46 protein-coding genes, 1 tRNA gene and 1 pseudogene are annotated in these 45947 nt (G+C 57.6%); 21 read left to right on the top strand and 27 right to left on the bottom strand.

Annotation, left to right across the window (positions count from 1 at the left end):
• Positions 1 to 434 precede the first annotated feature (434 nt).
• On the top strand, positions 435 to 3236 hold the full coding sequence (gene treY, locus NW827_RS10995; RefSeq protein WP_414404060.1) for a malto-oligosyltrehalose synthase: 2802 nt from the start codon (positions 435 to 437) through the stop codon (positions 3234 to 3236).
• A gap of 5 nt (positions 3237 to 3241) precedes the next feature.
• On the opposite strand, the gene tpiA is transcribed toward treY, so the two are convergent.
• From tpiA to NW827_RS11010, 3 genes are all read right to left on the bottom strand, one after another.
• Positions 3242 to 4006, bottom strand: a complete 765-nt coding sequence (gene tpiA / locus NW827_RS11000; RefSeq protein ID WP_414370455.1) for a triose-phosphate isomerase — start codon at positions 4004 to 4006, stop codon at positions 3242 to 3244.
• Positions 4007 to 4098: 92 nt separating this feature from the next.
• Entirely contained in the window at positions 4099 to 4818 is a 720-nt protein-coding gene (locus NW827_RS11005) for a hypothetical protein (protein ID WP_414404061.1), read from the bottom strand.
• A 7-nt stretch (positions 4819 to 4825) separates the two neighbouring features.
• Entirely contained in the window at positions 4826 to 5503 is a 678-nt protein-coding gene (locus NW827_RS11010; protein WP_414404062.1) for a hypothetical protein, read from the bottom strand.
• A 138-nt stretch (positions 5504 to 5641) separates the two neighbouring features.
• Here NW827_RS11010 and NW827_RS11015 point away from each other — a divergent pair, with 138 nt between their 5' ends.
• Positions 5642 to 6022: a hypothetical protein gene (locus NW827_RS11015; RefSeq protein WP_414359912.1), complete on the top strand. Its 381-nt coding sequence runs from the start codon at positions 5642 to 5644 to the stop codon at positions 6020 to 6022.
• 19 nt (positions 6023 to 6041) lie between these two features.
• On the opposite strand, the gene NW827_RS11020 is transcribed toward NW827_RS11015, so the two are convergent.
• Positions 6042 to 7157 carry an aldo/keto reductase gene (locus tag NW827_RS11020; RefSeq protein WP_414404097.1) on the bottom strand — a complete coding sequence of 372 codons (1116 nt, stop codon included), beginning with the start codon at positions 7155 to 7157 and terminating at the stop codon, positions 6042 to 6044.
• 88 nt (positions 7158 to 7245) lie between these two features.
• Complete coding sequence (locus NW827_RS11025) at positions 7246 to 8535, bottom strand: cysteine desulfurase (protein WP_414404063.1); 1290 nt, start codon at positions 8533 to 8535, stop codon at positions 7246 to 7248.
• 143 nt (positions 8536 to 8678) lie between these two features.
• Here NW827_RS11025 and NW827_RS11030 point away from each other — a divergent pair, with 143 nt between their 5' ends.
• Complete coding sequence (locus tag NW827_RS11030) at positions 8679 to 8897, top strand: hypothetical protein (protein WP_414404064.1); 219 nt, start codon at positions 8679 to 8681, stop codon at positions 8895 to 8897.
• 88 nt (positions 8898 to 8985) lie between these two features.
• Positions 8986 to 9282: a photosystem II assembly protein Psb35 gene (gene psb35, locus NW827_RS11035; RefSeq protein ID WP_414359919.1), complete on the top strand. Its 297-nt coding sequence runs from the start codon at positions 8986 to 8988 to the stop codon at positions 9280 to 9282.
• 100 nt (positions 9283 to 9382) lie between these two features.
• On the opposite strand, the gene NW827_RS11040 is transcribed toward psb35, so the two are convergent.
• Positions 9383 to 10534: a glucose-6-phosphate dehydrogenase assembly protein OpcA gene (locus NW827_RS11040; RefSeq protein WP_414404065.1), complete on the bottom strand. Its 1152-nt coding sequence runs from the start codon at positions 10532 to 10534 to the stop codon at positions 9383 to 9385.
• Between the two features lie 125 nt (positions 10535 to 10659).
• On the bottom strand, positions 10660 to 12258 hold the full coding sequence (locus NW827_RS11045) for a glucose-6-phosphate isomerase (protein ID WP_414503690.1): 1599 nt from the start codon (positions 12256 to 12258) through the stop codon (positions 10660 to 10662).
• Between the two features lie 156 nt (positions 12259 to 12414).
• On the opposite strand from NW827_RS11045, the gene ribD reads away from it, so the two are divergent.
• Positions 12415 to 13521, top strand: a complete 1107-nt coding sequence (ribD, locus tag NW827_RS11050) for a bifunctional diaminohydroxyphosphoribosylaminopyrimidine deaminase/5-amino-6-(5-phosphoribosylamino)uracil reductase RibD (protein WP_414404067.1) — start codon at positions 12415 to 12417, stop codon at positions 13519 to 13521.
• A 431-nt stretch (positions 13522 to 13952) separates the two neighbouring features.
• Positions 13953 to 14198: a hypothetical protein gene (locus NW827_RS11055; protein WP_414359932.1), complete on the top strand. Its 246-nt coding sequence runs from the start codon at positions 13953 to 13955 to the stop codon at positions 14196 to 14198.
• On the opposite strand, the gene NW827_RS11060 is transcribed toward NW827_RS11055, so the two are convergent.
• From NW827_RS11060 to crtE, 4 genes are all read right to left on the bottom strand, one after another.
• On the bottom strand, positions 14162 to 15022 hold the full coding sequence (locus NW827_RS11060; RefSeq protein ID WP_414404068.1) for a DUF1350 family protein: 861 nt from the start codon (positions 15020 to 15022) through the stop codon (positions 14162 to 14164). The two genes, NW827_RS11055 and NW827_RS11060, sit on opposite strands and share 37 nt — an antisense overlap.
• A gap of 180 nt (positions 15023 to 15202) precedes the next feature.
• The gene (locus tag NW827_RS11065) at positions 15203 to 15589 is read right to left on the bottom strand and encodes a hypothetical protein (protein WP_414503691.1); all 387 of its coding nucleotides are present in this window, start codon (positions 15587 to 15589) and stop codon (positions 15203 to 15205) included.
• A 255-nt stretch (positions 15590 to 15844) separates the two neighbouring features.
• Positions 15845 to 16306 (bottom strand): divergent PAP2 family protein, encoded by a 462-nt coding sequence (locus NW827_RS11070; RefSeq protein WP_414359940.1) that lies wholly within the window; start codon positions 16304 to 16306, stop codon positions 15845 to 15847.
• A gap of 58 nt (positions 16307 to 16364) precedes the next feature.
• Positions 16365 to 17258, bottom strand: coding sequence for a geranylgeranyl diphosphate synthase CrtE (gene crtE, locus NW827_RS11075; protein WP_414359943.1), 894 nt, complete (start codon positions 17256 to 17258; stop codon positions 16365 to 16367).
• Positions 17259 to 17492: 234 nt separating this feature from the next.
• On the opposite strand from crtE, the gene hemE reads away from it, so the two are divergent.
• Positions 17493 to 18593, top strand: coding sequence for a uroporphyrinogen decarboxylase (hemE, locus tag NW827_RS11080; RefSeq protein WP_414404070.1), 1101 nt, complete (start codon positions 17493 to 17495; stop codon positions 18591 to 18593).
• A gap of 182 nt (positions 18594 to 18775) precedes the next feature.
• Here hemE and NW827_RS11085 read toward each other — a convergent pair whose 3' ends face one another.
• On the bottom strand, positions 18776 to 19198 hold the full coding sequence (locus NW827_RS11085) for a hypothetical protein (protein ID WP_414404071.1): 423 nt from the start codon (positions 19196 to 19198) through the stop codon (positions 18776 to 18778).
• Between the two features lie 674 nt (positions 19199 to 19872).
• Here NW827_RS11085 and NW827_RS11090 point away from each other — a divergent pair.
• The gene (locus NW827_RS11090; protein ID WP_414404072.1) at positions 19873 to 20358 is read left to right on the top strand and encodes a transposase; all 486 of its coding nucleotides are present in this window, start codon (positions 19873 to 19875) and stop codon (positions 20356 to 20358) included.
• A 110-nt stretch (positions 20359 to 20468) separates the two neighbouring features.
• Here NW827_RS11090 and NW827_RS11095 read toward each other — a convergent pair whose 3' ends face one another.
• Genes NW827_RS11095 through NW827_RS11125 form a run of 7 tightly spaced genes read right to left on the bottom strand, consistent with a single transcriptional unit; the run spans position 20469 to position 26997 of the window.
• Entirely contained in the window at positions 20469 to 20921 is a 453-nt protein-coding gene (locus NW827_RS11095) for a molybdopterin synthase catalytic subunit (RefSeq protein ID WP_414503692.1), read from the bottom strand.
• Positions 20922 to 21185 (bottom strand): MoaD/ThiS family protein, encoded by a 264-nt coding sequence (locus NW827_RS11100; RefSeq protein WP_414359954.1) that lies wholly within the window; start codon positions 21183 to 21185, stop codon positions 20922 to 20924.
• 8 nt (positions 21186 to 21193) lie between these two features.
• Complete coding sequence (moaC, locus tag NW827_RS11105) at positions 21194 to 22261, bottom strand: cyclic pyranopterin monophosphate synthase MoaC (RefSeq protein ID WP_414404074.1); 1068 nt, start codon at positions 22259 to 22261, stop codon at positions 21194 to 21196.
• 4 nt (positions 22262 to 22265) lie between these two features.
• Complete coding sequence (moaA, locus tag NW827_RS11110; RefSeq protein ID WP_414404075.1) at positions 22266 to 23204, bottom strand: GTP 3',8-cyclase MoaA; 939 nt, start codon at positions 23202 to 23204, stop codon at positions 22266 to 22268.
• A 1-nt stretch (position 23205) separates the two neighbouring features.
• Entirely contained in the window at positions 23206 to 24369 is a 1164-nt protein-coding gene (locus tag NW827_RS11115) for a molybdopterin molybdotransferase MoeA (protein ID WP_414404076.1), read from the bottom strand.
• Positions 24370 to 24424: 55 nt separating this feature from the next.
• Complete coding sequence (locus NW827_RS11120) at positions 24425 to 24892, bottom strand: nitrate reductase associated protein (RefSeq protein ID WP_414335726.1); 468 nt, start codon at positions 24890 to 24892, stop codon at positions 24425 to 24427.
• A 26-nt stretch (positions 24893 to 24918) separates the two neighbouring features.
• The gene (locus NW827_RS11125) at positions 24919 to 26997 is read right to left on the bottom strand and encodes a molybdopterin oxidoreductase family protein (protein WP_414359966.1); all 2079 of its coding nucleotides are present in this window, start codon (positions 26995 to 26997) and stop codon (positions 24919 to 24921) included.
• Positions 26998 to 27940: 943 nt separating this feature from the next.
• On the opposite strand from NW827_RS11125, the pseudogene NW827_RS11130 reads away from it, so the two are divergent.
• From NW827_RS11130 to NW827_RS11145, 4 genes and pseudogenes are all read left to right on the top strand, one after another.
• Positions 27941 to 28219: pseudogene (locus NW827_RS11130) on the top strand (hypothetical protein); the annotation flags it as partial.
• 80 nt (positions 28220 to 28299) lie between these two features.
• Positions 28300 to 30507, top strand: coding sequence for a phosphoketolase (locus NW827_RS11135; RefSeq protein WP_414359968.1), 2208 nt, complete (start codon positions 28300 to 28302; stop codon positions 30505 to 30507).
• Positions 30508 to 30533: 26 nt separating this feature from the next.
• Complete coding sequence (locus NW827_RS11140) at positions 30534 to 31868, top strand: AAA family ATPase (protein ID WP_414404077.1); 1335 nt, start codon at positions 30534 to 30536, stop codon at positions 31866 to 31868.
• The gene (locus NW827_RS11145; protein WP_414372602.1) at positions 31861 to 32505 is read left to right on the top strand and encodes a Rho termination factor; all 645 of its coding nucleotides are present in this window, start codon (positions 31861 to 31863) and stop codon (positions 32503 to 32505) included. Before NW827_RS11140 ends, NW827_RS11145 begins: the two co-directional genes overlap by 8 nt.
• A 37-nt stretch (positions 32506 to 32542) precedes the next feature.
• Here NW827_RS11145 and NW827_RS11150 read toward each other — a convergent pair whose 3' ends face one another.
• On the bottom strand, positions 32543 to 33097 hold the full coding sequence (locus NW827_RS11150; protein ID WP_414404078.1) for a GDYXXLXY domain-containing protein: 555 nt from the start codon (positions 33095 to 33097) through the stop codon (positions 32543 to 32545).
• A gap of 130 nt (positions 33098 to 33227) precedes the next feature.
• Between NW827_RS11150 and NW827_RS11155 the strand changes: the two genes are divergently transcribed.
• Positions 33228 to 33299: transfer RNA gene (locus NW827_RS11155), tRNA-Met, on the top strand.
• Between the two features lie 65 nt (positions 33300 to 33364).
• On the opposite strand, the gene NW827_RS11160 is transcribed toward NW827_RS11155, so the two are convergent.
• Entirely contained in the window at positions 33365 to 33847 is a 483-nt protein-coding gene (locus tag NW827_RS11160) for a DUF29 domain-containing protein (RefSeq protein WP_414404079.1), read from the bottom strand.
• Between the two features lie 25 nt (positions 33848 to 33872).
• Positions 33873 to 34316: a DUF29 domain-containing protein gene (locus NW827_RS11165; RefSeq protein WP_414404080.1), complete on the bottom strand. Its 444-nt coding sequence runs from the start codon at positions 34314 to 34316 to the stop codon at positions 33873 to 33875.
• A gap of 142 nt (positions 34317 to 34458) precedes the next feature.
• On the opposite strand from NW827_RS11165, the gene NW827_RS11170 reads away from it, so the two are divergent.
• Positions 34459 to 34755 (top strand): DUF2470 domain-containing protein, encoded by a 297-nt coding sequence (locus NW827_RS11170; protein WP_414359976.1) that lies wholly within the window; start codon positions 34459 to 34461, stop codon positions 34753 to 34755.
• A gap of 71 nt (positions 34756 to 34826) precedes the next feature.
• On the opposite strand, the gene grxC is transcribed toward NW827_RS11170, so the two are convergent.
• The 4 genes from grxC to cobA form a co-directional block, all read right to left on the bottom strand.
• Complete coding sequence (gene grxC, locus NW827_RS11175; protein WP_414359978.1) at positions 34827 to 35087, bottom strand: glutaredoxin 3; 261 nt, start codon at positions 35085 to 35087, stop codon at positions 34827 to 34829.
• 37 nt (positions 35088 to 35124) lie between these two features.
• Complete coding sequence (polA, locus tag NW827_RS11180) at positions 35125 to 37923, bottom strand: DNA polymerase I (RefSeq protein ID WP_414503693.1); 2799 nt, start codon at positions 37921 to 37923, stop codon at positions 35125 to 35127.
• Positions 37924 to 37984: 61 nt separating this feature from the next.
• Entirely contained in the window at positions 37985 to 38809 is an 825-nt protein-coding gene (menB, locus tag NW827_RS11185; RefSeq protein WP_414359983.1) for a 1,4-dihydroxy-2-naphthoyl-CoA synthase, read from the bottom strand.
• 36 nt (positions 38810 to 38845) lie between these two features.
• The gene (gene cobA / locus NW827_RS11190; RefSeq protein WP_414359985.1) at positions 38846 to 40345 is read right to left on the bottom strand and encodes a uroporphyrinogen-III C-methyltransferase; all 1500 of its coding nucleotides are present in this window, start codon (positions 40343 to 40345) and stop codon (positions 38846 to 38848) included.
• A gap of 147 nt (positions 40346 to 40492) precedes the next feature.
• Here cobA and NW827_RS11195 point away from each other — a divergent pair, with 147 nt between their 5' ends.
• A complete protein-coding gene (locus NW827_RS11195; RefSeq protein ID WP_414503694.1) occupies positions 40493 to 41497 on the top strand; it encodes an ABC transporter substrate-binding protein in 1005 nt (334 codons plus the stop codon).
• On the opposite strand, the gene NW827_RS11200 is transcribed toward NW827_RS11195, so the two are convergent.
• Positions 41494 to 42024: a phycobilisome rod-core linker polypeptide gene (locus NW827_RS11200; RefSeq protein WP_414503695.1), complete on the bottom strand. Its 531-nt coding sequence runs from the start codon at positions 42022 to 42024 to the stop codon at positions 41494 to 41496. The genes NW827_RS11195 and NW827_RS11200 overlap by 4 nt on opposite strands.
• 446 nt (positions 42025 to 42470) lie before the next feature.
• Between NW827_RS11200 and NW827_RS11205 the strand changes: the two genes are divergently transcribed.
• From NW827_RS11205 to NW827_RS11230, 6 genes are all read left to right on the top strand, one after another.
• Complete coding sequence (locus NW827_RS11205; RefSeq protein WP_414404085.1) at positions 42471 to 42956, top strand: 2Fe-2S iron-sulfur cluster-binding protein; 486 nt, start codon at positions 42471 to 42473, stop codon at positions 42954 to 42956.
• A 69-nt stretch (positions 42957 to 43025) separates the two neighbouring features.
• Positions 43026 to 43709 carry a V4R domain-containing protein gene (locus NW827_RS11210; RefSeq protein ID WP_414503696.1) on the top strand — a complete coding sequence of 228 codons (684 nt, stop codon included), beginning with the start codon at positions 43026 to 43028 and terminating at the stop codon, positions 43707 to 43709.
• 51 nt (positions 43710 to 43760) lie between these two features.
• Positions 43761 to 44018, top strand: a complete 258-nt coding sequence (locus NW827_RS11215; protein WP_414404086.1) for a hypothetical protein — start codon at positions 43761 to 43763, stop codon at positions 44016 to 44018.
• A gap of 90 nt (positions 44019 to 44108) precedes the next feature.
• On the top strand, positions 44109 to 44648 hold the full coding sequence (locus tag NW827_RS11220) for a hypothetical protein (protein WP_414404087.1): 540 nt from the start codon (positions 44109 to 44111) through the stop codon (positions 44646 to 44648).
• A gap of 16 nt (positions 44649 to 44664) precedes the next feature.
• On the top strand, positions 44665 to 45135 hold the full coding sequence (locus tag NW827_RS11225) for a phycobilisome protein (protein WP_414359996.1): 471 nt from the start codon (positions 44665 to 44667) through the stop codon (positions 45133 to 45135).
• A 184-nt stretch (positions 45136 to 45319) separates the two neighbouring features.
• The coding region (locus tag NW827_RS11230) for a V4R domain-containing protein (RefSeq protein WP_414503697.1) at positions 45320 to 45947 on the top strand (628 nt) is incomplete at its 3' end.

Genomic DNA, 45947 nt, shown 5'->3' on the forward strand with positions numbered 1-45947 from the left:
CTTGCTGGCCAGTATGGCGATGAGAGCTGAGGGCAGCAGAAGAGGCTGTCCAAAGGAGAATCCTTCTCCCGCCCTGCCTTAGCCAAGCTGCCATGACTAGAGACCAGCCCCCTTTTGGGTTCAGGATCGACTTGCCCCCCAGCAAGGCCAAACTTTTGCGCTTGGGTCTTGGGGATGTCTACAGCTGCCTTGTAGAGCAGACCCTGCAATCCCTACCAGGAGTGGCCTAGTCGAGGGTTGGGTAGAGCCTAAAAATGGGAGGCATGCTACTGTCAGAAGGCAATGGCGGCTCCAGGGATAGGATCGGAACTCATTGGCGGCTTCAGGGCCCCGCTGGCTGCTGCCCGGAAGCCAGCTGGAGCTGCAGGGAGTATGTCAACCTAGAAAAACCCTTCTAGTCGCGGGTCAAACCTTGTCGTTGTTTTGAGGTCACCATGCGGATCCCGACTTGCACCTATCGCATCCAGTTTCACGCCGGTTTTGACTTCGAGGCAGCACGGCAAATTGTCCCCTACCTCAAGTTGCTGGGTATCAGCGATCTGTACGCTTCTCCCATCTTTCAAGCTCGCAAAGGCAGCACCCACGGCTACGACGTGGTGGATCCCACGCAGATCAACTGCGAACTGGGGGGAATCGAAAAATTTGAAATTCTATGGGAAACTCTCCACCAGCATGGAATTGACTGGATCCAGGACATTGTTCCCAATCACATGGCCTATGACGGCCAAAATCGAATGTTAATGGATGTTCTGGAAAGCGGTCCCAACTCAGACTTTATCGATTACTTTGATGTTGACTGGGATCACTCCTATCTTGGTATCAAGGGCAGAATTTTAGCACCGTTTCTGGGAGATTTCTACAATAAATGTTTAGAGTCTGGGCAGATCCAGCTTCGTTACGATGCCGATGGCCTTAGCATTAACTACTACAACTTGAAGTTCCCTCTCAATATCGACACCTACGCCGATGTTTTTACTTACAACTTGGGCAAGTTGCGACGAAAACTAGGACGCAGTCATCCTGACTACGTTAAGCTACTAGGGATCCTCTTCAGCCTCAAATTTATTCCTAGCAAAGAAGATCTTCTAGAGCGTACCGACCAAATTAATTTTGCTAAACACTCTCTGTGGGAGCTTTATACCTCTAGCCCTCATATCCAAAGCTTTTTTGATGAGAATATTGCTATCTTTAATGGCAAACCAGGAGATCCCTCAAGCTTTGATTTACTGGACAGTCTTTTGGCACGGCAAAACTTCCGCCTTTCCTTCTGGAAAGTAGGTGCTGAAGAGATCAACTATCGTCGCTTCTTTACCATCAACGACTTGATCTCACTGCGAGTAGAAGACCGAGAAGTCTTTCGCAAAACGCACCAGCTCATCTTTAAGCTTGTAGAGCAAGGCCGTTTTACAGGCTTGCGTGTTGACCACATTGATGGTCTCTTTAACCCCGAGGAATACCTCCACCGTCTCCGGGAGCGCTGCCCAGATCTCTACATTGTAGTAGAAAAAATACTAGGGCCTGAAGAGAAGCTGCCCCAGCAGTGGCCAGTGCAGGGTACGACAGGTTATGACTTTCTAGCTAAGCTGAACGGTATCTTTTGCTGCTCTGAGAACGAAGAAGCTTTTGAGACTCTATACCAAAACTTTACTAATCTACGTCAGTCTCCCGAACAGGTAATCGAGGACAAAAAACGCCTAATCATTGAGCGCAACCTTGCGGGAGACATGGACAACTTGGCCTTTTTGCTTAAGCGGATCACCAGCCATCACCGCTACGCTAACGACTTTACCCTCTACAGTTTGCGCCGAGCCCTGGCAGAGGTTTTGGTGTGTTTCCCAGTCTACCGGGTCTACATCCATGAAGGGATCCTCAGTCCAGAAGGTCAACAGGCTATCCGCCAAGCTGTAGAGAAGGCTAAGGAGAACCTGCCCATCTTGGTCAACGAGCTGAATTTTCTGCAGCGTTTTCTCTGCCTTGAGTTTCCTGAAAATGCTTCAGAAGAAGAGAAAAAAGAGCAAATCTACTTTGCTATGCGTCTACAACAGTTGGCTGGCCCTCTCATGGCTAAAGGGGTAGAGGACACTGCCTTCTATGTTTACAATAGGCTGCTATCCCTAAACGAAGTGGGTGGGGATCTGTGTCGCTTTGGTATTTCTGTCCAAGAGTTCCATCGCTTTAACCAAGAACGAGCAGCCCAGTGGCCCTTCTCAATGAATGCTTCCTCTACCCATGACACCAAACGCGGCGAGGATGTGCGGGCTCGACTGAATGTACTCTCGGAACTACCTGCTGAGTGGGAGAGACATATTAACCTTTGGCACGAGCTAAATGCTGGCTATAAAGCTTACCGCAAGCAAGCGAAGCGTTCGGAGATGCCGGATCGCAACGATGAGTATTTTCTCTACCAGACTCTGATTGGCTCCTATCCCTTTCAGCCGGAGGAAGTTCCCACCTTTATCCAGCGAGTTAAAGACTACGCCATTAAAGCGGTTCGGGAAGCCAAAGTTCACACTGCCTGGCTTCGCCCCGATACCGAATATGAAGCAGCTACCCTTGCTTTCATTGATCAGATCCTGCGGCCCTCAAGCCCCTTCCTGGAGTCTTTCCTGCCCTTTCAGCGCAAAATTGCCCACTTTGGCATCTTTAACTCTCTCTCTCAAACCCTGCTGAAGCTCACTAGCCCCGGGATCCCGGATATCTACCAGGGCACGGAGCTGTGGGATCTCAGTATGGTAGATCCCGACAATCGTCGGCCCGTGGACTTTTCCCGTCGCCTAGCTTACCTCGAAGAAATCCAGCGGCGAATTAAGCAGGATCCTCTGCAACTTATCCAGGATCTTCTGCTCCACCGCCACGACGGCCGCATTAAGCTGTTTCTCATCCACCAGGTGCTAAGGGCACGTCAGGAACAGCGGCAGCTGTTTCTAGAGGGCAGTTATGTTCCCCTGCAAGTAAGCGGCTCCTATGCCAACCACGTCATCGCTTTTGCCCGTCAGCACGACAAACAAGTCGTCCTGGTGGTGGCGCCCCGCTTCTTAACCTCGTTAATTGACGAGACGCAGGATCCTCTAGGAGAAGCTGTTTGGAAAGATACGGAAATTCAACTGCCGCGCTGGAAGCGGCTGGAGTGGGTAAATGGTCTCACCCAAGAAGGGATCCCACCTGGCGACACCTTGCCGGTGGGCGCCGTCCTCAAGTCTTTCCCGGTGGCTCTGCTGTGGGGGCAATCTCGCTGAGGAGCCTAGGGAGCCGCTGCCGCAGGGGTTAGGGTCTGGAAGTTGACAATGCGGGCAAACTCTTGGGGATCGAGGCTAGCGCCCCCCACCAGGACGCCATCAATCTGCGGCTGGGCCATCAGCTCGTCAATATTGCTGGCTTTAACGGAGCCACCGTAGAGGATGGGCAGGTGGTCGGCACCCAGATGCTGGCGGATAAGGCCAATGACGCGGTTGGCCTCAGCCGCTGCACAGGTTTTCCCCGTGCCAATAGCCCAGATTGGCTCGTAGGCAATCACGAGGTTTTGCAGATCGATCCCTGGCAAGGCGCGATCCAACTGCCCCACAATCCAGGACTCGGTTAGGCCCTGTTCCCGCTGTTGCAAGCTTTCCCCCACACAGAGGATGGGAGTGAGCCTGTGCCGCTGGGCCGCTGCCAAGCGCCAGTTGACGGTTTCATCGGTTTCGCCAAAGTATTGCCGCCGCTCGCTGTGGCCGACGATCACGTAGCGCACCCCCAGCTCTGCCAGCATGGGGCCGGAGATCTCTCCCGTAAACGCCCCTTGATCCTCCCAGTGCAGGTTCTGGGCTCCCACAGCAATGCCGGATCCCCGCGTTTCTTCTACCACCACAGCCAGGTCTGTGAAGGGCACGCAGAGAATGATCTGCCGCTGCGGCCTCACCCCTGCAGACGAGGCTTGCAGGGCTGGACGAAACTCGCGCAGAAACTGGCGAGCCTCAGCCTGAGTCTTGTGCATTTTCCAGTTGCCGGCAATGAGGATGGGGCGCAAGATGGATCCTCCCTAAGCGACACAATGATGTAGTCAATCGCTGGGATCCCGAGCCTGGGGGATCCCGAGCTTTTTTCGTATGTCACAGTGTATCAGCAAGAGGTTTCAGAAGAGGGCGAGGGAGGTTGTTGACGCCGCTCCTCCAAGCTGGCCGCAAGGGCAGCTAGGCAGTCTTGGAGGGGGGATCCCTGCTCTAGGTGCCGGACGGCAACGGCATAGGCTTTGGGGTGAGCTTGCAACAAGGCCCGGCTCTGGCGCAGAAAGCGGTTGATGTAGGCCCTCATTTGAGCCGCAGAGGTCAAGGGCTGGGCTGCTGAGATCCCTGCCAGCAGCTTGGCCACCTGTTGTCTATCCTCCTCATCTCCCACCACTTGGCCATATTGGAGAGACTCCGCGGCAGCCCCTGCCATCCAAAACAGGCCGTAGCGCTCTAGATCTGCCCAGGGGATGCCCCCCTGGGCTTCCCAGGTGCGCATGGGGGCTTGATCCAGCTGCACTCCCCCGTAGCCGGGGATCCCGTGTCGGAAAGCCTGCCAGGGGCCCAGCACGTAGCCGCGCAAGGGGATCCCTAGCAGGTGGGCCACCAAAAGGTGTCCTGCCTCGTGGCAGATGACCCGCCGCCGATAGGCTGGAGAAGCCCAATCCAGCAGCGCGCCCAGCAACCCCGAGAGCCGCCCCCCAAAGGCCACCTGCTCGACAATCACCAAGCCCACCATCCCAGCCAAAGGCAGAGCCAACCGCGGCCCCAGGGCCGCCGACACCACCAAGGCCGCCACGATCCAAGCTGCGCGGGTGATTCCAGCCTCTGACATAAGGTTTCTATGCCTTCACCTCCGGTCCTAGCTCGAGCGCCAGCAGCTCGTCGGCCAACTCCAAAAACGCCTCCCGATCCAGATAGGAGACATCTCCCACCCATTCCCCTAGCTTGACCACGTAGACTTCGCTCAAGGTCGGCCGGCGCCGCAGATCGCGCGAATAGGCCTTCACCAGCGCCAGCACCGATTGTTTTTTAACAATTCGCCGGTAGCGGGGATCGTCCCTGGCCCGCACTCGGTAGAGGACTCCTGTTTCATCGCCAATTTCCATCTCAAACTGGCGCTCGCGCACTTCTTCGATATAGAGTTGCCCATCTTCACCCACCTTTTCCCGCTCTTCCACCACCACCTCGTAGCGGCGGGTGCTCAACACCTGCCCAAAAAACAGTCCTCCGTACGGGATCTCGCGAAAGGCTAGCTGCCGGCGGGAGATGGTGTACAGCGGCCCCCACAGAACGGGATAGAGCAACGAGAGAAACCCCGCCAGAAAGGAGACCGCCCCCAGGAAGGATCCCTCGCCAAAAGCGCGAGACAGCACCAGCAGTGCTACGCCCACCAAAATGGCTGTAATGATCCGGCCTACGCTGTTGAGGGCATCGCTCCAGTAGGCTAGGTACTGAATCCGGGTGGGCAGCAGGGGAATGACCGACTCGCACTCTTCTGGGGTGAGCTCCAACAACATGCCCTGGGGTCCTCAAAACAACCAGGCCCACCCTTCTCCCTGATGAGGGTGAACTAGACCCCATCTTAGAATGAGGCAGAGATGCCTTGCTGCTCAATTTGCCCTTGCCACTCCCCCTAGGCGCCGTCGACATTCACAATGCCCGGATCCCAGGTTTCTTCGACCATCAGACAGGAGGTGGCCCAGTTGGACGAGGGATCTCGGCGCGACAAGGCGTGGCTGGGAGATGCGGTGCTGAGCCTATTTGCCCGCCAGTGGCTGCTCGGCCCGCCGCCCGACTGGCAGGTGCCTTCCCCTCCCGGCTGCGATCTTAGCCGCGCCGAACTCTTCACCTGGCTCACCTCCAACCAATTTTTGTCGGCCCTCCGGGACCCTACCCAGCTGGAAGCAGAAATCGGCCTCATCTACGAAAGAGAGGGTCTCCAGGCCGCCTTTGCCTACATACAGGAACAGCTACTGCCCTTGTTCGTGAGACAGGTACACAACCGCGCCAAAACCCTGCGCGGCAAACGGCGCTAGAGTCTTGAACTCCCCTCTCTCACTCCCACAGCCGCCGGATGGGAGAGCGGTGCAAAAGGCGGTGAGTTTCCGCCAACAACTCTGGGATCGGCAGGTGCTCCGGACAGCGGGGCAGACAGTCGCCGCACTCGCTGCAGCGGTCGGCAGGCACTCCTGGAAACCAGTGCCCCGCCTGGCCAAACATGTTGTAGCGGTACTGGGCAAACTCGGTCATCTCATGGGCAATGGCCAAGTTGCGCAGCCGCAGCACCTCTGGGATGTGGATCCCTTCTGGGCAGGGCAAGCAGGCATAGCACTGGCTACAGCGACTGGATCCCAGGCGTTCTTGCTCTGCTTGGCGCAGCCGCTCCTGCACCTGCAGGCCCTCTGTCCACCAGCGCTCGGGATCCCGCAGGGCTGCCAGGGCTGTCTGCAGCTCGCTGGGATGGGTAACGCCCAAACTAAGGGTATGGATACGGGGATCCGCCAGCAAAAAGCGGTAGGCAAACTCCAAGGGGCTAAAGGGCGCACAGCTCTCCTGCAGGCGCTGGGGCGGGCGGTAGAGCATCCCCCCCTTGTCGGCGGGGGAGATGATGAACACTCCCATATCCTGCTGGGCTGCCGCCTCCAGGGCCGCGGCATTGCGCTGCTGGAAAAAGTGGTAGTGCAAATTCACAAAGTCAAAATGGCCCGTCTGGATGGCCTGCAGGATTAGCTCCAGGGATCCATGGGTGGAAAAGCCGATGTAGCGCACCAGGCCCTCCTGCTGCGCCTGCCTAAGGAGCGGCAAGCCCTTCTGCAGTACCCACTCCAGGTGTTCGGGTAGGTTGATGCCGTGGAAGGCAAACTGGTCCAAATACTCCACCCGCAGCCACTGCAGGGATCCCTCCAGCCGTTCCCGCAGCCTCTCGCCGGGCGTGAGCTTGGTGGTTAGGATCAAGCGCTGCCGCGGCACCGCCAGACTCTGCAAGATTTCCCCCAAAAGCACCTCGGCCTGGCCGTAGGCCTGCGCCGTTTCCAGGTGGTTGATCCCTGCTTCTAGCGCCGCTGCCACCGTGGCCTGGGCCTGTTCTGGTGGCACGTTGACCAGGCGCATACTGCCCAAAGAAAAAGCCGACATGAGCTGCTGCGTGCGCCCAAAGCGGCGGTAGAGCATTGGGGAGCTCCCCCCGCTTTCCGGCTCCGGCGCAGCTGGGTGATGTGGGCTCAGCATCGACTTCCTCGGCGATGGACACCCCCCAACTTTACCCCAAGGCCTCTCTAAAAAACGCCACCGCCTCTGCCAGCACCTCCAGGAAGCGATCCACCTCGGCCAGGGTGTTGTAGAGGTAAACGCTGGCCCGGGCTGTCGACTGCACCTGCAAGTGGCGGTGTAGGGGCTGGGTGCAGTGGTGGCCAGCCCGGATGGCAATCCCCTGCTCATCCAGCAGCGTGGACAGATCGTGGGGGTGAATGCCCTCCACCGCAAAGCTAACCAGCCCTGCCCGGCGCGCCGGATCCTTGGGACCATAGACTGTAATGCCTGGAAGGCGCTGGATCCCTTCCAGGAGGCGAGCGGTTAGCTTTTGCTCATGGGCATGCACGCGCTCTAGCCCAATCTGGCTTAAGTAGTCGACGGCTGCCCCCAAGCCCACCGCTTGGGCAATGGCTGGCGTGCCTGCCTCAAACTTGTGGGGGATATCGGCATAGGTGGCGTGATCCCAGTCCACCTCGGCAATCATCTCGCCCCCACCCAAAAAGGGCGGCATGGCCCGCAGCAGCTCCCGTTTGCCGTAGAGCACCCCAATGCCTGTGGGACCGCACATCTTATGGCCAGAAAAGGCCAGCCAATCGCAATCCAGGGCCTGCACATCCACTGGCATGTGGGGCACACTTTGACAGGCATCCAGAAGCACCTTAGCCCCATAGTGATGGGCTAGCGCAATCACCTCCTGAACAGGGTTAATGGATCCCAGCATGTTGGAGACGTGGGTCACCGCCACCAGACGGGTGCGATTGCCGAGTAAAGAGCGGTAGTGCTCCAGATCCAACTCACCCTCGGCCGTGATGCGGATGAACTTGAGGCAGGCCCCCGTCTTTTGAGCCACGAATTGCCAGGGGATTAGGTTGCTGTGGTGCTCCATCACCGACAGGATGATCTCATCCCCCCGCTCTAAGGTGCTCATGCCCCAACTGTAGGCCACCAAGTTAATGGCTTCGCTGGCGTTGCGGGTGTAGATGATCTCCTGCGGGGAAGGTGCATTGACAAAACGGGCAATCTTCTCCCGCGCCCCCTCGTAGGCCTCCGTGGCTTCGTTGCCCAGGGTATGCACCCCCCGGTGTACGTTGGCGTTGCTGTGGCGGTAGTAGTGATCCATCGCCTGCAAAACCGCCAGCGGCTTCTGAGAAGTGGCCGCGTTGTCAAAGTAGATGAGCGGCTGGCCGTTGATCTGGCGCTGCAGGATTGGAAAATCCAACCGCACCTGGGCAGCTAGGTCGGCAGCGGAGTCAAAAGCCTGTTCCAGCTTGGGAGAAGAAAGAGGGGATACCGCCATAGTCTGCGCAGAAGCCTACCTCCCTCAGTATGGCATTGCTCTGGCCAGCCGCCCCGAAAACTCTCCCTTGCTGGCAGAAGAGAGTTGTCACGGACTGTAATTTGATGTTAAGTTTGTTTACATCCAGTTACAAGGCATTACCCATGCAACCCTCTCCTAGGATCCCTTCCCGCCTCGACTCCGCTTCTGTGGCCCAATACTACGACACCACCAACGACTGGATCCCGAGCTGGACAGAGCAGGCGGAGCGTTGGAATGGTCGCCTAGCCATGGTGGGTTTGGTGATTAGCGTTGCTACAGAGGCGCTGGTGGGCCACAGTGTTTTCGCCACCACTCTCGCCCAGTGGCTGGGACTGCAATAGTTCAGTACGCCAGCACCAGGTCGGGCGTCTTGCCTAGGTCTAGGGACTTGCCCAAGCGGTTAACTTTTTGACTTAACGGAACAGGCCGATGAGACTCGACAATCCCTTCCTTCCCTACATTGCCGTTATGGTGAGCGGGCTGGTGGCGGCTGTTGTCCTCGGTTCAATAGCTTTCTTCAACTCCAAGCGCCCTGCGGGCTGGGAGGGTGCTGCTCGTCCGCGATACGTGCCTCAGTACGAGGCTTCGCCCACGTGGGAAATTGGCTGGACTGAGCAAGCTGAGCGGTGGAACGGGCGTTTGGCCATGCTGGGATTTGCCATCAGCATTGCAGTGGAAGCCCTGGTAGGCCACAGCGTGCTGGCTTCTGTCCTAGGGCTGCGCTGAGCTGGCTTCAACAGGAAATCTCTCAGGGTGGCCTGAGAAGTCAGGGCTTTCGTTGGCCAAACGGGGGTTGGGGTAGATCCTTGCTAAGGAGTTTGGGACTCTACCCCAGCCCTTTGCTTTTCTGCAACTTGAGGATCTGGGCCACCACCCCCAGGGTTTCTTCGTAAAGATAGTCGGGGCCAGGCCGCTGCAACTCGGCAGCCAGGAGCGTTTCTAGAGAATCGTGCTCCAGGGGGGTTACCTGGCGAACCACGCATCTCTGGGCACCTCCCATGGCCTCCATACGCATGCATCCCGTGGTTTCCGAACAGAGCACGGTGCAGGCGTCAACTTCCTGGTTGCTGGAGGTGAGGCGCAGCCCGATGAGATCCCCCGGCTGGCTCATTTCGGAAGCCAAAGGTACGGCAGCCAATTCTGCCCTCACCTCGCCTCCTGTTTGGGTTTGGAAGCGGATGCGGTCAATCTCATAGTCATGTTCCTGAGTCTGGGCTCGCTCGGTGGGCGTCCACCCTAGCCGGCTGGCTAGCCAGCCCAAGAAAAGGAGAGCCTGGCAGGGATTGCCGGCTTTGTAGTCAATCGTTACCTGATCTATCCAGTACAGCGACTCCCGCCGGTCGGGGGGATCGAAGGCTTGGGCAGTAAGCTCCTGCCAGGGCAGCAGCCGGCGCCAGTTGAGATCCCCGCAGTGGTGGCCCTCGCGGATGAGAAGGTCCATTTCCTGCAGGTCTTCCTCAGGATTGACAAAGCCTCGCGAATCGACAATGACCCGGTTGCTCAGGGCCACCAACTTTTGAAACAGCAAGCTGTTTAAGTCCAGGTTTCCTTGCCACCACAAGAAGGTGGGCAGGTTGGGGATCAGCAGGGAAGCCACGGTGCTGCAAGCGCGCACAAAAGCCGATTCCGGCGCTTTCAGGGTGATGTATTCGCAACACACCAGTGAGCTGCGCTGCTCACGGGTTACCGGGCAATAGGCGGCTACCTGGGCCTCGATGGCGTCCTCTGCGGCTCCCTCCCGTTTGGCCCTTAGGTCGATGACGCGGCAGGGGTTCTGACTGGCAATGGCTTCAACGGTGGGGGAGGGCAGCAACAAGGCGTCGTCTAGCGCTTCGTACACCAGCAGGGTAAAGGTGGCAGCCCGGGCGGCGACGCTCTCTTCCTTAGAGGACCAGATCTTGGTTAGCTCCTGCTCAATCTCCTCAAGGGAGACATCTTTTGGGGCTTGCAGAGGCAGGACAGCAGCAGGCTGATCCATGGTCTCCTCCGGCAGTAGGCTCTTGCTCGATCCTAGACAGGTAGGCCGGCTGCTCTGGAGGGGCTTAAGGTGAGGTACAGATTGGCCGGCTCCAGCCCTCGCACCCCATCCAGGCAACAGCAGGCTTAGGCGGGCCGGGGCTGGATGCTCAGCTCCAGCGGTCGACCGGGATCCCCTACCAAAACCAAGCCGCGGCCATTGGCATGCAGATGGCGCACAATCCAGTACAGCGTTTCGACGCGCTCCGGGCAGCCCAGTTTTTCCGCCAACTGGGGCAAGGTCAGGGATCCCTTTTGCTCTCGCATCACCTCCAGCACCTGACGCTGGAGCTGCAGGACGGCGTTGGCTGCTTTCTTGCCCGCTTCCACCCCCGGCTGGTGGTAGGCGTTGACCTGGATGAGAGAGGCGTAGAGGCCCACTGCCCGTTCGTAGAGAGCAATCAGGGCTCCCACGGAGCGGGCATCCACCCGCGGCAGGGTTACGGTAATGGAGTCGCGCCCGTTTTCGTAGAGGGCTTGGCGGGTGCCCTGCAGCAGGCCGTCTAGGTAGTCGCCACTGGTTACCTCGGGCTCTACAAAGGGGGAAGGGATCCCGGGCTCGCGATCCTGGAGCACCTCGATGAAGGTCACAAAGAAGTTGTTGAGACCATCCCGCAGCTGCTGCACGTAGGCGTGCTGATCCGTGGTGCCCTTGTTGCCGTAGACGGTTAAGCCCTGCTCCACCAGGTTGCCCTTTAGGTCGTGGGACTTGCCCAGGGATTCCATCACCAACTGCTGTAGGTAGCGGCTAAACAGCGCCAGGCGGTCTTTGTAGGGTAAAACCACCATATCCTTGCGCCCCCGCCCCTCGCCGACGATGTACCAGGCCATGGCCAAGAGGGCAGCGGGGTTGCGCTCCAGATGGGGTACGCGGGTGGCCTCGTCCATGGTGGCGGCCCCGGCCAGCAAAGCCCGGATATCGATCCCCTGCAGCGCCGCCGGCAACAGGCCTACCGCCGAGGTTGCTGACGTGCGCCCCCCCACCCAGTCGAAGATGGGAAAAATTGCCAGCCACCCCTCCTGCCGTGCCTGCTGCTCCAATTGGCTGCCAGGGCCGGTAATGGCCACCGCATGAGCAGGAAAGGGGATCCCCGCCTTCTGGTAGGCCAGCGCCACCTCCACCAAGCCATTGCGCGACTCAGGTGTGCTGCCGGACTTGGAGGCAACAATTACTAGGGTTTGTCCCAGTTTGTCCGCTAGCCGCCCCAGCACGCGATCAAACCCGTCGGGATCCGTGTTGTCGATGAAGTGGATGTTCAAGGGCGGCTGCAGCGGAGCCAGGGCCTCGGCCACAAACTGCGGCCCCAGGGCCGATCCGCCAATGCCAATCCAGAGCAGCTCAGTGAAACATCCTCCCCCACTAGCCGGGATTGTGCCGCGGTGGATCTTTTCTGCAAAGGTCTCCACCTGTTCAATACACTCCTGAATTGCCTGCCGGATCTCCGGCGTGGGGGCCAGCTGCGGCGCCCGCAGCCAGTAGTGGCCCACCTGGCGGCCTTCGTCGGGGTTAGCGATGGCCCCGGCTTCTAGAGCCTGCATCTGAGCAAAGGCCTGGGCAAAGAGAGGCCGCAGCGCCTCCACTTGGGCAGGGGTAAAGCGGATGCGGCTGATATCCACAAAAATTTCCAGCTCGGGGTGGTAGTAAAGCCAATCGCAGTAGCGCTGCCAGAGTTGGAGGCTGTCCATGGGATCCCTGCTGCCAAAGCCGTAACCAGCTTACCAAAGCCTCCCCGCTGGGAGGTGCCGCCGGCGAGATAGATCCCTGGGCCAAGAAGCCGATAGAATTCGAGGCACGGGTTGTTGCAATGCTGGCCTAAACGGTGCAGGCCCAGGCCTCCTTCCATGCCCCTCGAGTGTGACCGGCAGTGGATGGAACGCTGCCTCTTTTTGGCTCGCTCCACACCACAGCGCCCCTCCCCTAACCCGCGGGTAGCTTGCGTTATTGTCGGGGGGGATCAGGTGGTGGGGGAAGGCGTTCATCCGGGAGCCGGCCAGCCCCACGCCGAGGTGTTGGCCTTGCAGCAGGCGGGATCCCTGGCCAAGGGCGCTACCCTCTACGTCAACTTAGAGCCCTGCAACCACTACGGGCGCACCCCTCCCTGTACTGAGGCCATCCTGGCTGCCGGGATCCGGCGGGTGGTGGTGGGGATGCAGGATCCCAACCCACTGGTGGCCGGCAAAGGGATCCGCCGCCTGCAGGAGGCCGGGGTCGAGGTAACCGTGGGAGTGCTGGAGCGGGAGTGCCAAGAGCTCAACGAGGGCTTTGCCTTTGCCATTGTGCGGAAGCAGTGCTTTGGCCTGCTCAAATACGCCATGACCCTAGACGGCAAGAGCGCTGCCGTCACCGGCCACAGCCAGTGGATTAGCAACCCCCTGGCGCGAGAGTGGGTTCACCGCCAGCGGGCCTGGCACGACGCGGTCATCGTGGGATCCAAAACCGTCTGGCACGACAACCCCCGCCTGACCTGCCGCCTGCCGGATTTTCAGGGATCCCAGCCCCTGCGGGTGGTTCTCAGCCGCTCCCTAAACCTACCCCCCGTGGCCCACCTCTGGCAGGTGGAGGAGGCGCCAACTTTGGTGATGACAGAAGCCACCGAGACCCATCCCCTCTGGCGATCCCTGGCCCAGCAAGGGGTGGAGCTGCTGCACCTGGATCAAGTAACCCCGGCTCGAGCAGCGCAGGTTCTCTTTGAGCGAGGCTGTCTGAGCGCCCTCTGGGAATGCGGCGGCACCCTGGCCTGGGCTGCCCTCAAGGATGGAGCCATCCAGAAGGTGGCTGCCTTCATTGCTCCCAAGCTCCTGGGGGGGGCCAACGCACCAACCCCGGTAGCAGGCGAAGGGATCCCTGACGTCAACCAGAGCTGGCAACTGCTGGAGCCGCAACTGCAGACCTTGGGAGACAACTGGCTCATTAGCGGAAAGCTTGCCCCCTCCCCCTCTACCCGCTGAGACAGTTGTTTTAGCGACTCCGGGGAATTCGGCTTACTGGCCTAGCTCGGAGATAGAGAAGACTGGCCCGATATTGCACCAGCAAATTGCGCAGGTAGAGGAGCAGGTTGCGCTGGTAGAGCAAACGGGTGTTGCGGTAAATAAGCTTGCTGCGGCAACTAAGCGCTTGGCTGCGCCGCTTCAGGGAGGCCTGAAGAGAACGCTGGAGAGCTAGGGAGCTACGCCTTTGCCGTGCCATATCCAAACCCTTGAGGCTGGATCCAGTGTAAGGGAGCCCTAGTCGGGCAGTCGCCAAGGGACTAGCTAGCCCAAGCAGCAGCCCAACCGCCTGTTGTCCGACCTTCTCTCCCAGAAAGGCAACTTCAGCGTCTCTTTGCCAATGACACGTCAGCAGCAGTGTTGTTACACTAAATTGCAGCGCAGATTACGATATGTTGATTATCCTTGCCATCGTTATCCTGCTGGGATTTTGGGCGCTGCGTCTGATGGAGCAAGCTTTCCAGCGCCAGGAGTTCTCGCGCATGCTGGCGGGAACCTTGGTAGCCATGGCTGCTGGCGGCGTCTTGACCTGTTACTTCCTGATGAGCGATATCCTACGCCTGTTGTTTCCTCTGCAAGCCCACTCTTCTTCCTCCTATGTTCAAGATCTCCTCTCGGATCTCAGCTGGCTCGAATAGGCCAGTTGGGCTAACAACCAGGCTTTAATACGCTGGATCATGAGATAGTTGGGGGCAAGCAAGTTTTGGTAGAGCAACTGTGTGAAAGCGTCGATAGGGCTGAACTCTTGCCCAACTGGGAAAGGATAGCTAAAGCCCAGTGGAGTTAGGTGATCCCCCTCGAGACACTGCCATTCGGTGTGCTCTCCGTACTTGCGAGAAAGCTGTTGGTAGAGCAGCGGAATATCATCGATATCATCCCGCTGAAACTCAACAAGCAGGTTGTTCCTAACTGGGTATTCCTCTTCAACGAGGCGATTGGTCTCTGCTGGAGAAGGCTCAAACTCTAGCCACAAATTCACGGGTGGCGACGAGGATCCCATCCACATCCGCCACAGATCGCTGAGTTGTTGTTGGGGCCACGCCTGGGCCAAGGCCTGCAACACTGGCAGTGCCCGCGCTAGCCCAGCATTGCTGTAGGCCAAAAAAATATTGCCGCGCCGCTGGGATCCCAAAGAAGGAAGGGCTAGGCAGGAAAGGATCTGCAGCTTACCGCCAAGGCTGTGGCCCAAGCCAAAGAGGGGCAACCCCATCAAACCTTTGCTCTGCAGGCTTCTATGGAAAGATTGGGCTGCCTTGAAAGCAATTTGGGCATGATCAATGTCGGTGGGGTAGGCGGTAGCCACAACGGCCATGCCCATGCGGGCCAATTCTTCCAACAGACGGCTGTAGAAAAATTGCGGGGCGGATCCCACAAACGCTCCGCCCAGAAAGTGGATCACGGCGCGGGGTTGGGGAGGCAGAAGCAACCAAGTCTCTCCGTCTGTTTGCCAAGTCAGTGTCACGGCGCTGCACCCCCGCCCGCAATGTTGAATAGGCCCCACAAGCTGTTACTAGCGGGATCCCACTCTATCCTACCGAGTCGACGGGTTTGGATCCCTAGCCAAGTCAGGGGGTAGCCCCCTCCTCCCCAAGGGGATAGGCTTCTTGGGCAATCCAGAGGGCCCCCAGCAAGAGGGAGGTTTTTAGAACAGCAGCGTGCAGAAGCTGGTCAACAGCAACAGCAAGGCTGTCAGGAGCAGGCTAAAGCTCCACAACCGCAAAGCGGCAACCAGCAGGATCCCGATAACCCAGATAAGCAAGGCATTCCAGTAGGGTCGGTTGGAACCTTGGGAGACGTTAATCTTCTGAAAGAAAGGCAGCAGGATAAACGCCACATCCACCATTAGACGCGGCAGCCGCAGATCCTGAGGCAGCGGCTGATTGCGCACCGCCAAATACAGCAGTCCCCAGCTTACTACTAGCGGGATGGCCAACAGATAGCTCGACTCAGCCAGCAGCGGTCGATCCACCAGTAGGGGAAACAGAGGGCTAATCCCCCAGCCTAGGTAGAGGTAAAAGTCGAACTTCAAAAGTGGCTGCAGCAGAGGGGGCAGGTTAAGGCGCTGCAGCTGTTGCTGAATCCTACTCCCCTGAGCTTTCGCTCCCCTCTTTTGAGGGATCGGCTTTGCCCCAGCTCGCCAACCGCAGTGGTCACAGTAGGGAGACTTGTACCGATAGGCCGGGATTGGCTTACCGCAGGAAGGGCAGCGCTGGAGAGGACGCGGTTGAGAACTGGAGGCCATGACCACCCGTGATGCTCCTGCTCTAGCATGCCTCAAGTGCGTTCAGTTGATTCCCAGGGCAAAAGACAACGTGATACAAGCTGCCCCCAGGGCTGCCCCGGCAAGAACCTGGAGGGGCGTATGGCCCAGCAACTCCCTCAAGTAGGGCTCCTGGAAGCGATCGGCGCCCTTTTCTTCCAGCCATTCTTCCAGAAGGCGGTTCAACACCCGCGCCTGCTTGCCAGCGGCCTGGCGGATCCCAGCAGCATCGTACATCACTACCAAAGCAAAGACCACTGTTGCCGCAAACAGGAGGCTATCCCAACCTTCCTCCAGCCCCACTCCCACGGCCAAAGCGGTCACCAGCGCCGCATGGGAGCTGGGCATCCCCCCCGTCTCCACCAAGACCCGCAGGTTGAGCTTGCCCGAGCGCACATAAGCTAGGACTAGCTTGATGGCCTGGGCTAACACACTGGCCAGCAGAGCAACCCAGAGAACGTGATTAGCCATCAACTGTTGCAGCATAGGGCTCTCCGGCGCAGGAACAGGAGCAAGGTCTCCACGGGGGGCAGGAGGGATCCCTCTAATGCTGGCGGCGAGTGATGAAATCGGCCAGGGCCAACAGCGGTTCAGCTTGGGATCCGTAGGGACGCAGCGCCTCCTTAGCCGATTGGATCAGCTCCTCGGCCTTCTGCCGGGAAGCTTCTAGGCCCAACAAGCTGGGATAGGTAGCTTTGGCGGCAGCTTGATCCTTACCTGCCGTTTTGCCCAATTGCTCGCTGGTGGCGGTAATATCCAAAATGTCGTCCACGATCTGGAAAGCCAGGCCGATATCCTGGGCGTAGTGGCCGAGGCGGGCCAGCAGCTCCTCATCGGCCCCTGCGAGGATCCCTCCCGAGACCACCGCCGCTTCCAGGAGAGCGCCAGTTTTGTGGCGGTGGATGTATTCCAAGGTCTCCAGGGAAATGACCTTGCCCTCCGACTCCAGATCCACCACCTGGCCTCCCACCAAGCCAGTTGCCGCAGCCGCATGGCCAATGCGGGCAATTACCTCCAGCACTCGCTGCGGCGGCACCCCTCGCGTTTGGCTAGCAATATGCTCAAAGGCATAGGCCAGCAGGGCATCGCCCGCCAAAATGGCAATATCCTCGCCAAACACCTTGTGATTGGTGGGTTTGCCGCGGCGAAAATCGTCGTTGTCCATTGCCGGCAGGTCGTCGTGGATCAACGACATGGTGTGGATCATCTCCAGGGCGCAGGCAGTGGGCATAGCCTGCTCCACAGAGCCACCGGCCAACTCACAGGCTGCCAGGCAGAGGATGGGCCTAAGGCGCTTCCCTCCTGCCAAGAGGCTGTAGCGCATTGCCTCATAGATGCGTTCTGGGTATGCCGGCCTAACTGCAGCTGAAAGCGCCTCCTCCACCTGTTGCTGCCGCTGGCTTAGATAGGTTTCTAGGTCGAAGGTTTGGGCAACCAAGGGAGATTTCCTCTTAACTCAGCAACAGCGGGATCCCTGGCGGGCAGCTGACATTATCGCATGTTGCTCGAACTCGGGATCCACGCTCTAGCCCCTCCAAGCTGCAAAAGCTTACTGGGGCTTATGGCGAGGATAGCTAGGGAGGAAAGTGCCGGGATCTCTGGAGGATGAGCTTGCGCTGTTTGTCATCTCGATGTCAGGATTCACTAAGGATCTTCACCTGCTTGGTCTTTCATGTCCCACTCACCTGCCTACCTTAGCGCTTCTCCTGCTACCAATGGCGATGGCAATCGCCTACTGCGGGCAGCCCGCGGGGAAGAGGTGGATCGCCCGCCAGTTTGGATGATGCGCCAGGCGGGCCGCTACATGGCAGCCTACCGCGAGCTGCAGAGCAAGTACACCTTCAAGCAGCGCTGTGAGATCCCGGAGCTGGCCATCGAGATCTCCTTGCAACCCTTTCGCGCCTTTGCCCCCGACGGCGTGATCCTGTTTAGCGACATCCTCACTCCCCTCGAGGGCATGGGCATTGCCTTTGAGCTGGTGGAGAACCAGGGGCCGATTATCGACCCGCCAATTCGCTCCCAGGCCCAAATTGAGCAAATCCGACCCCTAGAGCCAGAAGAAAGCTTGCCCTTTATCAAAACTATCCTCACTACCTTGCGCCGTGAGGTGGAAGGGAAGGCAACCCTGCTGGGCTTTGTTGGCTTACCTTGGACCTTGGCCTGCTACGCTGTCGAGGGGCGTAGCTCCAAAGACTATGCCTACATTAAGAGCTTGGCTTTCACCCAGCCTCAGCTTCTGCACCAGCTGCTGAGCAAGCTGGCCAATAGCATTGCCCGCTACGTGATCTACCAAATTGAGAGTGGCGCCCAGGTGGTGCAGTTGTTTGATACCTGGGCCGGGCAGCTCAGCCCCAGCGACTACGAAACCTGGGCTTTGCCCTACCAAAAGCAAGTGGTGGAGCAGGTCAAGGCTCGGTATCCCCACGTGCCGCTGATCCTCTACATCAACGGCAGCGCTGGTTTGCTAGAGCGGGTGGGTAAAGCTGGTATCGATGTGTTTAGCCTCGATTGGATGAGCGACATGGCAGAAGCCAGGGCTCGCCTAGGATCCCTGGCTGTCCAGGGCAACCTCGATCCGATGGTGTTGCTGGGATCGCCGGAGTTGATCCGCCAACGCACCCTGGAGGTGATTCAGAAGGCGGGACCCCGGGGGCACATCATGAACCTGGGACACGGGGTTCACCCAGCCACCCCTGAAGCTAATGTCCACTACTTCTTCGAAACAGTACGCCAGTCCCCCGAGCTCCTGAGGGCTGCTTCGCAAGCCCTGTGAACCACCCCCCAGCTGCAGCTTGCTTCCGCAAAGCAGTAGCCGGGGCTCTTGAGTAGCCCTGCAATTGACAAGCCAGCCACGAGTTTGCAAAGGCAGCCCCCCAGAGCGCTCACCTTTGCCCTGTTGGAGTCTGCCTCCTCTTGAGATCTCTCCCGTCCGCAGAGCTCAGCCAGTCATTACCCTCAATCAAGCTCGAAAGAGCCGCCCTCCTCTTCCAGCCTCCAGCTTGCTGCCAAGGCGTCTGCCATTGCCGCCTGCAACGCGCGAGTATCCGCCCACAGTTGCGCGGGATCCGACAGCGGATCCGACAGAGGCACCAAACGCAAGATGCGGTTCTCCCGAACCAAGTCAATGACCACGCTGGGCCGTTCCGTGTCCCCCTCTGCTAGCTCCGCGGGGGAGGGATCGCGTAAGCAGGCGTAGTCAAAGCTGTTGAGGTTTAGGTAAAGGCTGCGGTTGGCCACCAAGGTAGCTGCGGTTGCATCCTGAAATACCTCCATCACATAGCCCTCCCCCTGCCTTTGCACCTGACCCTCGACAATATCGAAGTAGCGAACCCGCCCCAAATCCGACAAAAGACGGTAAATGTCACGCTTGTTAACCAAAATTCCGTTATCTACGATACAGGGGGCCCAAGGACGAGTGTCTGTCATGGGGCAGTTGGTCTTGAGGAGCAAGCGGATTGACAACAGCCAAGAAGCAATTAGAAGTAATGCTCAACAACAGCTAACCAATCATCGCAAATCCTCTAGAAAATAGCAATCCCCCACAACTCTCAGACTGGAGCAAACAAAACCCGAGAGCCTCAGCCAACCAAGATGAGAAAAGGCTTAGCTCTGCCCTCCCTCGAATGTACCACAGCTTTCCAAAAAGGGGCACAGATCTCCTCCTTCAAGTATCTCCAAGGTAAAGGACAAGGGAAGCTGGTCGATAGCCAGCAAATTTTCACCTGTATATTGGGGGAAAATAGGCAGCTAAAGGGTTTGAGACACTAGATATTGTAGGTAATGGTGGGGACAGCCCATTGAGACCGAACCTCTGCCCCAGGATGGCTCCCGGCTATCCCTTTCATTTGCCCGGAAAGTGATGCGCGAAGGCCCCTAGCTTTAGCTATGGGGATGAAGCGCTGTTTTTCTTATCCGCTCGAGCATGTGATGTTGCATGCTAGCTAGGGAAGCCAAGCTACTCAACGGAACACCAGAGCAGTACCAAGCTCTGAATGAGGCCATTCGTATCCTTTGAATACAAGCAGTCGGGGTGGAAACTTTCACCTGACGGGATGGCCATCACCTTCACCGACGGCAACCAGGCAGGTACCTTTGCCTTGTACTGCAACGGCAAAGCCAGACAGCTTATCCTCGGCTCCAAGATCAACTGGGTGCGGGTGGTGCGCAGAGCGGATGGATACTACGCCCAGTTCTGCCTGGACAGAGAGCGCTGGGCCCAGGGCAAGTACACCGGCCAGGTGGTGGGTCTCGATCTGGGGCTGCACCACTTCTACACCGACCGCAAGGGGAACACGGTAGATTGTCCCAAGTTTTTGCGCCGGAGCGATAAGCGGCTGAAAAGACATCAACGCAAGTTGAGCAGGATATTCGTCAAGGGAGCTGAGCGGAACTTCTACCAGAAATGGAGAAAGAGGTTGGGCAAGGTACACCTGAAAGTCCAGCGCCAGCGTAGAGACTGGGCTATGAAGCTGGCCCGGTACGTGGTGCTCGCCTCTGGCGGTGCAGAGCGCTTTGTCGAACAACGTCGTGGCGTATGAGGATTTGCAGGTGAAGAACCACCGCTTGGCCAAGTCCATGCTAGAGATCCCCACACTGCTCTTGGTTCAAACAATGACACTCTCTAACGCCAGCCTAGAAAGCCTAGAAATTATTCATCAAATGATTGTTCGAATAGCGAGGGTGTTTTTTGGCACAAAACCCACTGCGGTTCCTCTTCACGATAGTACTCTTTTTTCCAGATTGGCAGCCGATGCTTGATGGCATTGATGATGTAGCGTGTTCCAGCAAAGGCAGCAGCTCGATGGACAGCGGTAGTACCAACCCACACTGCGATGTCGCCAATCGCAAGATGGCCCTGACGGTGACAGGCGATAGCGCCACAGAGATTGAACTTAGAGCAGGCCTCCCGGAGGATCCTTTCGCCCTCCTTCTCGGCGAGGATTTCATAAACTTCGTACTCTAAGCTGAGAACAGTCCTTCCCCTGTTGTGATTGCGTACCCAACCCTCGAAGGTTACGAGGGCACCCGCTGTGCTATCGGCAAGTAAGCGGCTGAGCTCGGTTGTTTGGATAGCAGTGTCACTAATCAAAAACCGCAGCATCTAACCTCCACAGACTGGCGGAATAAAAATTACGAAGGCGTGGTCGTCAACCGGACTAGTTAGGTCACAAAATTCGTGATTGACAGCAACTTTAATATCTTTCGCTGCCAGTGGGAAGCCATACTTTGCCTTCACCTGCTGATACAACTCCAGGTAGCTTGATGCATTGGTTTGGAGCACTTCTCTACTTCGTTGAGCCTGCTCCCTCAGCATCGCCACATACTGGATAGTTACAGTTTTGGTCAGGATGGACTGAGTTGTCATAGTTTCGATTACCTTGGGCTTAAAAGACGTTCAAAGGCAGCATACTCCTCTGGGGTATTGACGTTCATCAGTTCGGCCTCACAGTCAGGAGTGACTAGGGTACAGGGTTGGCTGCCAAGGACTTTAACAGGGCAGTATACCCCGGCTGCATAGGCAGCCCTCAGCACTGCTGCAGCCTGAGGAGTATAGATTGCACAGAGAGCCTCTGGAAAGCCAAGTTTGGGGTTAGCATAACAGGTCACCACCGTTTCAGCTTGATAGTGCTCCATTAGCTTTTGGATTGTCTTTGCTTGCAGATTGAGGAGATCGCAAGCAACAACTAACCAGTTAGCTTCGGGATGGGTGTTCAGGGCAGTCAGCAGACCACTGATTGGGCCAACGCTTTCTACTTGATCCGGCAGCGTGGGCAGCAACTCCAGTGGCGTACCCAACCACTGACCGGCACGCGCTGATAGATAAACTCGCTGGCAGTAGGGTTGTAGCAATTCATAGAGATAGGCAGCATAGGGTTTGCCAGTGTGGTTCAGCAGAGCCTTATCCCGGCCCATGCGCTTGCTCTGACCCCCTGTGAGTACCAGACCGTAGAGAGGACGCTCCAGGAGGGCGTTTTTGCCGCCGGACTTGGTCACTAGGCGGGTGTCTCGAATACAGATGTGGGGTGACACCGACTTGCACATGTCGTAGATCGTCAGCGCCGCTACCGAAGCACCACAGAGGGCCTCCATTTCAACGCCTGTTTTGGCGCTAGTTTTGACAGTGCAGTGAATAGTTACAAGCAAACGATCATCAATTTTGATATCAAAGGTGCAGCTCTCGACGGGAATCTGGTGACAAAAGGGGATCAGTTGCTCAGTCTTTTTAACAGCCATAGTACCCGCGATAACTGCTGTCTGAAACACCACTCCTTTCTCAAGGTAAATATCTTGACCAACAATATATGTACTCAAAGCAGGCGGCAATTGAACTATTGCTTGAGCTGTCGCTACTCGCAAAGATGCAGATTTGTTACTGACATCCACCATCTGCGGTTGGCCCTGAGCATCAAGATGCGCCCATACACGATCAGCCTCACCCATAGATCTAGCCCCCTAAACTGTACATCGGATGTAAAACCTGCTCGATCCTGCGCATTGGCTTCATCCCTAAAAGCTGTTGATAAATCTGTCGGCGTTGTTCTGGTGTCACATCACGGATTGGCAAGCCGTTTTCGGTAAATAGGCAAGCAAAAAGACGTCCATCGGCGGTCAAGCGCCAGCGCGAGCAGGTGCTGCAGAAAGGTTGCGACTCGGAGGCAATAAATCCGATTTTGGCAGCCCCATCGACTGTGAAGTAGAATGCTGTAGAATCGGGTACCGTCGGCAGCTGGGTTAGGGTATAGCGTTCCTTTAGGCGAGCAATACACTCTTGTGCTGAAATGTAGCGCTCATCATAAATATGGTTGGCATAGCCAATCCGCATCAGCTCCAAAAAGCGAACTGTCACACCTGTCTCGCGAGCAAATTCAACAAAATCAAACAGCTCATGATCGTTGACGCCGCGCATCAGAACTGTGTTGAGCTTGATGCTAAACCCCTGAGAAATACCCTCCCGGATATTACGAAGAATATCGGCAAGGCAGTCTCGGTGTGTGATCCAGGCTTCAGTAGCAGGCTGAAGGCTGTCGAGACTGATGTTCAGATTATGAACATTGGCAGCTTTAAGGACATCCCAGTAGAGGTGCAACAGCAGTCCATTAGTCGTGAGGCTGAGGGAGGGAATTTTCAGCTCAGCAAGCCCCTGCATGATTTCGGCAAACTCGCGCCGAACCAGGGGTTCGCCACCTGTGATACGAACTTCCTCGATGCCATAGTCCAGCAGCTCACCGATAATGTCTTTGTATTGCTGCGGACTTAGATAGCTGCTTTTGTCCATGAACTCAGGATACAGGGGCATACAGTAGCGACAGCGCAGGTTGCATTGATCGGTCAGGGAGACCCTCAGCTTGCGAATGCGGCGGTTCCATTGATCAACTAGTTGCATCCTAGTACCAGGGATAGAATAAAAAGACTTCGCCAGCCTTAAAGACCACTTGATCTTGGGGGAGCTCTACAAAGCCATCGCTGGTTGCCAGAGCAACAAAGTCGCCAGAGCTCTGAGGCATGATTAGTGTGAGGGCTTGGTTGCTACCAAGCTTGGCAGGTACAAAAAAAGTGAGATTAGGCTCAAAGGTAATGGTCTCACCCAGATAGCCGGAATAAACGGTGCGGTTCAGCAGATAGCGATGCAGACACACAAGAGCTGAGACAGGATTGCCTGGTAGCCCCCAGACAATGGTGTTAGCTTGATGATCAATGCCAAACCACATCGGCTTGCCCGGTTTTTGGGCGACACCGTGAATATAGGCAGTAACGCCACAATGTTGCCAAATTCGAGGTAAGTAGTCGCGTTTTCCCTTCGAGATACCGCCGGTGTAAATCAAGAGGTCATAGCTTTGGGTGTTAGTTTGGTAGTGGGCGATAATGCTAGCCGGCTCATCGGGGATGTGGTCAATCTCGACCTCGGTGTAACCGTAGGCGAGGAGAGCAGCTCTGAGGGCGTAAGCGTTGGAGCATCGCAGTTGATAGGGTGTGGGAGTTTGCTCGATGGAGACCAATTCATCACCTGTGGCTACAAGTTTGATGCGGGGAGCTGCTTCGACTTGGACATGGCTGTAGCCGAAGGAGGCTAGAATGCCGATATGAACGCTCTTGAGGGTAATGCCGGGGTGGAGAACGAGTGCCCCTGCGATGCAGTCGCTGCCTTGTCGATGAATAAAATCACCTCTGCTGCGCTCAACTTCATAGGTGATGGTAGCGACTCCCTGCTCGATACGAATCTGCTCGTAGGGGACGACAAGATCGCTACCCAGCGGCAGGGGACAGCCGGTCATCACTTCGAAGCACTGCTGCGGGTCGGCCAGCGTGGCAGCGCTTACCCCAGCGGCAGCCATGCCCGCAACCCTAAAGCGGCGCTGCCCAGCGGCATAGGCAGCGTAGTTAATGGCAATGCCGTCCACCATGACGCGGTTAATCGGCGGGTAGTCACGATCGGCATAGATCGGCTCAGCAAGAACCCGGCCTGCGCACTTCGCGATTGGGATCGACTCGGTTCTAGGTGGCAGCCACTGGGCTTTGATAACGGCTTCAGCTTCTTGGACGCTGATCATAAGCGCTGAAAGTAAGGCCAACGAATGGAGTGTCCGAGTATGAGCTGCACCTACCCTAGCAGCGCTTATCTTGGCTCCAGGGTGAGGAGAATTCCTGAAAGGCAGGTACAAAGTTACGGTTTTCGTGCTTGGAGCAACTAAGCTTAATGAGGGCAAAGCGCTGCAAGGGCGTTAGCTTTTGCCACAGCTCAAGGGTCAGCACAACCCCCCTGGCTGCTGCTTGCTCAAGGACGCTGGCAGGGATTGCGGTGGCATCTTCCCAAGCCGGTTTTGGATCAACAGGCAGCTCACTAGCTTGTTCTTGGCAGACATTTTCAATAAGGTGAATCAGGTACTCGCGGTAGGCAGCACGGTCGGCAGCAGTATCAGTTGGTCGGTCAATCAAGCTTTGGCGCTGCTGACGACTAAAACGCAGCCACTGATGTAGTTTGAGTTTGATGCCACACTGATCCAGCTTCAAGCGCACAACCATAGGGATGCAGCGGAGGCTATCGGCAAAGTCTTGCTCGAACTGAAAGATCATCGCGTTACCCAAGACATAAAGTGGGCTTAGATTGACAGGGGTTCGATGCGACGAAGTCTGACGGCACAGGCTTTAAGTTCAGGTTGCTTCGAGCTAGGGCAGGCAACCGAGTGAGTGAGGGCATTGCAGGCGGCATCTTCACCCCACAATGGTCCCCAATGCATCGGCATAAATACCGTGCCGGGGCTGATCGCCCGGGTTATTTTAACCGGAAGGGTAGCCTTGCCTCGCCGTGATTCAACCCTTACCCAGTCGCCCTCGGTGAGCCCTAACCTGTCAGCATCACGGGGGTGAATCTCGAGAAAAGGCTGGGGGTGCATTGCTCGAATTTTGGCTACATGGCCAGTACGGGTTTGGGTGTGCCAATGGCCATAGAGGCGTCCTGTAGTGAGGACATAGGGATAGTCGGGATCCGGTGGTTCGGCAAGGCCGTGTGAATGACTGGCGATGAAACGAGCGCGACCTGTAGGCGTTGGAAAGTGGTGATTGGTATAGAGGTTGCGGGTCTCGATTGGTCCAGTACGGGGATAAGGCCACTGTTGGGGGCCTTGGTGCAGGAGCTCATGACTGAGGCCAGAAAGATCACAGGGACGCCCAGCAGTAAGACCGACATATTCGGCAAAAACTGCTGCGCTATCGGCAAAGCTAAACGCCTTGGCAAAGCCCAGACGGCGGCCTACTTCCGCCCAAATTTCCCAATCAGCCCGTGCTTCACCGGGGGGATGGCGCCACGCCGGACAGAGGGTAACGCGGCGCTCGGAGTTGGTCATGGTGCCCGTTTTTTCACCCCACTGAGCAGCAGGCAGCACCAGATGCGCGTAGGCAGTGGTTTCGGTAGGAAAGTAGGCATCTTGGACAATCGTGAAAGGCGATCGCGAGAGCGCTGCTGCTACCCGGTGCAGGTCGGGCAAGCTCACCAGCGGGTTGGTGGCGGCAATCCAGAAAACATCCAGGGCGTCAGCCTCCAGAGCGCGAATCATCCCGAGAGCATCGAGGCCAGGCTCAGGATTGATTGGGCCAAGCTGCCAATACTGCTCCACAGCAGCGCGATCTTCCGGGTTCGTAACCTTGCGATAGCCGGGCAAGAGGTGGGCCAAGCCACCCGCCTCTCGGCCGCCCATGGCGTTAGGCTGCCCCGTCAGCGAGAACGGCCCTGCCCCCGCAAAGCCTATTTGGCCAGTGAGCAAATGGAGATTGATAAGACTTGTAACCTTGGCAGTACCTTCGCTGGACTGGTTAAGCCCCATTGACCACATGGAAAGGGTTTTCCGGGAGTGCTGCCAGAGTCGAGCGACGGCAATTACATCCTCAATTTCTATGCCGCAGCGACTAGCCACACGCGCAGGAGTGTACTCGGCCACCAGAGCTGCATAGGTCTCAAAGCCTTCGGTGTGTTGGGCAATGAAGTCGTGGTTGATGGCCCCCCACTGAATGAGTAGATGGGCAATACCATTGAGCAAATCAATGTCGCTGCCTGGAGCAATCCCAAGATATAGATCTGCACCCTCAGCCGTCTCGGTACGGCGGGGATCCACAACCACCACCTTCAAACTCGGGTCGCTCTTGTGGCGCTTGCGTAGGCGATTGAACAAAATTGGGTGGCACTCAGCGGTGTTAGTGCCGATCAAAAAGGCAAGCTCACAGCTATCGAGGTCAGAGTAGCTACAGGGAGGGCCATCTGAACCCAAGCTTTGGCAGTAGCCCTCCACGGCAGAGGACATGCAAAGGCGCGAGTTGCTGTCAAAGTTATTACTGCCCAGGCAGCCCTTGAGTAGCTTTTGAGCAACGTAATAATCTTCAGTATGCAACTGCCCTGAACCATAGATCGCAATTCGCTCGGGGCGACTCTGGCGAATGCGCTCCACGATCAAATCCAGCGCTTGATCCCAGCTAATCGGCTGAAAATCATCGCGGAGGCTGGAGCGATAAAGAGGCACGGTGGCACGGTTGTGATCAAGGGTTTCGAGAAGGGTGGCACCCTTAACACAAACCATGCCTTGACTGGAGGGATGAGACCGATCCCCACGAATTCTTGTGCCGCCAGCCAGAATTTCCAGGCCACAACCAACCCCGCAGTAGGGACAGAGGCTACGCACGTTATCCATTGCTGATTCTCATCTGAAGCTGGTTTACTCCTCCTGGGCAAAGTGACGGTGGAGAAAGTCGAGGACTTTGTTGCTTGGGTTGCAAAGCTTGGGTGCCGCAGGGATCCCAACAGCCAAGCGGGCAAGGGCGCGGCCATGCTCAAGCCCTTCACGCAGGCCAATATAGGGGTTTCGCCTCCAGATCTTTGGTAATGTGTGCTACCGTTTGTTACCTATTATGCAGTTATGTCATCTTAAAATGCTCATTCAGCATAAAAGGTGCTTTCTGCTCCAGATCAGCCCTCAAACTCAGCAAGCGATAGCTAGATTGAGCAGCAACGGGCCGGCCGCCCTTGGCTCAAGGAGGCATCCCTTACCTACAAATCGCTTCTGATGAAACCTGCTGCCTCAGGGATCCATAGCTTCATCCAAGTCACAGTGTCCACTTGGATGTCGAGGCACATGTGAGCTACAGATTTAACCGTCCACCCTTCCTGCTTGCTGCCAGGGTCAATGCCCACAGCAAGGGGCTAAGTTTTGCAGTCAGATAGTTTTGCGTTCAGATGCACGCAGAACACTCCCCTTTTCCAGAAGGGAGCAGCTTTGCCGCTCCTAATCCGCCACCGAGCACAGCTAGTTGACCCTCCCTCGACTGAAGTCGGGAGATTCCTAAGTAGCCCACAAACGGACTTGTAAAGGTGTTGTCAAACCGCCCTTAGACAGTCCCTCGAGGCAAAGCCCCAAAGTTCTGCTTACTTTTCTCAGTAGGTTAGCCGCAGCGTTAGCATCAGCGTTCACTAACCACCCTTTGGCTGTTTGGCACAGTCCCCGCTTTATCCACTTCCCAGATGCTTGCCACCGGTCGGGTCTTTCACCGTAGTTAGGTAGCTCATCCCTATCCAAGAAACTTGCCTGGGAAGTGTACACCTCGTCTACCTCAATGAACTCAATACCATAGCGTCCTGTAAGAGACCACTACTCCCGGTTGAGGGCTCCTCTTCAACACAAAGCCAGTCAGGGCACATGCAGTTCACGGCGCAGGTGCCGGCAACCGTTGCAACGGCTGTCTGGCAGGGAGAGGCGCTTTCAAGCGTGGGTGGACCACTGCATCTCCACTGGCGTCAGCGGGACGGAGTCGTTTGTGATTGCGCTCTTGGGGGCTGCCGCAAACCAGCCCAGAGGTCCGTGGTTGGCTTGTCAACTGCAGGGCTACCAAGAGCCCGTACTTTATACGTCAGCATGAGTGCGGGTAGTTTACAACATCCAAAAGGCCCTATCAGGTTTAAAGTGAGGAGTAACCCGACAAAGAGTGAGGCTTGGCCAATGACGCTGGCTCAGGAGGCAATTGCCCAAATCCCTGCCTTTTGCCAAGGGATCCAATACTTTGGGGATCCCTGGCCGGAATTTGATCGCCTAGGCCAGGAACCTGCAGTCGATGCTGCCACAGGCAAGCTGCGGGATCCCGGCAGTCCCATGGCTGCCTACCAAACTTTGCTCTATGCCGATGCGCTGCGCTACCTCACCCTGCAGATGACGGCCAGCAAAGCCTCGGGCCACCCAGGGGGCTTTGCCAGCCAGGCGGAGGCCTACGCCGCTTTGGTGTACTTGGGCCAGAAGAATATCCCCACCGAAGTGGGCCACCACGCCCCCGGCTTCTATGCCGCCATGTTCTTGGATGGATCCCTGGCCGAGATGGGCATCCACACCGTCTCTGACTTGCAGGCTCGCTTTCGGGAACGGGAAGGGCTGCTGGGGCACCTCTCTGGCTACATCCCTGGCTTGCTGGCGCCGGCAGGGCCCCTTGGGCAGGGGCAGCACTTTGCCATGGCCGCTGCTTTGCTTTACCCGGATCGCCTCTTTCCTGTCACCATCGGCGATGGGGGGCTGGGGGAGCCCTACGTGATGAGCTCCATGATCCACTTTCACACCGCCTTCCCGCAGCGCACCAACTTCCTGCCGGTGCTGGTCTGGAATGGCTACAGCCAAGAGCACCACAGCATGATCTCCACCCTCACCAACGCCCAGATGGTTGAGTACTGGCGGGGCAACGGCTTCGAGGAAGTGGTGCTGGTGGATGCTAAGGAATTCGACGATGCCCAGCAGCCTGGCCCCTATGTGGACAGCACTCTCTTTTCCCTGGAAGCCCGCTTGGCCTTTGCCCAGAGGGTACTGACCGAAATGGAGCGGGCCATTCAGGCAGCTCTAAGCGGCCACCTGACGGTTTTCATCCTCAAGCAACTGAAAGGGGCGGGCGTGCACGCCAAGGGATCCAAATCCCACAACCTCTACGCCCACCATACCTTGGATAACCCCGACATTGTGGCTGCTCTGCAAGCGCGGGCGCTGCATCCGGCAGCTTGGGCCCTGGTGCGACAAAACTGCGAGCGGGCTGCTGGGGGGCCGGCAGCCAAGGTGGTGGTCACTGAGTCTATCCGGCCTCTGCCGCCGCTGGGATCCCTCAACTTGACGGAGTTTCCCCTGGGCGATAAGCAAGTCTCCACCACGGCCATTGGCGCTCTAGTGGTGCAGGTAGGGCAGAAAGACCCTGACTTTCTGGTGGCCAACGCGGACGGCAACGAGGCCTCCGGCCTTGCCAATGTCAACCAGGGCCTGAAAGTCATCCACCCCACGGTGGATCCCCTCTACAACCAACAGCCCCAGGGCCAGGTTTACGAACCCCTTAGCGAAGATGCCTGCGCTGGCCTGACGGGGGGCCTGGCGCTCTTCGGCGGGCGCTCTCTCTGGTGCTCCTATGAATCCTTTGCCGTCAACGGACTGCCCATCTGGCAGACGGTAACCCAGGCGATGGCGGAGCTGCGCCGCCCCACCCCTTCCGCTATTGCCCTCTTCACGGCTGGAGCATTGGAACAGGGACGCAACGGCTGGACCCACCAACGTCCGGAAATCGAGGCCTATCTAGCGGCCATGATGCGCAACGGCAACATCTTCCCCCTCTTTCCCCCCGACGCCAACTGTGCCCAAGTCGCCTACGAGTGGGCCCTATCGACCTTCAACAAAGGGATCCCGATCTTTGCCAGCAAAACCCCCCTGCCCATCCGCACCACCCTGGAACAAGCGCGCCAAGCCGTGGAGCAGGGCTGCACCGTGCTCCAGGAACTGCCTGGATCCCGCACTGTGGTCTTTGCTGTGGTGGGGGATATGATCCTCCTGCCAGTCTTTGCGGCGGCTGACCAGCTCAAGGCCCAGGGGATCGGCAGCAAAATTGTTTCGGTAGTCAACCCTCGCCGTCTCTACCGCCCTAGCGATATAGCCTGGTCCACCTGTGCCCAACCCGATGGGGAGTTCATGTCTGACCAGGAGTTTGCCGCCTGGTTTGCCGGCGAAGCCCTTATCGGCGTGACTGGCGGATCCAGCCTGATGTTGGAGCCCCTGTTGTTGCGCTACACCGGCCCGCGCGATATTTTTGCCTGGAAACGCGGCGAAACCACCGCCACCCCTGCCGAACTCATGGACTACAACGGCCTAACGGCCCAGGCACTCGCGGAGAGGGCAAAGCAACTGCTAGACTGAGGGGCACATTGGGATCCCTTCAGTCTATGACCAGTGCTATCCCCCTCCGAGAGAAGCTTGAGAGGATATCCCCCACCGAGGGCAAGGAGCAAGTCATTGTCCAACATTTCGCTATCCCCTTGCTCCATGAGCTAGGCTTTGGAGACCTGGAGATTAGGCCTGAGTTTGAAACAGGGTGCGGAGAAGTAGACTTTGCGGCTAGAAAAAACACACAACATACAGACATCTTCTTCAACTCTAGGAAAAACCCATACCTTCTCTTGGAAGTTAAGTCCAGGACAGTCAATCTTAGTGAGGGATTCGCTGCCTATAGAGATGCAGTAGATCAAATAAAAAGGTACTTGCTTGGAGAGCATAGCAAATCAGCAAAGTGGGGAATAATCACCAATGCAAATTACATCCAGCTCTGGAGGAGGCACGGGAAGGTTGTTCACCCTGTTACAGCAAACCTTGCTATCAACCTGGATAACATTGAGAACATCGTGCATGATTTACGAAACAAGATAGAAAACTACGAGCGTGCTTTGACCATATGTGTGTACAACAATAAAGGCGGTGTGGGCAAAACAACAACGGTTATTAACCTTGCAGGAGCATTAGCATATAAAGGGAAAAAAGTCTTAGCTGTTGACTTTGATTCCCAAGGAGATTTGACAAGAAGCTTGGGAGCTACTCCTGGAAAAGTTACACTAACGCAGTGTTTAAAGGATCCCAGGATAGACGTCCACACGATTGTTCAGACATATAGGCTCAAGACACCTAAGGGAATAGTTCCCGTCTTCAACCTCATCCCAAGAGACCCTGAGCTGGAGACACTGACCAACAGTGACGCTGCAGCCTATATCCAGAAAGGAACCAGGCGCCTTCGGGATCTGCTTGCCCCCCTTCGTCGTGAGTATGACTACATCCTAATCGACTGCCCAACTCAGTGGCTTTACTTCAGCCAAAGTGGGCTTTTTGCTGCCGACGTTATTTTGATACCTACCCGACCTGACGATCTGTCTTCTTTAAATAATGCTGTTAGAGTAATTACCAAATTCATTCCAGAAACTGTTAAATCACGACATGACGGAGGCCCCATCGCTTTGCCTATCTTTTTTAATGGCGTCTCCTCGAAAAATCAAAACGCTATCAAACTGGCAAACGAAGAAATACAAAAGCTTATTAAGCAAGAGAAAGATATGGACTTAACCCCGTATTTCCGACTGCTCCTTAAAAAGGGCAATGAAGACAAATGCATTATACCCGACTATGCACTGATATCTTCTGCCACTTTCGCTCGAATTCCTGCTGTTTTTAGGGACAAAAGGATTTTAGAATACTACCAAAGTCTCGCCGGCGAGTACTTTATCGATGAGTGAGTTCTCCGATCTCGGCAAGCTGGTTAACTTACCCCTTGAGAGCATCATGCCTGCCGAGGGGTTTTCTGCTCCCTCTTTCCTGGTTACTGCAGCAGCCGCTCAGTTAAGGGCAACAGGAGGGCGCAACTGGGTGCCGCTGCTAGTGGTTGAAGCTGGCGACTACCAGTACAAGGCTGTTGGCAACCATTTTGTCTATGCAGTTGCTCAAGAAGCAGGGCTGGAGAGGCTGTGGTGTATCATTGTTGACCCAGCTCCGGAGCAGGTGGAGCAGGCCCAAGTTCTCGCCAGAGAAAGGGTTCCGAAGGTCAATCTGACTGAGGCTTCTAGGGAAACTATCTTGGCTGCGCTGAGATACCTGGCTGAGCAGCCCGGCACTCCGCTTAAGGGAGTTGATGTAACCACTGCAGCCGCGCGAATTGCGGAGGCGGATAGGAGCTGGTGGCAGGATCTAACTCCCATAACCAAGCTAGGATGCAGAATTACGCGAGGCAAAAAGTTGGATGCTCTGAAGGAGGTATTTTTCCTAGCTCCTACAGCACCACCTCCTAGTAAGAAGAAATCGTCTAAAAAAACCACGACATCCGCCAGCGTCAAGAAAACAAGCTCAAGTCGCTCGCGGAAAAAGAAAGAGGGCTAAAAGGGATCCTCCCCCCACTGCAGAACAAGGCCGGCCTTTAGTACCGCCGTTCCCCCGCCCAAAGACCCACCAGAGCTGCTTTGCCCCAGGGATCCACCTTCACCTCTGCCCGCAGGGTTTCTGGGCGGTGGCGGATTGCTTCTTCCAGAACCTCTCCCAGCGCTTCTGGAAGGAAAAACTCTTCGATCCCAAACCTGAGCTGCCACCCATCGAACCAACCCTGCAGGACAACTTCCCCAGGCCGCAGATCCCTGGGTCGGTCGCGACTGATGCCAACGGCCTGCCAAGGTTGAGCAGGATCCCCGGCAGGAGGGGCCAAGCGCAGGTAGAGGATCCCTGGCTTACGGAGCTCAGGGGACCAGCCGGGCAGTTTCTTCAGAGTGGAAAGTTGGGCAACGGCATAGCTCAAGGTTACGTAGCGGCCCCGCAAGGGGTCGTAGGGATCCCGAGGAGCAATTTGCAAGTAGATGAGGGTTCCCGTGGCAAGGGTAAGTGCCTTCCGTGTCGGCAGCAGCGCAACCAGGCTTACCTGCAGCAATAGGGCCAACCAGAAGAGGGATCCCTTGAGAGGCCGAGGAGAGGGCGTCTTCATTACAGCACGGTTCTAGGTGGCTTGCTGGAACAAGTTACCCCAAGCTGTGGAGGAAGTTATGCCTGTGGGGATCCTCTTTCAGGGCAGACTTTCCAGCCATAAAGATGCTATCCTAGTTGAGTGTCTTCTCGGCTCAGTAGCTCAGCGGTAGAGCGGGGGACTCATAAGCCCTGGGTCGCGTGTTCAAATCACGCCTGAGCCATCTCTAGCAAGGCTTTGGTTGCAGCCTTTGGAGGCCAGGTTGAGCTGGAGCCCCAGCTTTCGCTCTCAGGTTGCAAGAGGCGGCATTTCCAAGGGCGAGCCAAGCCCCTTGAGCGATCCCGATCCCGGATAAAAGCCGAGATCTAGCACCTGCTCAAGGGTGTAGGGACACTCAAAGGGCAGCTCCTCTTCCGAGAGCGGCGTTTCTTTCACCACCAACAGGATCCCGTCTTGGTAAGCCTCTGGCAGAGCTACCAAAAGCTCAGGCTTGAGGCTGGGACTCTCTTTGAGCAATCGCTGGATTTGGCGACGTTGTTCGCTAATAGTTGCCCGCCAACTTTTGCCGCGAAGCTGGGGCTGGAACTGCCATTTGAGGAGGTGCCCCAGCAGGATCCCCAAGCGATTGACCAATTCGCGGCGCTCTTGCCTGCCCAAAGCCTCGATTTCCTCTGCTAGATGGACAGTATCCAACTGCTGCAACTGTCCTGCCCGCAGCAGCGCTGCCTGCTCCTGAGTCCAGGCATAAAAGTCGCGCTCGTAAAGCTGCATACTCACTCCTGGCGCAATCTGGCAGTTATTCTTCAGGGTAAAAGTTGGGATCCATCGCCTGCTCAAAAGTGTAGGGGCACCGGTCAGGCAGATCCTGCAGAGAAAGAGGCGTTTCTCTCACCACCAGGAGCAGTCCTTTTCGATAGGCCTTTTCCATCGCTTCAGTTAGGTAAGCTTTGAGGCTAGGGCTCTCCGCAATGAGCTCCTGGATATCCTGCCGCTGTTCGATGATCGTGGCTTGCCAACTTTTGCCGCGAAGCTGGGGCTGGAACTGCCATTTGAGGAGGTGCCCCAGCAGGATCCCCAAGCGATTGACCAATTCGCGGCGCTCTTGCCTGCCCAAAGCCTCGATTTCCTCCGCCAAATGCCCAGTATCTAGCTGCTCCAGCCGGCCCGCTCGTAGCAGCGTCGCCTGCTCCTGGGTCCAGGCATAGAAGTCGCGCTCGTAAAGCTGCATGTCCACCCCCATCTGGGCGCTGCCCGGGTATCAACCAATCCTACTGGCTCTAGGAGAAACAAGTGGCTGGGCGCGGGGGAGCTGGCCTGCCTTTAACTGCCGCTGGAGCCAAGAGTCCGCTAGACTAAAATCTGGACATCCCTTTTGCAACTCTATGGCCGACCCTCTCACCCCTCAGGTTAGCGAGCGCATCTGCAAGCACATGAACGAAGACCACGCCGATGCCCTGGCGCTCTATGCCAAAGTCTTCGGCCAAGTGGAAGGGGTGACTCAGGCTCGCATGCAGGCCATTGACTCAGAAGGGATGGACCTGCAGGTAGAGGTAGACGGGGCCCTACGAACCCTGCGCATTCCCTTTGATCACCCTCTCAAAGATTCTGAAGATGCCCACCACACCCTGATTGCCATGCTGAAACAGGCCCGTGCTCGCCTCCGGCAAGCCAGTAGCTAATCTGGGCCTGGCAGCAAAAAAGGAGAAGACCCCGGCACCGGCTAGCCAGCCGAGGCCGGCAAGAGACGGGTCTAGTGAGCTTGCTGCAGGAGCAGGTCCAACTTGCCCTGGGCCTCAAGGGCATAGAGGTCGTCGCAGCCGCCGATGTGCTGGTTGTTGATGAAAATCTGGGGCACCGAACGGCGCCCGTTGGCCCGCTTAGCCATCTCCGCTCGCGCCGCCTCATCCCCATCAATGGCGTATTCGATGTACTTGACTCCCTTGCGGTCTAGCAGTTGCTTGGCGCGAATGCAAAAAGGGCAAAAACGCCAGGTGTAGATCTCAACAGCCATAGGGAGATAACGAACGCTTTCACATAGCTTAACATTCTTAGTTGGCCTCCTTCCAGTTGTGGCCAATTTGAATATCCACCACCAGCGGTATGGAGAGGGGCACCGCCCCTTCCATTTCTCTTTGAATGAGGGGCTGTAAGTCCTGCCATTCTGAGGGCTCTACTTCAAATACCAGCTCGTCGTGAACCTGCAACAGTAAACGCGAACGAAAGTTCTGGAGCTTTTCCTGCAGGCGCACCATAGCTACTTTGATAATGTCTGAAGCGGATCCCTGAATGGGGGCATTCACAGCAGCTCGTAGCTCGGCTTGTTTGCGGTGGCCCGATAGCTGAGACAAATTGGGGAAATAGCGGCGGCGACCCAGGATGGTTTCCACATAGCCGTGTTCTTCCACAAAGGCTTCGGTGGCGCGGAGATAGGCAAAAACGCCAGCATAGCGCTCATTAAATCGCTGCAAGAACCGCTTAGCTTCTACCAGCGATACTCCTGCCGTGCGGGCAAAACGCTGGGCTCCCATGCCATAGATCACGCCATAGTTAATCGTCTTGGCAAGGCGGCGTTCCTCACTGGTTACCTCTTGCTTTTCAAAGAGCAAGCGAGCGGTTAGGGTATGCACATCTTCCCCGGAGCGAAAGCACTCAAGGAGGGTTGGCTCTTGGCTGAGGTGGGCCAGGATGCGCAGCTCAATTTGTGAGTAGTCAGCCGAGGCCAACAGCCATCCCTCCTGGGGAATGAAGGCCTGGCGAATGCGGCGGCTAAACTCGCTGCGGATGGGGATATTTTGCAAATTGGGGTTGGAGGAGCTGAGCCGGCCAGTGGCAGTAACGGTCTGGTTAAAGTTGGTGTGCACCCTGCCTGTATCGCGTCTTACCAGAGCTGGCAGTGCATCCACATAGGTGGATTTGAGCTTGGCCAGGGTGCGGTACTGGAGAATAGTTTCAATAACTGGGTGATCCCCTTCCAGCTTCTCTAAAACAGAAGCGTCGGTGGAGTATCCGGTGGCTGTCTTGCGAGTTTTTCGGACATCTAGCTTGAGCTTTTCAAAGAGTAGGGATGCCAGCTGTTTGGGAGAGTTGAGGTTAAAGACCTCCCCCACTTGGGCATAGGCCTTTTGCTCCAGGCTTTGTAGCTCTTTTTCCAGCTCCTGAGAAAACTGCTGGAGAAACTCAGTGTCGATACGGATGCCGACCCACTCCATTTCTTCCAAAACATGAGCCAAGGGCAACTCCACCTGGATAAAAAGATTCCAGAGGCGTGGGTCAGTCTGTTGCAGCTTCTCGGTGAGGATAGGCACCAAGCGATAGGCGCAATAGGCATCGGTGCCGCAATATTCTGCCACTTTGGCAATGGGCAGATCGGCAATGGACTTTGCTTTGCCCAGCAACTTTTCGTAGCTGGTGGTGGGCAAATTTAAATAGCTAGCTGCCAAGTCGGCCAAGTTGTGGCTGGCCTCTGGGTTGAGAACGTAGCTGGCCAGCATGGGATCAAATTGGATCCCTTGTAGGCGGATGCCATGGGCGCGAAAAATACTGAGATCATACTTGCAATTTTGCAGGCTTTTGGGCCGATTGGGATCCTCCCAAATGGGCTTTAGGCTCTGCTTAACTAGGTTCCAGTCCAGGTTGGATCCCTGGCGGTGACCAATGGGCAAATAGGCAACATCCCCCTCTGACCAACAGCAGCCAATTCCCACCAGTTGGGCGTCGCGGGGATCCAAACTCGTGGTTTCCGTATCCCAGGCTACGATCCCCGAACAGGCCAACAGCTCTTGCCGCAACAGCTCCAATTGCTCTGGGGTATCCACAATGCGCACTGCCGGCAGAGAAGGGGCGGGAGCAGCGGCAAAATCAAACCAAAGGGCCTCGTCGTAGGCAGAGCCATCCCCTTCAGCTTCTAGGGAACCTGTCCTGGCTGCAGTTGCCTGAGGGGGGATCCCGCCCAAGGTAGCCTGGAGTTTCCGCACTTGAGCAATGAAACTGCGAAACTCTAGTTTCTCCAGCAGCGGCAGCACTTCCTCTGGGTCAAAGCCGGTCAACCTCATGCCCTCCCAGTCAGGCACAAGGGGGACGTCGCAGTGAATCCGAGCCAGAAATTGGGAGTGCCGGGCCGCCGTGATCCCTTCCCTAAGGTACTGCTGGACTTTGCCAGGGATCTCCTCCAAATGGTTGAAAATCTCCTCCAAGCTGCCATAGCGCTGCAAGAGCTCTGCCGCTCGCTTGGGGCCAATCCCCTTGACGCCGGGAATGTTGTCGGAGGGGTCACCACAGAGGGCTTTGTAGTCGACCACTTGCCAAGGCCAGATGCCCAATTTCTCTTTGACCTCTTGGGGGCCAAATTCGCTGACGCGATCCTTGCTGTTGAGGTGCAAAACCCTAATTCTTCCCTCGCGGTCAATCAATTGAAACAGGTCCTGGTCACCGCTTAAGATCTGCACTCGATACTTTTGGGGAACAAGCCTACAGAGAGTCCCCAGAATATCGTCGGCCTCAAAGCCGGGCACTGCCAAAATGGGAATGCGCAGCGCCGCCAACACCTGCTGGAGGTTCTCCACATCTTCAAGAAACTCCGGCGGCGTTTCCGGGCGGCCTGCTTTGTAGGTTTCATCAGCCTCGTGGCGAAAGGTGGGCTGCCGGGTATCAAAGGCAACAGCTACATGGGTGGGGGGGTACTTCTCCAGGACCTCCAGCAGCGATTTCAAAAAGCCAAAGCTAACACTCGTCGGGATCCCGGTGGAGGTGCGCAAGCCCCCCTCGCGACTGTGGGCAAAGGCGTAAAAAGCGCGGTAGGCCAAGGAGTGACCATCGACCAAGAGCAGCGTCGGAGTGGGTGCAGCCATCGGCTTAGACCAGGAACTAAGTCCAGCCTAAGGGATCCCGACCTGGACAGGGAGCCGCTCCCTAGGGCCGCCAGGGAAACTGGCGAAAGTTAGGAGGGCGCTTCTCCAAGAAGGCGCGTTTGCCTTCGGCAGCTTCCTCGGTCATGTAGTACAGCAGCGTCGCGTCCCCGGCTAGCTCCTGCAGCCCCATCTGGCCGTCGCAATCGGCGTTGAAGGCGGCCTTGAGGCAGCGGATGGCCAGGGGACTGTGCTGGAGGATCTCCCGCGCCCAGCGGATCCCTTCTGCCTCCAGTTCCTCCACGGGCACCACCGCATTGACCAGGCCCATTTCCAGCGCCTGCGCGGCTGTGTACTGGCGGCAGAGGAACCAGATTTCGCGCGCCTTTTTTTGCCCCACCACCCGCGCCAAGTAGCTGGCCCCAAAGCCGCCGTCAAAGCTGCCCACCCGCGGCCCGGTTTGGCCAAAGATGGCGTTGTCGGCGGCAATGGTTAGATCGCAGATGAGATGCAAAACATGGCCCCCGCCAATGGCGTAGCCGGCCACCAGCGCAATCACCACTTTGGGGAGGGAGCGGATGATGCGCTGCAGATCCAGGACATTGAGGCGGGGAACGCCTGCCTCGTCTAGGTAGCCGGCCTCTCCGCGCACGCTCTGGTCGCCCCCAGCACAGAAGGCATATTTTCCATCCGTATGCGGCCCGGCGCCTGTCAGGAGCACGACTCCAATATTGGGATCCTCCCGCGCATCCAGAAAGGCATCAATCATCTCGGCAACCGTCTTGGGGCGGAAGGCGTTGCGCTTGTGGGGGCGGTTGATGGTGATCTTGGCAATGCCGTCGGTCTTCTCGTAGAGGATGTCTTCGTAGAGCTTGGCCGTCTGCCACATGGTGTCTAGCGTTCCAACTGACCTCCCATTATCCCGCTAGGGGACAGTCTGCAGGAGGGATCCCACCAGCCCTTCCAGGGTGTACTCCTGGGCCACCACATCTACCCGCCCCAAGATCTGCCTGCAGGTTGCCGCCGTTTTGGGGCCGATGGCCGCAATCTGCACCGGCGGATCCCAGACTTCAGGGCCCAGGCCGGCCTGGTGGAGGAGATGGGCAAAATGCTGCACGGTTTTGGAGCTGGCAAAGGTGAGGATATCCACCTGGCGCTCCTTGAGGGCAGCCACCACCTGGGGATCCGCCGCTGCCGGACAGGCCGACTGGTAGGCCGCCACCTCCACCACCTCGGCTCCGCGTTGCCGCAGCCCCTGCACCAGCTCCTCCCGTCCTCCGGATTCGACGCGGGGAAAGAGGATGCGCTGCCCCTGCACTGGCTCCGGCCAAATAGGCAGCAGGGCTTCGGCCACAAACTCAGAGGGCAGCAAATCTGGGCGGATGCCGTACTGGGCCAGTACCGCCGCCGTTTTGGATCCCACCACTGCCACTTTCAGAGAGTAAAGAGCCCGGCTATCTCGCCCCTGCTGCTGCAACCGCTCGAAAAAAGCCTGCACGCCGTTGGCCGAAGTCAGGAGCAGCCAATCGAATTTCTCCAGGTCGGCAATGGCTGTATCCAAGGGATCCCAGCTTGTAGGCGGCTGGATGACCAGGGCGGGCATTTCCAGCACCCGCGCCCCCTGAGTCTGCAGCAGCTCGCGCAAAGCTGGCGACTGCCCCTCAGCCCGGGTGACCAGCACCGTTTTGCCTGCCAAAGGAGCCGGTGGCGGTAACGGTGGGATCCCCGGCAAAAACTCCTGCCGCAGCCGCACCACCTCGCCCACCAGCAGCAGGCCAGGCAGCTTTTCCGGCTCCAACCCTTCCCCCTCTTGCAGCTCTGCCAGGGTGCCCACCCAAACCTGCTGCTCCGCCTGCCCTGCCCCCCAGATCACGGCGGCGGCGCGCTCCGGTGGGATCCCAGCTGCCACCAACTGGGCCGCAATCTGCTGCCGCTGCCGGGATCCCATCAAGATCACCAACGTATCCAACTGGGCCAGAGCGCCCCAGGGCAGGGCCTCCAGCTCGTGGGCGGTCAGCACGGCAAAGGTGCGGCTCAAGTGCTTATCGGTCAGAGGGATCCCTGCCCACAAAGGGCCGGCCAGGGCCGACGACAAGCCTGGCCAGATCTCAAACGGGCAGCCCGCCTCCCGCAGGGCCTGCACCTCCTCGCGGGCACGGCCAAAGATCAAGGGATCCCCCGCCTTGAGGTGAACCACCTGCTTCCCTTCCCGGCAGCGCTGGATGAGCCAGCGGATGCCCTCCTGCAAACTTGCTGCTTCGGAACGTCGCCACACCTGTGCCTGGGGGGGCAACTCCGCCAACAAGCGCGCGTCCACCAGCTCGTCCACCCAAACGGCCTCAGCCCGCCGCAGGATCTCCAGCGCCCCTTGCGTCAGGCCGGCCCGCCCGCCCAGCCCCGCCCCCACCAGATACACTTTGCCCATGCTGCTGCACCCCTTCTCTTGCCCTCTACCTGTTGATCCTGCCGCAAAAGCGGGATCCCGCCTGCTTGGCAACTCTTCCTCCAAGCTGAGGCAAAAACCGCCTGCTTGCGAGATACTGAAAGCGTTGCAGTCTGAGGATCCCTGCCCATGGCTCGTGTGACTGCAGAGCTCTGGCCCCGACGGCGCTTTCTGGCCAGTGGAGCTGCTCTAGTGGCAGCGGCAGCGGGATCCCGCCGCTCCAGATCCCGGCCCCTGCGCTTAGTCACCAACTGGTACGCCCAGGCAGAACACGGCGGCTTTTACCAGGCCCTGGCCCTGGGCATCTACGCCGACTACGGCCTGCAGGTGGAAATCCGCATGGGGGGAACGGCGGTTAACGTGCTGCAACTGCTGGCCGGAGGGGCGGCGGACTTTGTCCTCGGCGGCAGCTCCGACGCCCTAGCGGCTCTGCAGTCAGGGATCCCCGTGCTCACCGTGGCCGCCTTTTTCCAGAAGGATCCCCAGTGTCTTTTGGCCCATCCGGGCGTGGGCATCGAGCGCCTGGAGGACTTGCGGGGCAAGCCCATCTGGGTCTCTCCGGGAGCCAACCTTACCTACTGGCCTTTCTTGCGGGCCAAGTTTGGCTTTACCGACGCGCAAAAGCGCCCCTACAACCTCAGCCTCACCCCCTTCCTGCTGGACAAACACTCTGCCCAGCAGGGCTATGTCACCTCCGAGCCCTTCCGCGTGCGCCAGGAGGGCGGCTTTGATCCGGTTGTCTTCCTGCTGGCCGACTACGGCTATTCCCCCTATGCCACCACGCTGGAGACTACCCGCCCCTTTGCCGAACAGCACCCGGAGGAGGTGCGAAAATTTGTGGCCGCCTCTATCCAGGGCTGGCAGAGCTACCTGGAGGATCCCCGTCCCGGCAACCGCCTCATCCGCCAGGACAACCCCAACATGAGCGAGGCCCTTCTGGCCTATGCCCACCAAGCCCTAAAAGACTACGGCCTCCTCACTGCCGGCGACGCGGCCACCCTAGGGATCGGCGCCATGACCCACCAGCGCTGGCAGACCTATTTTCAGGAAATGGTGGCCCTGGGAATTGTCGAAGCTGGCCTGAATGTCCGCCAGGCCTACACCCTTGAGTTCCTCCCCAGCCCGATCGCCTAAGGGATCCCACCTCCCTCCATCACCGCCAAGCTCTGCAGCCGCGGGGATCCCTGCATCGCCAGCTCATGGCGCCGGTGCATCTGCTCTGTCAGCAGGTAGGCCCGGGGCAGATGGCCGCTCAGCCGCTGCCGCCGGTGGGGCAGTTGGTCGTTGCCAAAGCTGTGGCGGTACTCCTCCGAGTCGATAAAGGCATTGACCATGGCCTGAAAGCCCTGGCGCACCAGAATGTTGTGATAGGCCGCCACCTCCTCCTTGCTGGCGGGGGCCCGTCCCAAAAAGTGCTTAAAACCCTCCTCCACGCAGCGGGTGTTGCAGCCGGCACTGAAAAAGAGCTGCCGGTAGAGCCGGGATCCCCCAATTTGGCGAACCAAGCGCTTGATCCCAATCCGACCCCGCAGGAAGTCCTGCTCGATTTTCTCCAGCTCTCCCGCCTTCTCGTGCTGGTAGGGCTGGCGTTCCAAAAGCTGTTGGTAGGCGGCCCGCAACAGGTTTTGCAACGTTTGCGGATCCCGCTGGCGTAGTTCCATAGCGATAGCTCCCAAGCAACGCGACCGACAAAAACCGATTGGGCAAGAGGTCAACTTAAAGAAACGATGAAGATGGAGTTGCTCGATACACTTTTACAGTCGGCATTAACCAGATCCAAAAATTGTCAATGCCAACCCGGAGACCAACTGAGCAAAAGCCCTACTCAAGATTTATCTTGTCGATAAGTTGAACTGGGGAAGCTTGCGATAAATGTTTACAAGAAGGCCCCCAGTTTTTTCGAGTTTACGTGATTCTACTTTCCAGCTTTCTACATGGAGAAACTTTTCGTACTTACCCGTAGTTAAAGATTGTGACGTTTTGATTCCCCCAGCCTGGTCAAGATCCAGAATACGAGTAGGAACTGATTTTTCGCTTGTATTGCTTTTGCGGCAGGGCGTATCTGCCGGCAGAGTTTTTGTCTGCCTTGAAGTTGGGGATCCCACCTATGGTGAAACAAATCCGGCTAGATCCTCTATCCCGTGTCTCGGAGGTGGATACCTACAGCAATCTGCTGTCGGCCATTTTGTCGGAGGAGCTCCATGTCTCCAAGGAATGTAACGGCCGCGGCCTCTGCGCCACCTGTCATGTCTACGTCAAGGAGGGGATGGAGAGCCTCACCCCCATCACCCCCCGCGAGGCCAAAACCCTGGAGACGATCACCAGCGCCCGCAGCAATTCCCGCTTGGCCTGTCAGGCACGGGTGGTGGCCGATGGGGTGGTGGTGGAGCTGCCGCCGGGGATGTACGTGAACTCGCTGAAGGATGTCGAGGTGCTCATCGGTCGGCGGGCCGAACAAGACTTGCTGCACCCCCGAACAGGGCGCGTTTTGGTGGAGCAGGGCAAGATCATCACCCGTTCCACGATCAAGCAACTGGAAAACGAAGACTTCCGCATCATCGGCAGCACCCTTGCCCAGACCCGCGAGGCCTAAGGGATCCCAACACTCTGCTTGGGTTCCTGCTGCAGTGGATCACGGCTCAGTTTTGTTGAGGAGAAAGCCATGGCCAGCGTTACCACTCGACCGGATCCCCGTCCCGCAGTCACCATGCCGGTGGGCCGCGACAAGCACGCCCACTACAGCTACCGCGATTTCTTCCGCTTTAACCGAGAGCAAGGCACGATTATCGACTGGAATAACACCCAAAACCTGCTGCTTAGCGAAGACTTCATTGTCGGCCTGCAGGCGGGCCTAGAGCAGGAAGTGGGCGATGCCTCTGCGGCGGTGATGTACACCATCGGCAGAGACTGGGGCATGCGCGATGCCCAGCATTTTTCCCAGTGGTATGAGCGGGAGTACGGGATTGGGGTCAAGCAGTCCAACCTTCTGTTTTTGCTGGAGACCTGGTGGTGGCCTTTTACGGCGCAAGGCTGGGGCAAGTGGGAGGTGGAAACCGAGTCCAAACAAAAAGGGTTCCTATTCATCAACCTGTTTGACTCGCTGGTGGCCCGCACCCTGGGCGATGTAGGCAAGCCAGTTTGTCACCTCTACGCCGGGCTATTTGCCGGATTTTTCTCTGCTATGACTTCCCGCGAGCTGGCTTGCATCGAGATCCAGTGCTACGCCATGGGGGAGACCTACTGCAAGTTTTTGCTGGGCGGGCAAGAGCGCATCGATGCTGCCAATTTCTGGATGAGCGAAGGGGCCAGCGCCCGCGAGATCGAGCAGCGTTTGCACCAACTGTGAGGTCTGCCTGTGGCTTTTGCAGTCCTTCCCCGCCACTTTGGAGAAACGCCCATGCTAGACACCGATCTGGACTTAACCCAGCCGCTGGCGGTGTTTTTACAGGGGTTGAACTGGGATAACCGGCCCTTGGCCAAAGCTCCCTTCGCTCCAGAATCGCTGTCGGACTCCCCCCTGTTCTTGGCCCAGTCGGTAGGGCAGTTTTTCGCCGGCTGCAATTGGTCGGGCGTCCGCCCGCGCCCTGAGCCACCGCCGGAGGATCCCTTTACGCTTGAGGATTTTGCCGCTTTGTTTGGTGGAGCCTTGCTCTAGCCCCGCTTTGCCCCAACTTGGGTTTTGCTTCCTCGAGCCGCTCGATCTTTTGACTGGTTTTGAATCGGGTTTTTTAAGGAGACCTCACCCATGAATGACCTTCACCCTTGGCCAGAGCGCATTGCCGATCGAGAAGGGGATTACCTGACGCCCGACGATCTACAGGATCTCCTCCGCTACGCTCTCTCCTTTCCAGAGCGGCTGGATCTCTACCAGGTTTTGCAACAGCAGGAGGTGGCGTGGATCGAGAAGGTTCTACAGCAGCACGGGTACAGCGGTGAGGCAGGATCCTCTCTCACCCCCACTCAGCGCCTCTTGGCCCGGCAACTGGCCTTTTGCTTGCGCTCCCTGGGCCTGAGCTTGTTGTTGGGGGATCCCCTGCCCCTGCGGCAATGGAGGTGTGGGGCGATGGAACGATACCTGGGTTTGCCGGAAGCGCTCCGGCAGTTGCAGGCGGTGGTGCAGGGATCCCTGCCGGCGGATCAGCAGGGTTTGCTTGCCCCCTACTGGCAAGCGCTACAGGCTGTCTGCACCCCTTCCCCAGAGCGGCTTGAGCCAGAACTTGCTCCTCAAACCGAGACTGCAGCTCCGTCGGAAGAAGCGCTCACCTTGATGCACATGTTCGTCTAAACCAAGGGGGCTTCTTATGAATTCAATGGTGACCGCGCTGATGCAACAAAGTGAGGGCCGCTATCTGCGCCCAGACGAGCTGAAAACCCTACACGCCTATGTGGAAGGGATCCCCAAACGAGTCCGCCTCTATCAAGTCCTGCAGGCCAAAGAGCAGGAGCTAGTGGAGCGGGTGATGGAAAAGTTCCAGCCGATGATGCCCCATTTGCCCCGCCAACATGGGCACCTGGCCTGGGAGCGTTGCCGCCGCGATCTAAGCATGGTGTGGCGCTACTGCTGCCTGGCCATGCTGCTCAACGATGAGGATTACCTGCGGGATAAGTTGCTCTACTGGCTGGAGACGATCCTGAAGTCCTTCAAGATGCGCGACCAGTGCCAGCCTGCCTATAAGTTGATGCTCGACTCCCTCAGCGCTGTCTTCGGCCCCGAAGCGAGCGAGGCCATCCGCCCCTACGTGCTCTTGGCCAAGTCGATGCTGGTCAACTGAGGTCAATGGGCTCTCAATATACAGCCCACTCCCTGGTCATCCATTCCTTGCACCTAACGCGACCACCCCCGGCCCCTCTCCCCAAGGGAGAGGGGAGTTGGGATCTTTGTTGCTATTTGAAATGACCATAAAAGCCTAAGTTTCAGCCGCCCTCAAGTCCGTCCATCTCCCTGCGAGGACAGCCATGACTACCCTGCAAGAGATCCTGCAAGACCAGATCCTGCCCGGGCACTGCTTTAGCCCTGCCTACTACATCCGTCCCGACATCCACAGCGGCCTGCTCTACAGCCGGGGAGGATACCGCCTGGCAGCCTTTCCCATGCCTCTCCTGGAAGCCATCTACGCCGGCTTGCGCTATGAGACGGGGCAAGCCACCCGCGTCATCCTCTACAACTGTGGCCGCCACTGGGGAGAAGCGTTTTTCCGCCGCATCGAAGACGAACTCTCCCGCTACTACCAACAGCCGTTGCAGGAATTGCCGCTGGGGATCTTCCTCGATGCCCTCAGCGAGCTCTGGGCCACCCACGGCTGGGGCCGCCTAGAGCTGGACTTTTCCGCTGCTGACCGCGGCTTGGTGGAGGCTAGGATCCGCAACTCCGGCTTTGCCCTGGCTGCTCGTGCCAGCCTCAGGCCGGAGGAGCTGTCTGCGCGGCGGGAGCCTGCCGGCTATCTAGAGGCAGGAATGCTGGCCGGCCTCTTCTCGTTGCTCTCGGGCCGAGATCTGGTCTGTGTGCAAACCACCTGTGAATCCCTGGGAGCCGACTGCAACCGCTTCCTTATTGGCACCGCTCAGCGGCTGCACAATGGTGAAG

The sequence above is a fragment of the Synechococcus sp. H70.1 genome (assembly GCF_047502705.1).
GTDB lineage: Bacteria > Cyanobacteriota > Cyanobacteriia > Thermostichales > Thermostichaceae > Thermostichus.

Bases quoted from the DNA above. Each gene is read 5' to 3' on its own strand.
- treY (WP_414404060.1), top strand. From the start codon at position 435: ATGCGGATCCCGACTTGCACCTATCGCATCCAGTTTCACGCCGGTTTT.
- NW827_RS11005 (WP_414404061.1), bottom strand. From the start codon at position 4,818: ATGTCAGAGGCTGGAATCACCCGCGCAGCTTGGATCGTGGCGGCCTTG.
- NW827_RS11010 (WP_414404062.1), bottom strand. From the start codon at position 5,503: ATGTTGTTGGAGCTCACCCCAGAAGAGTGCGAGTCGGTCATTCCCCTG.
- NW827_RS11015 (WP_414359912.1), top strand. From the start codon at position 5,642: ATGCCCGGATCCCAGGTTTCTTCGACCATCAGACAGGAGGTGGCCCAG.
- NW827_RS11020 (WP_414404097.1), bottom strand. From the start codon at position 7,157: ATGCTCTACCGCCGCTTTGGGCGCACGCAGCAGCTCATGTCGGCTTTT.
- NW827_RS11025 (WP_414404063.1), bottom strand. From the start codon at position 8,535: ATGGCGGTATCCCCTCTTTCTTCTCCCAAGCTGGAACAGGCTTTTGAC.
- NW827_RS11030 (WP_414404064.1), top strand. From the start codon at position 8,679: ATGCAACCCTCTCCTAGGATCCCTTCCCGCCTCGACTCCGCTTCTGTG.
- psb35 (WP_414359919.1), top strand. From the start codon at position 8,986: ATGAGACTCGACAATCCCTTCCTTCCCTACATTGCCGTTATGGTGAGC.
- NW827_RS11040 (WP_414404065.1), bottom strand. From the start codon at position 10,534: ATGGATCAGCCTGCTGCTGTCCTGCCTCTGCAAGCCCCAAAAGATGTC.
- NW827_RS11045 (WP_414503690.1), bottom strand. From the start codon at position 12,258: ATGGACAGCCTCCAACTCTGGCAGCGCTACTGCGATTGGCTTTACTAC.
- ribD (WP_414404067.1), top strand. From the start codon at position 12,415: ATGCCCCTCGAGTGTGACCGGCAGTGGATGGAACGCTGCCTCTTTTTG.
- NW827_RS11055 (WP_414359932.1), top strand. From the start codon at position 13,953: ATGTTGATTATCCTTGCCATCGTTATCCTGCTGGGATTTTGGGCGCTG.
- NW827_RS11070 (WP_414359940.1), bottom strand. From the start codon at position 16,306: ATGCTGCAACAGTTGATGGCTAATCACGTTCTCTGGGTTGCTCTGCTG.
- hemE (WP_414404070.1), top strand. From the start codon at position 17,493: ATGTCCCACTCACCTGCCTACCTTAGCGCTTCTCCTGCTACCAATGGC.
- NW827_RS11090 (WP_414404072.1), top strand. From the start codon at position 19,873: ATGGCCATCACCTTCACCGACGGCAACCAGGCAGGTACCTTTGCCTTG.
- NW827_RS11095 (WP_414503692.1), bottom strand. From the start codon at position 20,921: ATGCTGCGGTTTTTGATTAGTGACACTGCTATCCAAACAACCGAGCTC.
- NW827_RS11100 (WP_414359954.1), bottom strand. From the start codon at position 21,185: ATGACAACTCAGTCCATCCTGACCAAAACTGTAACTATCCAGTATGTG.
- moaC (WP_414404074.1), bottom strand. From the start codon at position 22,261: ATGGGTGAGGCTGATCGTGTATGGGCGCATCTTGATGCTCAGGGCCAA.
- moaA (WP_414404075.1), bottom strand. From the start codon at position 23,204: ATGCAACTAGTTGATCAATGGAACCGCCGCATTCGCAAGCTGAGGGTC.
- NW827_RS11115 (WP_414404076.1), bottom strand. From the start codon at position 24,369: ATGATCAGCGTCCAAGAAGCTGAAGCCGTTATCAAAGCCCAGTGGCTG.
- NW827_RS11120 (WP_414335726.1), bottom strand. From the start codon at position 24,892: ATGATCTTTCAGTTCGAGCAAGACTTTGCCGATAGCCTCCGCTGCATC.
- NW827_RS11125 (WP_414359966.1), bottom strand. From the start codon at position 26,997: ATGGATAACGTGCGTAGCCTCTGTCCCTACTGCGGGGTTGGTTGTGGC.
- NW827_RS11135 (WP_414359968.1), top strand. From the start codon at position 28,300: ATGACGCTGGCTCAGGAGGCAATTGCCCAAATCCCTGCCTTTTGCCAA.
- NW827_RS11140 (WP_414404077.1), top strand. From the start codon at position 30,534: ATGACCAGTGCTATCCCCCTCCGAGAGAAGCTTGAGAGGATATCCCCC.
- NW827_RS11145 (WP_414372602.1), top strand. From the start codon at position 31,861: ATGAGTGAGTTCTCCGATCTCGGCAAGCTGGTTAACTTACCCCTTGAG.
- NW827_RS11150 (WP_414404078.1), bottom strand. From the start codon at position 33,097: ATGAAGACGCCCTCTCCTCGGCCTCTCAAGGGATCCCTCTTCTGGTTG.
- NW827_RS11160 (WP_414404079.1), bottom strand. From the start codon at position 33,847: ATGCAGCTTTACGAGCGCGACTTTTATGCCTGGACTCAGGAGCAGGCA.
- NW827_RS11165 (WP_414404080.1), bottom strand. From the start codon at position 34,316: ATGGGGGTGGACATGCAGCTTTACGAGCGCGACTTCTATGCCTGGACC.
- NW827_RS11170 (WP_414359976.1), top strand. From the start codon at position 34,459: ATGGCCGACCCTCTCACCCCTCAGGTTAGCGAGCGCATCTGCAAGCAC.
- grxC (WP_414359978.1), bottom strand. From the start codon at position 35,087: ATGGCTGTTGAGATCTACACCTGGCGTTTTTGCCCTTTTTGCATTCGC.
- polA (WP_414503693.1), bottom strand. From the start codon at position 37,923: ATGGCTGCACCCACTCCGACGCTGCTCTTGGTCGATGGTCACTCCTTG.
- menB (WP_414359983.1), bottom strand. From the start codon at position 38,809: ATGTGGCAGACGGCCAAGCTCTACGAAGACATCCTCTACGAGAAGACC.
- cobA (WP_414359985.1), bottom strand. From the start codon at position 40,345: ATGGGCAAAGTGTATCTGGTGGGGGCGGGGCTGGGCGGGCGGGCCGGC.
- NW827_RS11195 (WP_414503694.1), top strand. From the start codon at position 40,493: ATGGCTCGTGTGACTGCAGAGCTCTGGCCCCGACGGCGCTTTCTGGCC.
- NW827_RS11200 (WP_414503695.1), bottom strand. From the start codon at position 42,024: ATGGAACTACGCCAGCGGGATCCGCAAACGTTGCAAAACCTGTTGCGG.
- NW827_RS11205 (WP_414404085.1), top strand. From the start codon at position 42,471: ATGGTGAAACAAATCCGGCTAGATCCTCTATCCCGTGTCTCGGAGGTG.
- NW827_RS11210 (WP_414503696.1), top strand. From the start codon at position 43,026: ATGGCCAGCGTTACCACTCGACCGGATCCCCGTCCCGCAGTCACCATG.
- NW827_RS11215 (WP_414404086.1), top strand. From the start codon at position 43,761: ATGCTAGACACCGATCTGGACTTAACCCAGCCGCTGGCGGTGTTTTTA.
- NW827_RS11220 (WP_414404087.1), top strand. From the start codon at position 44,109: ATGAATGACCTTCACCCTTGGCCAGAGCGCATTGCCGATCGAGAAGGG.
- NW827_RS11225 (WP_414359996.1), top strand. From the start codon at position 44,665: ATGAATTCAATGGTGACCGCGCTGATGCAACAAAGTGAGGGCCGCTAT.